Source organism: Mangrovicoccus sp. HB161399 (assembly GCF_013184745.1).
Lineage (GTDB): Bacteria > Pseudomonadota > Alphaproteobacteria > Rhodobacterales > Rhodobacteraceae > Mangrovicoccus.
Genome location: NZ_JAATVU010000047.1, coordinates 1 through 45,737, shown reverse-complemented (window position 1 = coordinate 45,737; position 45,737 = coordinate 1). Strand labels below are relative to the sequence as shown.

At 69.0% G+C, this 45,737-nt stretch carries 47 protein-coding genes, 2 tRNA genes and 1 pseudogene; 19 read left to right on the top strand and 31 right to left on the bottom strand.

Annotated features, from left to right (window positions below):
- Window positions 1-398 precede the first annotated feature (398 nt).
- The 5 genes from HCC78_RS21860 to HCC78_RS21840 all read left to right on the top strand — a co-directional run bounded on the left by HCC78_RS21860 (window position 399) and on the right by HCC78_RS21840 (window position 6,344).
- A complete protein-coding gene (locus HCC78_RS21860; RefSeq protein WP_172330917.1) occupies window positions 399-1,694 on the top strand; it encodes a helix-turn-helix transcriptional regulator in 1,296 nt (431 codons plus the stop codon).
- A gap of 79 nt (window positions 1,695-1,773) precedes the next feature.
- Window positions 1,774-2,142, top strand: a complete 369-nt coding sequence (locus tag HCC78_RS21855) for a response regulator transcription factor (protein WP_172330916.1) — start codon at window positions 1,774-1,776, stop codon at window positions 2,140-2,142.
- Window positions 2,139-2,432 carry a hypothetical protein gene (locus tag HCC78_RS21850; protein WP_216671256.1) on the top strand — a complete coding sequence of 98 codons (294 nt, stop codon included), beginning with the start codon at window positions 2,139-2,141 and terminating at the stop codon, window positions 2,430-2,432. The genes HCC78_RS21855 and HCC78_RS21850 overlap by 4 nt, the downstream gene beginning before the upstream one ends.
- Complete coding sequence (locus HCC78_RS21845) at window positions 2,422-5,103, top strand: ATP-binding protein (protein WP_172330915.1); 2,682 nt, start codon at window positions 2,422-2,424, stop codon at window positions 5,101-5,103. Before HCC78_RS21850 ends, HCC78_RS21845 begins: the two co-directional genes overlap by 11 nt.
- 74 nt (window positions 5,104-5,177) lie before the next feature.
- Window positions 5,178-6,344: a FliM/FliN family flagellar motor C-terminal domain-containing protein gene (locus tag HCC78_RS21840; protein WP_172330914.1), complete on the top strand. Its 1,167-nt coding sequence runs from the start codon at window positions 5,178-5,180 to the stop codon at window positions 6,342-6,344.
- 44 nt (window positions 6,345-6,388) lie between these two features.
- Here HCC78_RS21840 and HCC78_RS21835 read toward each other — a convergent pair whose 3' ends face one another.
- From HCC78_RS21835 to HCC78_RS21825, 3 genes are read right to left on the bottom strand one after another with little or no spacing between them, the layout of a single operon-like run.
- Window positions 6,389-6,817, bottom strand: coding sequence for a TIGR01244 family sulfur transferase (locus HCC78_RS21835; protein WP_172330913.1), 429 nt, complete (start codon window positions 6,815-6,817; stop codon window positions 6,389-6,391).
- Between the two features lie 10 nt (window positions 6,818-6,827).
- Window positions 6,828-7,262 (bottom strand): YeeE/YedE family protein, encoded by a 435-nt coding sequence (locus HCC78_RS21830; RefSeq protein WP_172330912.1) that lies wholly within the window; start codon window positions 7,260-7,262, stop codon window positions 6,828-6,830.
- Entirely contained in the window at window positions 7,262-7,690 is a 429-nt protein-coding gene (locus HCC78_RS21825; RefSeq protein WP_172330911.1) for a YeeE/YedE family protein, read from the bottom strand. Before HCC78_RS21825 ends, HCC78_RS21830 begins: the two co-directional genes overlap by 1 nt.
- Window positions 7,691-7,911: 221 nt before the next feature.
- On the opposite strand from HCC78_RS21825, the gene HCC78_RS21820 reads away from it, so the two are divergent.
- From HCC78_RS21820 to HCC78_RS21810, 3 genes are all read left to right on the top strand, one after another.
- Complete coding sequence (locus HCC78_RS21820; protein ID WP_172330910.1) at window positions 7,912-8,130, top strand: hypothetical protein; 219 nt, start codon at window positions 7,912-7,914, stop codon at window positions 8,128-8,130.
- 68 nt (window positions 8,131-8,198) lie between these two features.
- Window positions 8,199-8,960 carry an imidazole glycerol phosphate synthase subunit HisF gene (hisF, locus tag HCC78_RS21815; RefSeq protein WP_172330909.1) on the top strand — a complete coding sequence of 254 codons (762 nt, stop codon included), beginning with the start codon at window positions 8,199-8,201 and terminating at the stop codon, window positions 8,958-8,960.
- The gene (locus HCC78_RS21810) at window positions 8,957-9,268 is read left to right on the top strand and encodes a phosphoribosyl-ATP diphosphatase (protein ID WP_172330908.1); all 312 of its coding nucleotides are present in this window, start codon (window positions 8,957-8,959) and stop codon (window positions 9,266-9,268) included. The genes hisF and HCC78_RS21810 overlap by 4 nt, the downstream gene beginning before the upstream one ends.
- Here the strand turns inward: HCC78_RS21810 and HCC78_RS21805 are convergent.
- The 3 genes from HCC78_RS21805 to rlmB all read right to left on the bottom strand — a co-directional run bounded on the left by HCC78_RS21805 (window position 9,265) and on the right by rlmB (window position 10,996).
- A complete protein-coding gene (locus HCC78_RS21805; protein ID WP_172330907.1) occupies window positions 9,265-9,696 on the bottom strand; it encodes a CoA-binding protein in 432 nt (143 codons plus the stop codon). The genes HCC78_RS21810 and HCC78_RS21805 overlap by 4 nt on opposite strands.
- Before the next feature lie 227 nt (window positions 9,697-9,923).
- Window positions 9,924-10,220 carry a hypothetical protein gene (locus HCC78_RS21800; protein WP_172330906.1) on the bottom strand — a complete coding sequence of 99 codons (297 nt, stop codon included), beginning with the start codon at window positions 10,218-10,220 and terminating at the stop codon, window positions 9,924-9,926.
- Window positions 10,217-10,996 carry a 23S rRNA (guanosine(2251)-2'-O)-methyltransferase RlmB gene (gene rlmB, locus HCC78_RS21795; protein WP_172330905.1) on the bottom strand — a complete coding sequence of 260 codons (780 nt, stop codon included), beginning with the start codon at window positions 10,994-10,996 and terminating at the stop codon, window positions 10,217-10,219. The genes HCC78_RS21800 and rlmB overlap by 4 nt, the downstream gene beginning before the upstream one ends.
- A gap of 125 nt (window positions 10,997-11,121) precedes the next feature.
- Between rlmB and HCC78_RS21790 the strand changes: the two genes are divergently transcribed.
- From HCC78_RS21790 to HCC78_RS21775, 4 genes are all read left to right on the top strand, one after another.
- Window positions 11,122-11,205: transfer RNA gene (locus HCC78_RS21790), tRNA-Tyr, on the top strand.
- Window positions 11,206-11,366: 161 nt separating this feature from the next.
- Complete coding sequence (locus HCC78_RS21785; RefSeq protein ID WP_172330904.1) at window positions 11,367-12,626, top strand: malonyl-CoA decarboxylase domain-containing protein; 1,260 nt, start codon at window positions 11,367-11,369, stop codon at window positions 12,624-12,626.
- Between the two features lie 47 nt (window positions 12,627-12,673).
- Entirely contained in the window at window positions 12,674-13,540 is an 867-nt protein-coding gene (locus HCC78_RS21780; RefSeq protein ID WP_172330903.1) for a MipA/OmpV family protein, read from the top strand.
- Between the two features lie 197 nt (window positions 13,541-13,737).
- Entirely contained in the window at window positions 13,738-13,938 is a 201-nt protein-coding gene (locus HCC78_RS21775) for a hypothetical protein (protein WP_172330902.1), read from the top strand.
- A 58-nt stretch (window positions 13,939-13,996) separates the two neighbouring features.
- On the opposite strand, the gene HCC78_RS21770 is transcribed toward HCC78_RS21775, so the two are convergent.
- The 9 genes from HCC78_RS21770 to gltX all read right to left on the bottom strand — a co-directional run bounded on the left by HCC78_RS21770 (window position 13,997) and on the right by gltX (window position 24,673).
- Entirely contained in the window at window positions 13,997-14,566 is a 570-nt protein-coding gene (locus HCC78_RS21770) for a membrane integrity-associated transporter subunit PqiC (RefSeq protein WP_172330901.1), read from the bottom strand.
- Window positions 14,567-14,569: 3 nt separating this feature from the next.
- Window positions 14,570-17,323: a PqiB family protein gene (locus HCC78_RS21765; RefSeq protein WP_172330900.1), complete on the bottom strand. Its 2,754-nt coding sequence runs from the start codon at window positions 17,321-17,323 to the stop codon at window positions 14,570-14,572.
- On the bottom strand, window positions 17,316-17,945 hold the full coding sequence (locus tag HCC78_RS21760; RefSeq protein ID WP_172330899.1) for a paraquat-inducible protein A: 630 nt from the start codon (window positions 17,943-17,945) through the stop codon (window positions 17,316-17,318). Before HCC78_RS21760 ends, HCC78_RS21765 begins: the two co-directional genes overlap by 8 nt.
- Window positions 17,921-18,544 carry a paraquat-inducible protein A gene (locus HCC78_RS21755; RefSeq protein ID WP_172330898.1) on the bottom strand — a complete coding sequence of 208 codons (624 nt, stop codon included), beginning with the start codon at window positions 18,542-18,544 and terminating at the stop codon, window positions 17,921-17,923. The genes HCC78_RS21760 and HCC78_RS21755 overlap by 25 nt, the downstream gene beginning before the upstream one ends.
- Before the next feature lie 140 nt (window positions 18,545-18,684).
- On the bottom strand, window positions 18,685-19,242 hold the full coding sequence (locus HCC78_RS21750) for a pseudouridine synthase (protein ID WP_172330897.1): 558 nt from the start codon (window positions 19,240-19,242) through the stop codon (window positions 18,685-18,687).
- A 51-nt stretch (window positions 19,243-19,293) separates the two neighbouring features.
- Window positions 19,294-20,604, bottom strand: coding sequence for a polysaccharide lyase family 1 protein (locus HCC78_RS21745; protein WP_172330896.1), 1,311 nt, complete (start codon window positions 20,602-20,604; stop codon window positions 19,294-19,296).
- 110 nt (window positions 20,605-20,714) lie between these two features.
- Window positions 20,715-21,137: a DUF4174 domain-containing protein gene (locus HCC78_RS21740; RefSeq protein WP_172330895.1), complete on the bottom strand. Its 423-nt coding sequence runs from the start codon at window positions 21,135-21,137 to the stop codon at window positions 20,715-20,717.
- Window positions 21,138-21,877: 740 nt separating this feature from the next.
- Window positions 21,878-23,182, bottom strand: coding sequence for a citrate synthase (gltA, locus tag HCC78_RS21735; RefSeq protein ID WP_172330894.1), 1,305 nt, complete (start codon window positions 23,180-23,182; stop codon window positions 21,878-21,880).
- A gap of 75 nt (window positions 23,183-23,257) precedes the next feature.
- A complete protein-coding gene (gltX, locus tag HCC78_RS21730; protein WP_172330893.1) occupies window positions 23,258-24,673 on the bottom strand; it encodes a glutamate--tRNA ligase in 1,416 nt (471 codons plus the stop codon).
- 171 nt (window positions 24,674-24,844) lie between these two features.
- Here gltX and HCC78_RS21725 point away from each other — a divergent pair, with 171 nt between their 5' ends.
- Complete coding sequence (locus HCC78_RS21725) at window positions 24,845-26,905, top strand: ComEC/Rec2 family competence protein (RefSeq protein WP_371743890.1); 2,061 nt, start codon at window positions 24,845-24,847, stop codon at window positions 26,903-26,905.
- Here the strand turns inward: HCC78_RS21725 and HCC78_RS21720 are convergent.
- Window positions 26,902-27,066 (bottom strand): annotated as a pseudogene (locus HCC78_RS21720) (IS481 family transposase); the annotation flags it as partial. The gene HCC78_RS21725 and the pseudogene HCC78_RS21720 sit on opposite strands and share 4 nt — an antisense overlap.
- Before the next feature lie 76 nt (window positions 27,067-27,142).
- On the opposite strand from HCC78_RS21720, the gene HCC78_RS34935 reads away from it, so the two are divergent.
- Window positions 27,143-28,201, top strand: a complete 1,059-nt coding sequence (locus HCC78_RS34935; RefSeq protein WP_172330892.1) for an N-acetylmuramoyl-L-alanine amidase — start codon at window positions 27,143-27,145, stop codon at window positions 28,199-28,201.
- Window positions 28,202-28,225: 24 nt separating this feature from the next.
- Here the strand turns inward: HCC78_RS34935 and lexA are convergent, their stop codons facing one another.
- The 6 genes from lexA to HCC78_RS21685 form a co-directional block, all read right to left on the bottom strand.
- Window positions 28,226-28,915 (bottom strand): transcriptional repressor LexA, encoded by a 690-nt coding sequence (gene lexA, locus HCC78_RS21710; protein ID WP_172330891.1) that lies wholly within the window; start codon window positions 28,913-28,915, stop codon window positions 28,226-28,228.
- Between the two features lie 79 nt (window positions 28,916-28,994).
- Window positions 28,995-30,170, bottom strand: coding sequence for a gephyrin-like molybdotransferase Glp (gene glp, locus HCC78_RS21705; protein WP_172330890.1), 1,176 nt, complete (start codon window positions 30,168-30,170; stop codon window positions 28,995-28,997).
- Window positions 30,167-30,640 (bottom strand): cyclic pyranopterin monophosphate synthase MoaC, encoded by a 474-nt coding sequence (gene moaC, locus HCC78_RS21700; protein WP_172330889.1) that lies wholly within the window; start codon window positions 30,638-30,640, stop codon window positions 30,167-30,169. The genes glp and moaC overlap by 4 nt, the downstream gene beginning before the upstream one ends.
- Complete coding sequence (trpC, locus tag HCC78_RS21695) at window positions 30,640-31,455, bottom strand: indole-3-glycerol phosphate synthase TrpC (protein ID WP_172330888.1); 816 nt, start codon at window positions 31,453-31,455, stop codon at window positions 30,640-30,642. The genes moaC and trpC overlap by 1 nt, the downstream gene beginning before the upstream one ends.
- On the bottom strand, window positions 31,452-32,474 hold the full coding sequence (trpD, locus tag HCC78_RS21690; protein WP_172330887.1) for an anthranilate phosphoribosyltransferase: 1,023 nt from the start codon (window positions 32,472-32,474) through the stop codon (window positions 31,452-31,454). Before trpD ends, trpC begins: the two co-directional genes overlap by 4 nt.
- Window positions 32,471-33,052, bottom strand: a complete 582-nt coding sequence (locus HCC78_RS21685) for an aminodeoxychorismate/anthranilate synthase component II (RefSeq protein ID WP_172330886.1) — start codon at window positions 33,050-33,052, stop codon at window positions 32,471-32,473. Before HCC78_RS21685 ends, trpD begins: the two co-directional genes overlap by 4 nt.
- A gap of 159 nt (window positions 33,053-33,211) precedes the next feature.
- Between HCC78_RS21685 and HCC78_RS21680 the strand changes: the two genes are divergently transcribed.
- Entirely contained in the window at window positions 33,212-34,666 is a 1,455-nt protein-coding gene (locus HCC78_RS21680) for a hypothetical protein (RefSeq protein ID WP_172330885.1), read from the top strand.
- 421 nt (window positions 34,667-35,087) lie between these two features.
- Here the strand turns inward: HCC78_RS21680 and trpE are convergent, their stop codons facing one another.
- From trpE to fabI, 6 genes are read right to left on the bottom strand one after another with little or no spacing between them, the layout of a single operon-like run.
- On the bottom strand, window positions 35,088-36,596 hold the full coding sequence (trpE, locus tag HCC78_RS21675; RefSeq protein ID WP_172330884.1) for an anthranilate synthase component I: 1,509 nt from the start codon (window positions 36,594-36,596) through the stop codon (window positions 35,088-35,090).
- A 9-nt stretch (window positions 36,597-36,605) separates the two neighbouring features.
- A complete protein-coding gene (locus HCC78_RS21670) occupies window positions 36,606-38,486 on the bottom strand; it encodes a peptidylprolyl isomerase (RefSeq protein WP_172330883.1) in 1,881 nt (626 codons plus the stop codon).
- A 38-nt stretch (window positions 38,487-38,524) separates the two neighbouring features.
- Window positions 38,525-39,730, bottom strand: coding sequence for an aminotransferase (locus tag HCC78_RS21665; protein ID WP_172330882.1), 1,206 nt, complete (start codon window positions 39,728-39,730; stop codon window positions 38,525-38,527).
- Window positions 39,731-39,736: 6 nt separating this feature from the next.
- On the bottom strand, window positions 39,737-40,234 hold the full coding sequence (gene gpt, locus HCC78_RS21660) for a xanthine phosphoribosyltransferase (RefSeq protein WP_172330881.1): 498 nt from the start codon (window positions 40,232-40,234) through the stop codon (window positions 39,737-39,739).
- 19 nt (window positions 40,235-40,253) lie between these two features.
- Window positions 40,254-40,871: a LysE family translocator gene (locus HCC78_RS21655; protein ID WP_172330880.1), complete on the bottom strand. Its 618-nt coding sequence runs from the start codon at window positions 40,869-40,871 to the stop codon at window positions 40,254-40,256.
- A complete protein-coding gene (gene fabI, locus HCC78_RS21650; RefSeq protein WP_172330879.1) occupies window positions 40,868-41,671 on the bottom strand; it encodes an enoyl-ACP reductase FabI in 804 nt (267 codons plus the stop codon). The genes HCC78_RS21655 and fabI overlap by 4 nt, the downstream gene beginning before the upstream one ends.
- 128 nt (window positions 41,672-41,799) lie before the next feature.
- On the opposite strand from fabI, the gene pdxH reads away from it, so the two are divergent.
- The 4 genes from pdxH (at window position 41,800) to HCC78_RS21630 (ending at window position 43,698) form a co-directional block, all read left to right on the top strand.
- Window positions 41,800-42,405 (top strand): pyridoxamine 5'-phosphate oxidase, encoded by a 606-nt coding sequence (pdxH, locus tag HCC78_RS21645; protein WP_172330878.1) that lies wholly within the window; start codon window positions 41,800-41,802, stop codon window positions 42,403-42,405.
- Between the two features lie 115 nt (window positions 42,406-42,520).
- A complete protein-coding gene (locus HCC78_RS21640; protein WP_253949296.1) occupies window positions 42,521-43,105 on the top strand; it encodes a cold-shock protein in 585 nt (194 codons plus the stop codon).
- Between the two features lie 71 nt (window positions 43,106-43,176).
- Window positions 43,177-43,569, top strand: coding sequence for a DUF192 domain-containing protein (locus HCC78_RS21635; protein WP_371743886.1), 393 nt, complete (start codon window positions 43,177-43,179; stop codon window positions 43,567-43,569).
- A gap of 52 nt (window positions 43,570-43,621) precedes the next feature.
- Window positions 43,622-43,698 (top strand) — tRNA-Pro (locus HCC78_RS21630).
- Window positions 43,699-43,734: 36 nt separating this feature from the next.
- Here HCC78_RS21630 and HCC78_RS21625 read toward each other — a convergent pair.
- The 3 genes from HCC78_RS21625 to HCC78_RS21615 form a co-directional block, all read right to left on the bottom strand.
- Window positions 43,735-44,787 (bottom strand): hypothetical protein, encoded by a 1,053-nt coding sequence (locus HCC78_RS21625; RefSeq protein ID WP_172330877.1) that lies wholly within the window; start codon window positions 44,785-44,787, stop codon window positions 43,735-43,737.
- 204 nt (window positions 44,788-44,991) lie between these two features.
- Window positions 44,992-45,393, bottom strand: coding sequence for a hypothetical protein (locus HCC78_RS21620; protein WP_172330876.1), 402 nt, complete (start codon window positions 45,391-45,393; stop codon window positions 44,992-44,994).
- Window positions 45,378-45,737, bottom strand: a 360-nt coding sequence (locus HCC78_RS21615; protein WP_172330875.1) for a hypothetical protein, incomplete at its 5' end; no start/stop codon positions are given. The genes HCC78_RS21615 and HCC78_RS21620, both read right to left, overlap by 16 nt.

Here is a 45,737-nt window from a genome sequence, read left to right as displayed (position 1 = left end):
CCAGGTACTGCGCCTCGTTCACAAGCGCCGAGGCCGCAACCTCCGCAGACGGAGGATATACCCCATCAACCTTCTCGAGCATTCGTCTCTCCCGTTTGCCGGGCCCGCTCCCGCCGGACCCCGTGACCTGCCCGGCGCGGGACGGTCGGTCCTTGCCGGTGATGGCCGGACGGTCGGGGCTGAACGTCTGATTTGCAATGCGGCAATTGCGGAAAACCCCGCCCGGCAGCCCCGTTTCTGACCAAAGTACGAGACGCCGCAGCATGATTTCCGGCATGCCGGTCAGGAAAGGTGACCAAATCAAATTGCGGTTCCGCTATCCATCGGGGTAGATGCTGCGCTAGGGTTGCGGGCGCGGAGCGGCCGGAGCCGGCGGGCGCAATCCAGGGAGGGAGCACATGCCGCGCAGCGCATTGACCGGCACGCGGATCCGCGAGCGGCGCACGCTTCTGGGGCTGAAGCAGGCCGAGCTGGCGCGCGCGGTGGAGATCTCTCCGTCCTACCTGAACCTGATCGAGCACAACCGCCGCCGGATCGCCGGAAAGCTGCTCGGCGAGATCGCCCGCGAGCTGCATGTCGAGGTGGCGCAGCTGACCCGCGGGGCCGAAGCGGAACTGCTCGACCAGCTGGGACAGGCAGCGGCCGACCTGCCGCAGGCGGGGGCCGAACTGGAGCGCAGCGACGAATTCGTCGGCCGCTTCCCCGGCTGGGCGGCGCTGGTGCAGGCGCAGCACCGCCGGATGCAGGAACTTCAGGACCGGATCGAGGGCCTGAGCGACCGGCTGAGCCACGATCCGCGGCTCAGCTCGGCGATGCACGAGGTGCTGTCCAAGGCGACGGCGATCCGTTCGGCGGCATCGATCCTGGTGGAGACCGAGGATATCGACGAGGCCTGGCGGCGGCGCTTCCACCGCAACCTGCATGGCGACAGCCTGGCGCTGGCGGAAAGCGCGCAGGCGCTGACCAGCTTCCTCGACAGCGAGGACGAGGCGCGGACCGAGGCGGGCACGCCCTGGGAGGAGCTCGAGCTGTTCCTGGAAAGCCAGCGCTTCCATTTTCCCGCGCTCGAGGAAGGCGGCCAGCCGGGGGCCGTGCTGGAGGAGGCGACCGAGCTGACCCCGCCTGCGCAGGATCTGGCGCGGCACTATCTGGAGCGCTACCGGCGCGAGGCGGCGATGATGCCGCTGGACCACGTGGTCGCCGCTCTGGAGGCGGGACTGCCCGATCCGGCCCGGCTGGCAGCGGAGACCGGGCTGCCGGTGGCGACCGTGCTGCGCCGTCTCGCCTCCGCGCCGCAGCTGCCGGGGCAGGATCCGGTGGGGCTGGTCTTCTGCGACGGCACCGGCCAGGTCGCGATGCGCAAGCCCACCAGCGGTTTCCTGGTGCCGCGCACGGGCCATGCCTGCCCGCTCTGGCCGGTCTACGAGGCGCTGGCGAGCCCGGGCCGCCCGGTGGCGCGGCGGCTCGCGCACAGCTCAACCGCGGGCATGCCGGTGCAGGCCTATGCGGTCGCCGAGCCGCGCTGGCCCTTCGGATCGGACGGTCCCTGCCTCAGCGAGGCCTGGATGGTGCTGCTGCCGCAGCAGGAGGATCCGAAGGCCTCCGTGCTGCCCGTGGGAAGCGCCTGCCGGGTCTGCGTGCTGGCGGATTGCCCGGCGCGTCAGGAGCCCTCGGTGATGGCATCGGGGCTTTGACACGGATCTTTGACAGGGGTCTGCAAAGGGGGGATAAGTTGCAGATAACAAGAACGGACCTGCCCGCGGAGGAGCGAGGATGGGACGACACGTATTGCTGATCGAAGACGAGCCGAACATTACGGAGGCAATGAGATTCATCTTGGCCCGCGACGGCTGGACGGTCTCCAGCCATGCCGACGGCGCGACCGCGGTGAATGCCGTGTCGCGCGCCAAGCCCGACGTGGTGGTGCTCGACGTCATGCTGCCCGGGAGGAGCGGCTACGACATCCTGCGCGACCTGCGCGCCAACCCCGATACCGAGGGCCTGCCGGTCATGATGCTGACCGCGCGGGGCCAGGTGCGGGACCGCGAGCGGGCCGAGAGCTTCGGGGTCAGCCATTTCATGACCAAGCCCTTCTCGAACCGCGAGGTGCTGGACACGCTCAACAGCCTCCTGGGGCCATGAGCACGCCGCGGCTGCCCCTGTTCCTGGAGCGCCAGTCCTACCGGCGGCGGCGGCTGGTGGATGCCTCGCGGGCGATCCCGGTCTTCGGGATCATCCTGTTCTTCGTGCCGCTGCTCTGGCAGCAGCCGGAGCCGGGGGAGGCTCCCGGGCTGGCGCAGCGCGGCATCTACCTGTTCCTCGCCTGGGGGCTGCTGGTGGCGGTGACGGCGGTGATCTCGATCCGGCTGCAAACGCGGCTGCACGAAGGCGCGCGGCAGAACGGTCCGGCGGAGGGGACGGATGTCCTTTGACCTGCTGGTCTCGGTGTCGCTGGTCTATGTGGGGCTGCTCTTCCTGATCGCCTACTGGGCGGAGCGGCGGGCGCTGCGCGGCGGGGTGCGCTGGCTGCGCTCGCCGCTGGTCTACACGCTGTCGCTGTCGATCTACTGCACCGCCTGGACCTTCTACGGCGCGGTCGGCTACGCCAGCCGCTCGGGCCTCGAATTCCTGACGATCTACATCGGCCCGACGCTGATCCTGATCGGCTGGTGGTGGTGCCTGAGGAAGCTGGTGCGGATCGGCCGGTCGCAGCGGATCACGTCCATCGCCGACCTGATTTCGTCGCGCTACGGCAAGTCGGCGCTGCTGGGCGGCATGGTGACGGTGATCGCGGTGGTCGGCACGACGCCCTACCTGGCGCTGCAGCTGCAATCGGTGACGCTGAGCTTCGGGGTCTTTGCCGAGGGCACGCCGGGCAGCTTCCCGGTCCCGGACCAGCGCGCCACGGCGATCTGGGTCGCGGGCGGCATGGCGGTCTTCGCCATCCTGTTCGGAACGCGCAATGTCGACGCGAACGAGCGCCATCACGGCGTGGTCACCGCCATCGCGCTGGAAGCGCTGGTCAAGCTCTTCGCGCTGCTTGCCGTCGGCTCGTTCATCGTCTGGGGCGTGGCGGGCGGCATCGGCGAAGTGGCGGCGCGCATCAACGCCTCGCCGCTGGCGCAGATCCCGCTGGACCGCAGCCGATGGCTGGCGCTGATCTTCGTCTCGGGCGCGGCGATCCTGGTGCTGCCGCGCATGTTCCAGGTGCTGGTCGTGGAGAACGAGGACGAACGCCACCTCGCGACCGCGTCCTGGGCCTTTCCGCTCTATCTCGCGGCGATGAGCGTCTTCGTCATCCCGATCGCCGCCGTCGGCATGTCCGAGCTGCCCTCCTGGGCCAATCCGGACCTCTTCGTGCTGACCCTGCCCTTGGCACATGGCCACGAGATGCTGGCGCTGCTGGCCTTTCTCGGGGGCTTCTCTTCAGCGACCTCGATGGTGATCGTCGCGGCGATCGCGCTGGCGACGATGATCTCGAACCACATCGTTCTGCCGCTCTGGCTGTCCCTGCGTGCCGAGGCGCCGGGTAACCTGCGCGCGGTGCTGCTGACCTCGCGTCGGCTCTCCATCGCGGGCGTGCTGGCCTTGGGCTATGTCTACTATGTCTGGTCGGGCGGCGGGCGCGAGCTGGCGGCGATCGGCTTCGTCAGCTTCACCGGCGTGGTGCAGGTCATGCCCGCAGCGGTCGGCGGCATCTTCTGGCGCGGCGCCACGCGGATCGGCGCCGCAATCGGCGTCAGCCTGGGCGCGGCGGTCTGGGCCTACACGCTGTTCCTGCCGAGCTTCGGCCATGGCGTCATCCTGCCTGAATCCGTGTTCGCCGAGGGGCCATTCGGCATCGGCTGGCTCAAGCCCTACGCCCTCTTCGGCATCGAGGGGCTGGATCCGGTCGTGCATTCGGTGATCTGGTCGATGGCGATCAACTGCGCGGCGTTCCTCGTCGGCTCCATCGCCAGCTTTCCGACGCCGCTGGAACGGCTGCAGGGCGCCCAATTCGTCAATGTCTTCGACTACTCCCGCGGGCCGCGCGGCTGGAGCCAGTCGAAGGCCGAGGCCGAGGACCTGCTGATCATGGCGCAGCGCATCCTCGGGCCGCGCGAGGCGCAGGATCTCTTCGCGGCAGAGGCGCGGATCCAGGGGAAGGCCGGGTTCCTGCCCGACACCACGCCGGAATTCCTCGACCGGCTGGAGCGCGAGCTGGCGGGCTCGGTGGGCGCGGCCACGGCCCATGCGATGATCGGCCAGATCGCCATCGGTACCACCGTCTCGGTCGAGGACCTGATGGCGGTGGCCGACGAGGCGGCGCAGATCATGGAGCACTCGATCCAGCTGAAGGCGAAGTCCGAGGAGCTGTCGCGCACGGCCCGGCAGCTGCGCGAGGCGAATCAGAAGCTGACCGAGCTTTCGGTGCAGAAGGATTCGTTCCTCGGACAGATCAGCCACGAACTCCGCACGCCGATGACCTCGATTCGCGCCTTTTCCGAGATCCTGATGGACGGCGAGGGCATGCAGGCGGAGGAGCGCCAGCGCTTTGCCGCGATCATCCATGACGAGGCCCAGCGGCTCACCCGGCTGCTCGACGCACTGCTCGACCTCAACGTTCTGGAGCATGGCCAGGTCTCGCTCAACCGCGACACGGTGCGGCTGCGCGACGTGATCACGCGGGCGCTGGCGGCGACGAGTTCGATCAATCCCGAGCGTGGACTTGCGGTACGGCGCGACACGCTGGACGAGGATATCTTGGTCCATACCGACACCGACCGGCTGGCCCAGGTCTTCATCAACATCATCGCAAATGCGCGCAAATACTGCGATGCAGCGGAGCCGCAGCTGAGAATCCTGGTCCAGAGCCGGGGCGGCACGGTCTCGGTGGATTTCGTCGACAACGGCAGCGGCATCCCGGTCCATAGCCAGAGCGTGATCTTCGAGAAGTTCTGCCGCCTCTCCGACCAGTCGGCGGCGGGCAGCGCGGGGCTGGGCCTGGCGATCTGCCGCGAGATCATGCAGAAGCTCGGCGGGTCGATCACCTATCTTCCGGGGCAGGGCGGCGGCGCTTTCCGGGTGACATTGCCGGTGCAGAGCGCCGAAAAGGCGGCGTGAATCAATTTCCCGGCTTCAAGCTTTGGTAACTGCGTTCGGGGCAGGTTGCAGCAACCAGCAACCAGCCGCAGCAGATGACGAACGAGAAGCACGCCGCCATTATCCACAGCATGACCCGTGCCGGACGGCCGCCGCCGGAATTCGGCGAGGTCAGCCCGGCCAAGGCATTGCGCCTGGCGCTGGCCAAGGCCGGGCAGGAAGTCCTGGGCCAGGTGGTGACGGGCTCCGGCATCGAGGAGATGAAGCTTTCGGTCGCGAAGATCGCCGAAAGCCTGCCCGAAGGCGCGCTGGTCGTCGAGCTGGACGGACCGCGGGGCTGCCGCGGGCTGCTGGCGCTCGACAGGGGGCTGGTCTGCGCTATCACCGAGTCGCTGACCACCGGGCGCATATCCGCCGGCGACCTGCCCGACCGTTCGCCGAGCCGGACCGATGCGCTGCTGAGCCGGAAGTTCCTGGTGATGGTGCTGACGGTCTTCGCCGCGCGGCTGGTTGGCCATCCCGCGGCCGAATGGGCCACCGGTTTCGTGCCGGACGATCCGGTCGAGGATCTCCGGCGCCTGCCGGTGACGATGGAGGACGTGCCCTACCGGATGCTAAGGATGGAGATCGACTTCGCGCTCGGCGCGCGGCTCGGCCCGATCTGCATCGTGCTGCCCTGGGACGGGACCGATGCCATGCCGCCCCCTCCCGAAGCGCTGCCGCCGCCGGAAGAGGTCGATGCCGAATGGCAGCGGAACATCGAAGGCGCCGTGATGGGGGTGCGCATGGAGCTGCGGGCCGTGCTGGGCCGCAAGACCATGAGCATCAGCGACTTGCGCGCGCTGGCCCCGGATGACGTCATCAGGCTGCCGACCGCGGCGATCGAGGCGACAGAGTTGGTCGCCCCGGACGGGCATGTGCTGTTCACGGGGAAGCTGGGCGATCTCAACGGCTACAAGGCGGTGAAGATCGGCAGGATCATGTTCGGCGAAGGCGATGGTGAGGATGGTGGCGGCGGCTCCGCCGCGGAGGAGCAGCTGGATCTGTCCGGGTTGGTCGATGCAATGGCGGATGCGCCGCCCAGCGACCTGTCGCTGCCCTCTTTCGAGGATGAACCCGATCCCGAGCTGCCGCCGCTCGACCTGGATGCGCTTGAAGCAGGGGAAGGCCTGCCCGATCTTGGCGGAGGGGAATTCCCCGCAATGGATCTGAGCGGCCTCAACATGGATGATCTGGACGATCTGCCGGAGACCATCGACTGATCTCCGGACTGGCCAGTCCGGGCGGCCGGGCGCCCGGATCGGGGTCAGCCGCGACCCGACGCGGCTTCGAGATAGGGGCGCAGCCCGCTGAGGTCGTAGCCAGCCTTCTGGGTCGCCGCCAGGATCTCCGCCACCGGCATGTCGGCTGCCATGGACAGGGCCCAGGCAACCGAAGAGCGGTTGCCGGAACGGCAATAGGCGAAGACCGGGCCGCCGGCGGAGGCGATCGCCTCGCGCTGGACCGGAACGGCGGTTTCGCCGAGCGTTCCGCCTTCGATCGGGTTGTCGATGAAGGTCATGCCTGCGGCTTCGACCACCGGGCGAATCGACTTCGCCTGGTAGATCGGGGGGATCTCGTGATCGGGACGGTTGCAGATGACCGTCGTGAACCCGGCCGCTTTCAGGGCGGCCACGTCCTCGATCGTGATCTGCGGCGACACGGCGTATTCGGGCGTGAGATAGGCAATCTGCATGCCGTCTGCTTTAACCCTTCGCAGGCGCAGCGTCCAGCCTGCGGCGTGCCCATGGTGTCACAGCCATTCCCGCGACCATGGCAATCACGAAGACCCAGACGCCGGGGTTGCCGTAGCCGATCGACGCCATTGCCGGACCCGGGCAGAGCCCCGCGAGACCCCAGCCGGCGCCGAAGAGCGCGGAGCCGAGGATCAGGTTGCGGTCGATCACCTGTTCGGGCTTCGACGGGAAGCTGCCGCCGAGCGCCGGCTTGCGGCCTTCGGCATAGCGCCAGGCAAAGAACATCGGCACGATGGCGCCGCCCAGCACGAAGGCCAAGGTCGGGTCCCAATCGCCGAGGAAGTCGAGCCAGCCCTGCACCTTGGCCGGGTTGGTCATGCCGGAAATCATCAGGCCGAGGCCGAACAGGCCGCCGGAGGCCGCGGAAAATGCCAGACGCTTCATCACACCACTCCCAGGATATGCCGGAACACAAAGAGACTGACGGCGCCCGCCGCCAGGTAGGCCACCGTTGCCGCGATGCCGCGGATCGAGAGCCGCGAGATGCCGCAGACGCCGTGGCCGGAGGTGCAGCCGTTGGCCAGCCGCGTGCCGATGCCGACAAGAAGCCCGGCCGCGGCCAGCACGGCGACATTGCCGGTCATCTCGGTCTCCGGGGCGCCGCCGCGCAGCAGCACGACGATCAGCGGCAGTCCGACCAGGCCGCCGAGGAAGGCGAGGCGCTCGCCCAGGTTGCCGCGGCCCGATCCGTCGACCACGCCGCCAAGGAGGCCGCTCGCCCCCATGATCCGGCCGTTGGCCAGCAGGAACAGCGCCGCCGCTCCGCCGATCATCAGGCCGCCGATCAGCCCGTATACCCAGTCAAGATACATCACTCGTTCCCATTCTCTGTGGATTTGCATCACATAAGGTAAGTGGAATATATATTCAATGCGGTTTGAGTTGATCCCGCGCAAGGCGGGGGGGTTTGGGAACCGCTAGACATGTGTCACGCTGTCCTCGGGACGACCGGATCGGAAGAATCCGGCACTGCCGCGGGCCGGGCAGCCGCGGCGGGGACCTGCTTCGGACAAATCACGATAGGGGGACGACCATGACGCTAGCTCCGACCGATCTGCACCGCAGGCTGGATGAACTGCGCGAAGCCGCGCGCGCCGGAGGCACCGATCCGCGCCGCCTCTTCGACGAGGTGCAGGACCTGATCACCGGGCTGGAGGCCAAGTTCGTGCCGGTGCCGGCCGACCTGCGCGAGATCGAGGCCGATCTGGAGGCCGACATCCTCGAAGATTTCTACGACAACCTTCCGGTGTGACATGGCGGCCCGGGCCGCGCAGGCGTTCCGGGCTTTCCTTCGGGCGGGCGGGGCGCTAGAGCGGGGCCATGCTGAAGACCCGTGTCATTCCCTGCCTGGACGTGAAGGACGGCCGCGTCGTCAAGGGCGTCAACTTCGTCGACCTGATCGATGCCGGCGACCCCGTCGAGGCCGCTCGCGCCTATGACGCCGCGGGCGCCGACGAGCTGTGCTTCCTCGACATCAACGCCACCCACGAGAACCGCGGGACGATGTACGATCTCGCCACCCGCACCGCGGAGCAGTGCTTCATGCCGCTGACCATCGGCGGCGGGGTGCGCACCCATGAAGACGTCCGCGCGCTGCTGCTCGCGGGCGCCGACAAGGTCAGCTTCAATTCGGCGGCCGTGGCCAATCCGGATGTCGTGGCCGAGGCTGCGCTGCGCTTCGGCAGCCAGTGCATCGTCGTGGCGATCGACGCCAAGACGGTGGAACCTGGCCGCTGGGAGATCTTCACCCATGGCGGGCGCCGTCCGACCGGCATCGACGCGGTCGAATTCGCGCACACCGTGGTGGAGAAGGGTGCGGGCGAGATCCTGCTGACCTCGATGGACCGCGACGGCACGCGCTCGGGCTTCAATCTGGAGCTGACCCGCGCGATTTCGGATGCGGTGCCGGTTCCGGTGATCGCTTCGGGCGGCGTCGGCACGCTCGACCATCTGGTCGAAGGCGTCACCAAGGGCGGGGCCAGCGCGGTGCTGGCTGCCTCGATCTTCCATTTCGGCGAATTCACCATCGGCGAGGCCAAGGCGCACATGGCCGCGGCCGGCATTCCCGTGAGGCTGTCATGAGCGTTCTCGAAGACCTGGCTGCGACCATCGCCGCGCGCAAGGGTGCCGATCCGGACAGTTCCTGGACGGCAAAGCTGTTTGCCAAGGGGCCGGAGAAATGCGCCGAGAAATTCGGCGAGGAGGCGGTCGAAGCGATCATCGCCGCAGCCAAGAACGACCGGGAGAACCTGGTCTACGAAGCCGCCGACGTGCTCTACCACCTGCTGGTGATGCTGGAAGCGCGCGACGTGAAGCTGGCGGAAGTGCTGGACGAGCTCGCGCGCCGCCAGGGCATGTCGGGCATCGCCGAGAAGGCGTCGCGGAGCTAGACCGCCAGCCCCAGCCGCGGGATTTCGAGCTTGGGGCAGCGGTCCTGCACCACGTCGATTCCGCGTGCGGTCGCCATCTGGGCGGTCGCCTCGTCGCGCAGCCCGAGCTGCAGCCAGATCGTCCGGAGATGCGGCAGCGCGAACAGCGCCTCGTCCACCACGTCGGGCACATGCTCGATGCGTCGGAACACGTCGACCATGTCCACCGGCACGTCCGGTGGGATGTCGGAGAGGGTCGCATAGATCGGCTGGCCGAGGAAATCCTGTCCCGCCAGTCCCGGGTTCACCGGCACCACGCGCTTGCCCTGGCTGACCAGGAATTGCGATACGTAATGGCTGGGACGGTCCGGGTTGGCGGAGAAGCCGACGCAGGCGATGACCTGGGTGCGGCGGAGAATCTCGGCAATCTGGTCATCATCTTCGATCATGGCGAAGGCTTATGCGCTAACGGCGCCGGAGGCGAGGGGCGGCGGCCGGGTTGCGGCAATCCGTCGTGCAAAAAAAGGCCCGGGGCGAACCCCGGGCGGCAAGTGCGGAACGAGGGACAGTGAAGTCGCGGCAGAGTTCCGATCGACCGCGCTTGTCCTAGAGATAGGGACTCCGCGGCCCGTGCACAGGGGGCGCTCGCCTGAATGTGAAGTTGCGCCGCCTTGCTCTAGTCGAAAAGGTCGAAAAGCGCGCCCGCGGCCTTGCGGACGAGCCGCTTCTGCAGCTTGCGCGTCCGCTTGCGCTGCTTCTTCGCGGCCTTGGCCGCGTCCGGCGCCGGCAGGCGGTGGGGCGGCGGCTTCGGCCGTTTCGGCGGCAGCCCGCCATGGGAGCGGGGCAGCGCCTTGAGATCGGCCAGAGGCGCGCCGCAGCCGCTGCAGGCCAGCTCGTGCCGCGCCTCTCCGGCGAGGACGAGCGCCTGCTGGCGGCCGCAATAGCAGCAGCTGGCGATCCGTGGCGCGGTCACCCGCGGGCGGCCATCGCGTAGAGCCCGACCGCGGCCGCGTTCGACACGTTGAGCGAGCCGAACTCGCCCGCGAAGGGCACCCGCGCCATCATCTGGCAGGTCTCCTTGGTGCGGTCGCGCAGCCCCGGGCCTTCGGCGCCCAGCACCAGCACCACCGGCTGGCCCGCGCATTCCGCGGCGGCCTCGGCCAGGGTGTGCGACGCCTCGCCGTCGAGCCCGACCACGCGGTAGCCCATGCCGATCAGCGTCTCGAGCGTGTCGGACAGGTTCTTCACCCGCAGGTAGGGCTGGCGTTCGAGCGCGCCGCAGGCGGTCTTGGCCAGGGCGCCGGTCTCGGGCGCAGAATGGCGCGACGGCGCGATCACCGCGCGCGCGCCGAACACTTCGGCGGACCGCAGGATGGCCCCCACGTTATGCGGGTCGGTCACCCGGTCCAGCGCGACGACCAGCGGCGGCTGGCCGCCCAGGCGGCAGACCTCCTCGACCGCGCCCCAGTTCAGCGGCTTCACTTCGACGGCCGCGCCCTGGTGCACGGAGCCGGGATCGAGCGGCACCGGAAACTTGCGCGGATCGGCGATCTCGGGCTCCAGACCGGCGCCGGGCAGGGCGTCCTCCAGCCGGTCGGCGGCATTCTTCGTCAGCACGAGGCGCAGCTTCTCGCGCATCGGGTTGGCCAGCGCATCGCGCACGGCATGGATGCCGAACATCCAGAAGGTTTCGGCGGCTGCGGCGCGGCGCGACCGCTCTTTTTCGATCACCCATTGGGGCTTTTTCATCGCGGAACTCCCGGCTCTGCGGCTTTCGGCACAGATGCGGGAGAGGGGATGCAAGGGCAAGCAATTTTCCCGAAAATTCCTGCTTGACCCCCCCCGCCGCTATATGTAGATCACGCCCCACGTCAGGGCGACGAGCTGCAAGGTGCGGCAGCGGACTGTAACTCCGCCGGGGAGACCCATGCCTGGTTCGATTCCAGGGTCGCCCACCACTTCCCCTCCGGGAGGTGGCGGGATCGGGGCCACAAGCACCCGGCGTCCCGGCCAGAATAGACCACCGTACATGGGAATCAACAGGTTTTCCTGATATCGTCGCAGCCGTCGCGGCCATGTCCCGCATGCGCCGCAGTTTCCCCGTGACGGAGTGCTGCCCATGTCCCTGCTTGCCGACCTGACCTCCACGCTGTTCGACCGCCGATATCTCCGGGTCCGCAGGGAAAAGCGCAACGGCCGGTCGGTCGAGGACCTGTGCAACGACCTGCTGACCTCGCGCGGCGAGGTGTCCGGCGTGGCGCTGGCCTCCACCGTTCTCGACGCCTATGCCGCGCTCGACCGGGAGGGGCGGCTGAAATTCTTCCGCTTTCTCGCGACCGAACTCGACCTGGACACCGCGGCGCTCGGCGATGCCGCGGCCGCCTATGCGGCCAGCCATGATCCGGGCGACTACAAGCGGCTGATGGCGCTGGCCGAGCCGAAGCGGCAGGAGCTGGCGCGTCGGATGAACCAGGTGCCCGGCGCGACGCGGCAGCTGGTGCAGATGCGGTGCGACCTGATGGACGAACTGTCGGCGGCGCCCGAGCTGGCGCGGCTCGACATGGATTTCCGCCATCTCTTCAAGTCCTGGTTCAACCGCGGCTTCCTGGTGCTCCGGCCGATCAACTGGGAGAGCCCGGCGCTTATCCTCGAGAAGATCATCGCCTACGAGGCGGTCCATGCGATCGGCAGCTGGGACGACCTGCGCCGTCGGCTGCAGCCCTCGGACCGGCGCTGCTTCGCCTTCTTCCACCCGGCGATGCCGGACGAGCCGCTGATTTTCGTCGAAGTCGCGCTGACCAAGGGCGTGCCCGGCTCGATCCAGAAGCTGCTCAGCGAGGACCGCGGCGCGCATATCGACGCGTCCGAGGCCGACACGGCGGTATTCTACTCGATTTCCAACTGCCAGAAAGGGCTGGCCGGGATCAGCTTCGGCAATTCGCTGATCAAGCAGGTGGCCGAGGATCTGGGCCGCGACCTGCCGGGGCTGAAGACCTTCGTCACGCTCTCGCCGATCCCGACGCTGATGAAATGGATCAGGGCCGAGGGGCGGGAGGCCGAGGCCGCGACGCCCGAGGGGCTGCGGCGGCTGGCGGCGCTCTATCTCTCCGAGGCCAAGCGCCCCAACGGCCAGCCGATGGACCCGGTGGCGCGCTTCCATCTGGGCAACGGCGCGATCCTGCACGAGGTCCATGCCGGGGCGGACACGTCCGGCAACGGCATGGCGCAATCCGGCGGCGCGATGGTCAACTATCTCTATGACCTGTCGAAAGTCGCGCGGAACCACCAGGCCTTCGCCGAGGGCGAGAAGGTGGCGGCCTCGGGACAGATCGCGGCTCTGGTCAAGCAGGCCCAGTCGCAGGCGCCGAAAGCGGCCTGACCGGCCGTAGCCTTGACTTTGCGTCAGGCCTGCGGTTTGGCGGAAGCATGAAACTTGCCATCTTCGCCATTTCTGCCGCGCTGGGGCTGCTCTCCGGTGCGGCCTCCGCCCAGGTCTCCGATCCCGCCGAACCGACCCTGCCGCTCTGGGAGCTTGGCCTTGGCGGGGTGGGGCGCGTCTCCACCGACTATCCCGGCGCGGACAGCTACAACCTGCGCTTCAACCCGGTGCCCTACGTGAAGTACCGCGGCCGCTTCGTCGAGCTGGGCGGCGACGAGGCGCTGCGGCTGATCCCGATCCGCACCGAACGGTTCGAGCTGGGATTCGGCCTCGACAGCTCGGCACGGGTGGCCAACCGGGTGACGGCGGTCGGCAATGTCGTGCCGGATGTCGACGCGCTGGCAGAATTCGGACCGGAATTCATCTGGCGGGCGGTGGAGCCGGGCGGCCTGGCGGGCGGGCGCCTGCCTGGGCAGCTGGAACTGGTCCTGCAGACCCGCGGCGTGTTCTCCGTGAACGGTCTCACCGATATCGGCTACGAGGGATCGCTGGTGCGCCCCGCGGTCCGCTACCGCCAGTTCGGCATGCTGCGTCCGGGCAGCCGCATCCAGGTCGGCATCGGCCCGCTCTTCGTCACCGAAGGCGTGCAGGAGGAGTATTACGAGGTGGCTGCCAGCGACGGAGAGCCGGGCTACGACGCCTCGGGCGGCTATCTCGGCACCGAGGCCCGCGCGGCGATCCGCTTTCCGCTGACCGAACGGATCACGCTGTTCGGCGGCATGACGGCGACCTGGCTGGGCGGCTCGGTGAACCATGGCAGCCCGCTGATGAAATCCGACTGGGACGGCGCGGCCTATTTCGGCGTGACCTACTCGATCTTCCAGAGCAAGCGCCGCACGACCCGCGACCGCTGATCCCGGGCCGCCTCAGCCGCGGGCCATGGAACTTCGGGGGCGGCCCTGCGTTTGCCTGTTACCCAAGGCGTTCCAGCGTGCCGCTGACGCACCCGCCGCTGCCCGCAGCCCGTGAGTTCCGCGCAGCCGTATGTTCCTCGTCCAAAGTGAACCTGTCCCCAGTTGACGCTGAAACGCCCAAAGAACGGAGACACGCCATGAAATACGGATGGAGACTTCTGCTCATTCCGCTCTGGGCGCTCTGCATTGCCGGAGCGGCCCTGACCGCCTTCCTTGCGGCGGGCTGGATCGGCTGGCCGGCCTTCGCGCTCGCCGCGGTGCTCGGCCTGGTGCTCGGGATCCCGGGCGGACTGTGGAACACCCGCAAGGTCCGGCGGGACGACCCTGCCTGGCCCTGAGCCGACATGGAGATGTCCGCTGCGCTGCGCCCCTGCCTGAGCGGGAGCGCAGCCGCGCCTAGCCTGCGAGACGGCGGGCGATTTCCTCGGCGAGCTGCTCGATCGCCAGCCCGTGGGCGCGGGCCACGTCCGACGTGCCGGGATTCTCGGGCAGCGGAACGGCGATGTCGAACCGGCCGCCGCGGTCGCGCAGCCCGCTGCCGACCGGCGAGATCGCGTAGCTTCCTTCCAGCCGCACGCCGCCGGTCTCCGAGGCGAGGAAGCGTTCCACCACCACCTTGACCGAGGCGCCGGGCAGGTCGGCGAAGGGCCAGGGTTCGGCCGCGACCCGCGCGCCGGTGATGGCGGCCAGGTTGCGCGCCAGCGCAAGCGTCGCGCCGCGCTCCGGCGTGTCGGCCCAGACCTCGTTGGGATTGGCCGTCACCGAGCCGTCGGCCTGCTGGATCGCGATCCCGTCGGCGGCCGAGGCGTATTGCGGCAGCGACACGTCGCGCACCTCCACCGAACTCACCATCGGGCGCAGGCGCAGGTCCGAGGTCGGCGCGTCGAGCAGGAACTGCGTCGGCGGCGAGGTGCAGGCGGCGGTGCCGAGGGCCAGCAGGAGCGGCAGGAAGGTCAGTCTTTTCATGGGTCAGCGCCCCCGTATCAGCGCGGAAGGATTGCGTTCGATGGTCCGGGCGAGCGATGTCACCGCCTTTGCCGCCTCGCGCATGTCGTTGATGGCGGCGAGCGTCTGCGCGTTGAAGCGCGAGCGGTCGCCATAGGTGTTCAGAAGGCCCTCGCCGGTCGAGACGAGCGTGTTCAGCCGCGCCGTCAGCTCGGGCAGGGTGGCCGCCGCTGCCGACAGCGCGTCGGCGGCCTCGGCCGCCGATTGCAGCGTGGCGTTGACGTTCTCCACCGTGCCGCCCTCGCGCAGCTCGGTCAGGCTGCGGGTCAGCTCGTCCAGGGTGCCGTTGAGCGAGCCGGGCAGCGCCATGGTCTCGGGCTGCGACAGGAAGCTGTCGGTCGTTGCCAGGAGCGCGTCGGCATTTGCGACCAGCTCCTCGACGGGCAGCGAGTCGGCCTTGGCCACCAGGTCGGAGATCTGGTCGCGCAGCTCGGGCAGGCCCTGGGCGGTGCCCTCGATCGAGGCAGTGATCGCGTCGAGCCGCTCCAGAGCCGAGACCAGCGAGGCGATTCCGTCGGAGCTGTTCACCTGGTCGATCACCTGGCGCAGGCTCTCCACCGTGGCCGAAAGCTCGCCGGGCAGGGCCTGCACGCCCTCTGAGGCGATCAGCCCGCTGGCATCGGCCAGCGCCTTGTTGAACGTGCCGGGCAGGGCCTGTGTTTCGGGCGAGGCGGCCAGCGCGGCCAGCGACTCGGCGGTGGTCGTGGCCGACTCGATCAGCGGCTGCAGCGCCAGCGCCTGGGCCTTGGCCAGAACGTCGGCGATCTGGCTGCGCAGCTCGGGCAGCCCGTCCGCGGTCTCGGCGATCGATGCGGTGATGCCGTCGAGCCGGTCGAGCGCGCTCACCACGTCGTCCACCGCCCCGGAATCGCGCACGCCCGCCAGGATGTCGGTCGCGGCCTTGACCGCGGCATCGGCCTGGCCGGGAAGGCTCTGGATGCCGTCGGAGGCCAGCAGCGCCTGCGCCTCGCCCAGCACCGCGCGCAGGTCCCCCGGAAGTGCCTGGGCGTCCGGCGAGGCGGCCACCGCCTGAACGGCGTCGAGCGTCTCCTGCGCGCTGTCCACCAGCCCCTGCAGCTGCAGCTGGGCCACGGTGTCGGTCACGCCTTTCGCCGATTCCATCAGCGGGGCGAGCTGCGCGGCGGCCGCGTCGAGCTCGGCCAGCATCGAGTCGATCTTCTGCAGGTTCTCGCCGCTGCCGACCTGCGAGATCACCTGCCGGAGGTCGGCCACCGCGGCCGAGACATCGGCCATCAGCGGCTCCACCTCGAAGGCATCGACCTTCTCCTGCGCGCTTCCCAGAACGCCGACCACGGCCTTGGGCACGTCCTGGATGCCGGGCGAGCTGATCAGCGCGTTGGCGCTGTCGATCAGGCTGATGACGCTGGACATCAGGTCCTCGACCGGCAGCGCGGCGATGCGGTCGGCGATGCCCTGGGCGGAGGCGTTGAGATTGGTCACGTCGACCGGGACCGACGGGATGACCGGATAGCCCTCGGCCGGGATCGCCATTTCGGCCGGGGGGGCGTCGGACTGGCCCGCGAGCACGATCTTCAGCCCGCCGGAGAACAGGCTCTCGACCGTCAGCTCGGCGCGCAGCCCGTCGCGGACCTCGCCCTCGATGTAATGGCGCACGTCCGTCTCGTCGGCATCTTCCTGGAGGCCCAGCGGCTGGGCGCGCAGGCCGATTTCCACCTTCAGCCGGGGTTCCGTCCCGTCGGTGTCGTCGGCGACGTTGTTCATGGCCAGCACCTGGCCGACCTTGACCCCGGACATCTCCACCGGCGCGCCCAGTTCGAGTCCGCCGAGCGCGCCCTCGAAGACGATCGAGAAGATGGTCTCGTCGGTGCGCTCCTCGGCGCCGACGCTGTTGCGGGCGGTGTCCTCGTCGGAATAGACGGTGAAGGACGCATCCTCCCCGACCGGGCTGCCGGGAAGGCCGACCGTGCCGAAGGTGACGCCGCCCTCGATCAGCGAGGCTATGTTGCCGACATCGAGCCTCAGCCCGGTGGGCCCGACATTGACCGAGAAGCCGCCGACCGACCAGAAGCGGGAATTCGAGGTGACAAGCTTGTCGTAGGGCGCGCGGATGAAGGCATGGGCGGTCACGCCCGAACCGTCATCGGCCAGCTTGGGCTCGTCCAGCTCGCCCACGGTCACGCCGCGGAACACCACCGGCGCGCCGGTCTGGATGCGCCCGCCCTGCAGCGCCTTGAGCGTGATCACCGTGCCGTCCTGGCCGCTGCGCATCAAGGGCGGCGTGTCGCTGCCGGTGAAGTGCCGCTCCGGCGTGCCGGGACTGGCGTCCCAGCTGCCCTCGATGAAGATGCCCGACAGCACCGTGTCGAGCCCCGAGACGCCGCGCGCGGTCACCTGCGGCTGCACGATCCAGAATTTCGCATCCGAGTCGACGAAGCGGGCGACCGACTTGTCCAGCCGGATATGCGCGATCACCGCCGTCAGGTCGTCGCTGAAGGTCAGGTTCTCGACCGTGCCGACGGTCAGCGAGCGGTATTTCAGCTGCGTCGAGCCGGCAACCAGCCCGCTGGCCTGCGTGAAGGAAACCTCGATCAGCGGGCCGCGCGAGGAGTAGCTCTGCCAGGCGATGAACAGCGCGATCGCGACTGCGGCCAGCGGCACGACCCAGACCACCGAGAACCGGAAGCCGCGGCGGCCCTTCGGGTCGCTGATCTCCATGCCGGGAATGTCGTCATTCATGTAGGGGCTCGCTCGCGTCGTAGATGAGGCGCGGATCCAGCGACTGGGCGGAGAGCATCGTGAAGCCGACCGAGGCCGCGAAGCTGATCGCGGCCAGGCCGGGATGGATGCTGACCACCACGGAGAACTGGACCAGGGCCGAAAGGATGGCGACCACGAAGACGTCGATCATCGACCAGCGGCCGATGAATTCGACGACGTCGTGGACGCGGTGAAGCTGGTGCGCGGAGACCGATCCGCGCGGGCGGCGGATCGCGGTGGCGATCCAGGCGATGGCCATGAACTTGGCGATCGGGATGCAGACCGAGGCGAAGAACACCACGATGGCGACGAAATACGCATGGTGGTGCAGCAGCTCGACGACGCCGCCCAGGATGGTCGAGGCGGTGTCGCTGCCCAGCATGCTGGTCTTCATCATCGGAAACAGGTTTGCCGGGATGTAGGCGATGATGCCGGCCGTCCACCAGGCCCAGACCTTCTGCAGGCTCTGCGGCACGCGGCTGGAGAGATGCCCGCCGCAGAAGCCGCAGGAATGGCTGCCCGCGGGCCAGACATGCGCGCAGTGGCGGCAGGCGACCAGGCCTGCGGCGCGGGCGGTCAGGCGGATCTCAGGATGTGCCAAATCGTTCTCTCGCAGGTGACGGCATCCTTGGCGGCCAGCAGGATCGCCACGGCGGCGAAGGCCCAGAAGGCCGGGCCGAAGCTGATCGTGGCGAGGTCGGCGACCTTCACCATGGCGACGGCGACGCCGACCATGAAGATCTCGGCCATCGACCAGGGGCGCAGGTCGACATTCAGCCGGAAGGCGGTGCGTGCGCCGGGCCAGGGCCGCAGCCCGAAGAACAGCGGCAGGGTGACGTAGATCAGCAGGCAGAGCCGCAAGCTGGGCAGCAGCAGGATCAAAAGGGCGATTGCAAGGCTCAGCGGCGCCATGTCGTCGACGGCGAAGCTCTTCACCGCGTCGATCACCGAGGCCTTCGCGGTCAGCCCGTTGGCGGTCATCGACAGGAAGGGAAAGTCGAGCGCGATCGCCATCAGCGCCAGGGCCGCGATGGCCAGCGCCAGCACCGTGCTGATCGCGCCGGGGCGCGGCGCGAAGATCACCGTCCCGCAGCGCGTGCAGGCCGCGGTCTGCCGCGGCGCCGGCTGCTCGAAACGGTAGAGCGTGTCGCAGGTCGGGCAGGCGACCAGGCGGGATGGATCGGGACGGGAGATGCTCATGCCCTACAATCGTCAAAGCCGGGAGCGGCTGTCAAAGGCATATAGTCCGGATTTTCCCGATCGCCGCTTGCCGGCGGGCCTGCGGTGACATTCCGCCGCGTCCTGTTGCGTTTCCGCGACGCGGCCGGCATGGCCGCGGCTCAGGCCTTCGGCGCGTCCTTCCAGCGGCCGCTTTCCAGCCCGTCCAGCGTCCAGGCGCCGACGCGGGCGCGGATCAGGCGCAGCGTCGGGTGGCCGACCGCCGCCGTCATCCTCCGGACCTGGCGGTTGCGGCCCTCGGTGATGGTCAGCTCCACCCAGCTGTCCGGCACCGACTTGCGGTAGCGCACCGGCGGGTCGCGCGGCCACAGCGACTCGGGTTCCGGGATCAGCCGCGCCCTGGCCTGGCGGGTCAGCCCGTCCTTCAGCGCCACGCCGTCGCACAGGGCGCGGATCGCGGCTTCGTCCGGAATGCCCTCGACCTGCGCCCAGTAGGTCTTGGCGGTCCTGTGCTTGGGATGGGCCAGCCGCGCCTGCAGCCTGCCGTCATCGGTCAGCACCAGCAGCCCCTCGCTGTCCTTGTCCAGCCGCCCCGCCGCATAGACGCCGGGCAGGTCGATGAAGGCCGACAGGGTCGGGGAGGGCGAGGAGGCGGTGGAGCTGTCGGTGAACTGCGACAGCACGCCGAAGGGCTTGTTGAAGAGGATGGTGCGGGCCATGCGCCGCTGTACCAGCCCCGCCGATCGGGCACAATCGGCGGGGCCGCGCGCTCAGTCGTCGCCCAGAAGCGTCGGCCCGGCGTCGCGGGGAATGGTTTCGGCAAGCCGTGCCGGATCGGGCCGCTCGTAGGGATAGGGCGGCTCCCAGCCGGCCCCGGCTTCCAGCGGCTTTTCGGGATTGGCCGCGTTGTAGAGCGCCACCAGGTCCACTGCCTTGCCGTTGACAAGCGATCCGCGGTCCTCGATCCGCTCGCCGCGGTACTGCTTGATGATCTTCGACGGGTCGATCCCCTCGGGCAGCACGAAGGCATTGGCCTCGCTCAGTGCGCGCCCCTCCTTGCCCGCGCCGAGCGCGTAGTCGAAGGCGTAGGGCCCCTCGGCGGAGGGCATGTAGAGATTGCCCAGCACATGGACTTCGCCGTAGCGGACCCGCGGCAGGCGCTGCTTGACGTTCTCGTAGAAATTCCCGGCCAGCGTGACCTTCAGGCGGCCCATGTCTTCCGTGCGCTTGTCGGAGGAGCCGATGATATGGGTCTTGTCGTGGTCGAAGAAATGGTTGGCCGAGAGGGTGACGAGGCTGGCGCCGGTCTTGATGTCGATCAGCCCGTCATGGTGCTGGTGGACGCGGCCGAAGACCGGCGGGACGGAATCGTCGGGACGGTCGCCGTCGGAGAAGCTGCAATGGTCGACCCAGATGCGCTCTGCATCCGCCTCGATGGCGATCAGGTCGTATTCCGCGTTCCAGTTGCCCTTGCTGCCGTCGGTCGCATCCCATTGCGGGAAATAGTCCCAGCTGTCCTCGAAGGCGATGTTGCGGATGATCACGTTGCTGGACCCCTTCAGCAGCAGCGTGCCGCCCGCGATCGTTGCGCCTGGCAGGCCGACCAGCGTCTTGTTCGACCCGACACGGATCATTGCATGCGCTTTCTGCGCCTGTTCGGAGCGTTCCCGGGCCTCTTCCAGCGGACCCTCCGGCTCCTTCTCGCGGCCGTAGGTCTCCGGGTCGTAGGCGGCGATATAGGCGGCCTCGTCATAGCCGGGATCGGCGAAGGCCTCCGGCCCCTGCGGCCGTCCCTCCGCATCGGCGGTCAGGTCGATCCGCCCCGAGAGGAAGATCACCGCCGGGACGTCATCCGCGCCGTTCGACAGGTTGTCGCCGCCGAGCGCGGCGACCAGCCCGGCGCGGCTGGAGACGATGACCGGCTCCGCTCTGGCACCGCCGGTGGTGCCGCCTTCCAGCGTTGCCCAGCCCAGCGGCGCGGCCTCGCGCGCGAGGGCCAGAGCCGCATCGGGCAGCGGGTCCCCGGCCAGGGCGGGCAAGGCTGCGGCCGTGGCCATTAGGGTGATGAGAGCGCGTGACATCCGGTCCTCCCTGACGCTTGGAAAGTCTCCTCGAATGCCAGGCTAGTATGCTAGCCGAGATTGCCCAATGGCGGAAACCGGATGGAGGAAACCGAAGGCGCGCGGACCGGCTACTCCTTCATCTCGCGCTGCCGCATCGGCATCCGGTCGACAAGCGACAGGATCTGCTCGGGATCGACCGGGGCGGCGGCGCGCAGCTTCACCCCGCCATCCTTCCCGACCAGCACCAGCGTGGCGTCATCCTCGCCGATCCCGCGGCGCAGCTCGCTGCCGTGGCCGGGGTCGGTATCGGTCAGCACGATGATGTCGCGCGCTTCGAGATCCTCGGCCACCGAGGTTAGTGCCTCGATCTGGGCGGCATAGCGCGGATCGCTTGCAGCGGGTGCGAAGACGAGGACCGGGCGGCTGTTCCAGCGATAGCTGCCGAGCGCGTCCTCGGTGCCGGGGACCCTTCCGGCGGGGATTTCGGCCAGGGCGGCGGCGGGCAGGACGAGGCTGCAGAGAAGGGCGGTCAGGCCGGCGGGTCTGGTCATGGCAATCTCCTTTCCGCCGCAGCTAGCGCGCCGCCGCGGAAGGAAAGGGCAGGACCGCCCGGGAAACGCGGATGTGATCGCGCCTGTCCGCGCGGATCAGTCCCGCTTGCGTGCCGCCGCCGGCAGGCCGATCCCGTCCGCCGCAGGACGCCGCACCGGCCGGCAGATGGGCGTTTGAGACGCTGGCATGGGCCGGTTCGTCCGAGCCGCAGGAGACGGGCGCCGGGAAACGCACCTCTCCGGCTCCGGATCGATGCTTGCCGTCCCTTGGTGGCAGCCGTTCCGGCGCGCACCGTCGTCCAGCCGGTTGGCGGCGGTGCCGCCGCCGATGTCGGAGGGCGCGCCGTGCGTCGGCCGGGTGGCATGGGCAGCACTGCGTTTCCGGCCGCTGCCGCGGGGGCGGCCGCCCTCTGCAGGACCATGCCGAAGCTCGTTTCCGAGGCGTCAGCCAGGGGCGATCAAGGGGGCTAGGGCGACTGCGGTGCCGAAATCGCCGCCATCGGGATGCCGGCTGCCAGGGCCGTTCGAGCGGGGGGCGTACTCCGGAAAGGTCAGGCCAGCCGCGGCCGTGCCTTGGAAAGCGCCTCGGCATTCGATTTCAGCGCGGTCCCTGCCCGGTGGCCGGCTGCGCTCGGAAAGCAGGAGCCCGGGGGTACGGCATTTCTCCCGCCCGGAACGGAAAACCCCGGCCGCGATGGCCGGGGTTCCGGTGGTCTCAGGGCTGTCCGGGATGCCGGAACTCAGCGGTCCTCGACATTCGTGTAGTCGCGCTGCGCGGCGCCGACATACAGCTGGCGCGGACGGCCGATCTTCTGTGCCGGATCGCCCAGCATTTCCTTCCACTGCGAGATCCAGCCGACGGTGCGCGACAGTGCGAAGATCGGCGTGAACATCGAGGTCGGGAAGCCCATGGCCTCCAGGATGATGCCGGAATAGAAGTCGACGTTCGGGAAGAGCTTCTTCTCGATGAAGTAGGGGTCTTCCAGAGCGGTCTTTTCCAGTTCCTTGGCGACCTGCAGGATCGGGTTGTTGTGGACGCCGAGCAGCTCCAGCACCTCGTCCGCCGATTCTTTCATCACGGTCGCGCGCGGGTCGCGGTTCTTGTAGACCCGGTGGCCGAAGCCCATCAGGCGGAAGGGATCGTTCTTGTCCTTCGCGCGGGCGATGAATTCCGGGATGCGGTCGACCGAGCCGATTTCCTTCAGCATCTCGAGGCAGGCCTGGTTCGCGCCGCCATGGGCGGGGCCCCAGAGGCAGGCGATGCCCGCCGCGATGCAGGCGAAGGGGTTGGCGCCCGAGGACGACGCGAGGCGCACCGTCGAGGTCGACGCGTTCTGCTCGTGATCGGCATGCAGCGTGAAGATGCGGTCCATCGCGCGCGACAGGATCGGATTGACCTCATATTCCTCCGCGGGCACGGCAAAGCACATGCGCAGGAAGTTGGAGGCGTAGTCCAGATCGTTGCGCGGATACACGAAGGGCTGGCCAGTGTGGTACTTGAACGCCCAGGCCGCGATGGTCGGCATCTTGGCGATCAGGCGGATCGAGGCCACTTCGCGCTGCCACGGATCGGAGATGTCGGTCGAGTCATGGTAGAAGGCCGACATCGCGCCGACGATGCCCACCATGATCGCCATCGGATGCGCGTCCCGGCGGAAGCCGGAGAAGAAGTTGCGCATCTGCTCGTGCAGCATGGTGTGCTTGGTGACGCGGTTCTCGAAATCTTCCAGCTGCGCGCCGGTCGGCAGTTCGCCGTAGAGCAGCAGGTAGCAGACCTCGAGGAAGTGCGACTTGCCCGCAAGCTGGTCGATCGGGTAGCCGCGGTGCAGCAGGATGCCCTCTTCGCCATCGATGAAGGTGATGGTCGACTCGCAGGACGCGGTGGAGGTGAATCCGGGATCGTAGGTGAAGACGTCGCCCTGGGCGTAGAGCTTGCGGATGTCGATGACATCCGGGCCCAGCGTGGGCGACATCATCGGCAGTTCCACGGTCTTGTCCCCGAAGGTCAGGGTCGCGGTCTTGGCCGGTTGCGCAGTATCAGGCATTGGCATCCCTCCTTTGCCGACCTGCCGCCCCGGAGCGGAGCGGGCAGGCGATGGGTATGTCTTGCGCCGGCCGGGTCAGTCCCGGCCAGTGGATAATACGTCTTCGAGGCGGGCGAGAGTCTCCTCCCGGCCCAGAACGAGCATCATGTCGTAGACGCTCGGAGTTGCCGTGCGGCCGGCGAGCGCAGCCCTGAGCGGACCGGCCAGCTTGCCGAATTTGAGCTCCCGAGGGTCCATGAAGTCGGCGATCACCGCCTCCAGATCATTGCGGGTCCAGCTAGCACTTTGCAACTGCGGCGTCAATTCGCGCAGTATACCAAGGGATACAGCGTCAAGTGCCTTTGCCGCCTTGTCATCCGGCGCCACCGGCCGTGACGCTAGTGCAAAATGTGCCTTATCAAGCAGATCCGGAAGCGTTTTTGCCCGGTCTTTGAGGCAATACATCGCAGTCCCGAGACGCTCCGCCTGCAGCGGTTCCAGCTCAGGTTGTGCAGTTGCAGCAAGAAAACCCGCGATTTCCTCCAGAAGTGCCGCATCTTCCATCATTGCGATGTGATGTCCCGACACGTTTTCGAGCTTCTTGAAATCGAAGCGGGCCGGCGCCTTGTTCATGCCGCCGAAACCGAACCACTCCAGCGCCTGCGCGGTGGTGAAGACTTCGTCGTCGCCATGGCTCCAGCCGAGCCGCGTCAGGTAGTTCCTGAGCCCCTCCACCGGGTAGCCCATCGCGCGGTATTCCTCGACGCCGAGCGCGCCATGGCGCTTCGACAGCTTCTTGCCGTCGGGGCCGTGGATCAGCGGGATATGCGCCCAGACCGGCAGGTCCCAGCCCATCGCGGCATAGATCTGGCCCTGGCGCGCGGCGTTGGCCAAGTGGTCGTCGCCGCGGATCACGTGGGTGACGCCCATGTCATGGTCGTCGACCACCACTGCCAGCATGTAGGTCGGCGTCCCGTCCGAGCGCAGCAGGACCATGTCGTCGAGCTGGTCGTTTCGGAAGGTGACCGTGCCCTGGACCTGGTCCTCGATCACCGTCTCGCCCTCGCGCGGCGCCTTCAGGCGGACGACATAGGGCGCGTCCGGCCAGGTCGCGGGATCGGCGCCGCGCCAGGGCGACTGGAACAGTGTCGAGCGCCCCTCGGCCTTGGCGGCGTCGCGGAAGGCCTGGATCTCGTCCTGGGTGGAATAGCAGCGGTAGGCGTGGCCGTTCTCCAGCATCGCCAGCGCAACCTCGGCATGGCGCGGCGCGCGCTCGAACTGGCTGACGATCTCGCCGTCATGGTCGAGCTTCAGCCATTTCATGCCCTCGATGATCGCCGCAGTCGCCTCGGGCGTCGACCGCGCGCGGTCGGTATCTTCGATCCGCAGCAGGAACTTGCCGCCCCTGCCGCGGGCGTAGAGCCAGTTGAACAGCGCGGTGCGTGCGCCGCCGATATGCAGGAAACCGGTGGGCGAGGGGGCGAACCTCGTCACGACGGGGGCATCAGCCATGGAACGGACCTCGTGTCTTGCTCGATTGAGCGCCGGTTTAATCGCTGCGCCCGACCGGGTAAAGCGACAGCCGGAGCCCCCGCGCCCCTGCTATCCCGGCGGCCTTAACCGAGTGTAAACCACGAATGGGCGATCCCTGAGCGGTTAACCCTCTGGCAAGGAGCTGCGCGCGTGCTGCTCGACGCCCTGATCGCCCCGCAGCGGGGACATCTCTTCCCCTGGGTGCCGGTGATGCTGGCACTTGGCATCGGCATCTATTTTGCGCTGCCCGGCGAGCCGGAGCGCTGGATGGCCGGCTGCGCGGCGGCGGCGGCGGTGCTGCTGGGGATCGGGAGCCTGCGCGCGCCCGAGTCGGCGGCGCCGCTCCTGCTGGCCGTGGCACTGGCGGCGGCGGGCGGGGCGCTTGCTGCCTGGCGGACGACCGAGGTCGCGGCGCCGGTGCTGTCCTTCCGCTATTACGGGCCGATCGAGGGCCGGGTGACCGAGATCGACCGCTCGATGACCGACCGCCTGCGGCTGACGCTCGACCGGGTGGTGCTGTCGGACATGGCGCCGGGCCGCACGCCTGCCACGGTGCGAGTCTCGCTGTCGGACGACATTCCGAATGCCGCGGTGGAGCCGGGCATGACGGTGATCCTGACCGGGCATCTTTCCCCGCCGATGGGCCCGGCCGAACCCGGCGGCTTCGATTTCCGCCGCCTCGCCTGGTTCGAGCGGCTGGGCGCGGTCGGCTACACCCGCAGCCCGGTGCTGGTGCTTGAGCCGCCCGACCGCGACCGGCCCGCGCTGGCGATCGCCGGGCTCCGCAGCCACCTGGCCGACGCGATCCGCACGCGCATTCCCGGCCAGTCCGGCGCCTTTGCCGCCGCGGTGGTCACCGGCGACAGGTCGGGCCTGGACCGGGAGACGCTGGACGCGATGCGGGCCAGCAACCTGGCGCATCTCCTGGCCATTTCCGGCCTGCACATGGGGCTGCTGACCGGCTTCGTCTTCCTTGTCCTGCGCCTCGCCATAGCCGCCATCCCCTGGCTGGCGCTCAGGATCGACGGGCGCAAGGCGGCCGCCGTCTTTGCCGCGCTTGCCGCGGCCTGCTACCTGGCGCTGTCGGGGGGCAGCGTGGCGACCCAGCGGGCATTCGTCATGGCGACCGTGATGCTGGGCGCCGTCCTGCTCGACCGCCGCGCGCTGACCCTGCGCGCCGTCGCGCTTGCCGCCATCCTGATCCTCGCCGCGCGCCCCGAAAGCCTGCTGAAGGTCGGCTTCCAGATGTCCTTCGCTGCGACCTCGGCGCTGGTCTGGGTGTTCTCGATGGCCCGGGCGGTCCCGCTCTGGCCGGGGCCGAAGCTGCTCCGCCCGGTGCTGACGCTGATCCTGTCGTCGGCCGTCGCGGGTGCCGCCACCGCGCCCGTCGGAGCCGCGCAGTTCAACCAGATCGCGCAATGGGGGCTCGCGGCCAACTTGGTGGCGGTGCCCGTCATGGGCTTCCTCGTGATGCCCGCCGCGGTGCTGGCCGCCTGCCTCGCGCCGCTGGGCCTCGCCCAGCCCGCGCTTTGGGCGATGGCGCTGGGATGCCGCTGGATCCTCGCCGTGGCCGACCGGGTCTCCGCTCTAGACGGCGCGCTGGTCCCGGTGGTGGCGCCCGGGCCCGCCGTCCTGCCGCTGATCGGCATCGGCGCGATCGTGGTGATCCTGTGGCAGGGGCCGTGCCGCTGGGCCGGGCTGCTGCCGCTTGGGCTGGCCTTCTGGCTCTGGTCCGGAACCGAACGCCCGGCAGTGCTGATCGCCGAGTCGGGCGGGCTGGTCGGCGTGCTGGAGCCGGGCGGCCGCGTGCTCAGCAAGGCGACCGGCGACGGCTATGCCGCGCGCGCCTGGCTGGAGAATGACGGCGACCGCCGCGAGCCGCAGGCGGCGGCCCGCGCGGCGGAGGCGGGGTTCGAGGCGCAGATCCCCGGATTGCGCCTGCGCCAGCTGTCGGCCGCGCAGCTGAACCGCCTGGAAGATCCCTGCCGGGATGCCGATCTCGTGGTGGCGGTGAAACCGGTGCCGGGCGCGTCCTGCGCCGTGCTCGATCCCGCCCGGCTGGCCGGGACCGGCTCCGTCGCGATCTGGCCGGACGAGGCGGCGCCGCGCATCGTCACCGCGGCGATGCGGGCCGGGCGGCGCCCCTGGGTGCCCGCCGATGCGGTGCCCGACCCGCCGGTCCTGCGCCCGCTGCGGCTGGCCGGACGCTAGCTGTTCAGTCCCGGCATCTGGTGGATCGGATCGAGGATGAATCTGTCTGGCTCTGATGTCCATATCTTGCAGATGTATTCGTATGGTGTGAGCCCGTTGATGGTCTTGAGGCGGCGCGCGAAGTTGTAAGCTGCCATGAAGTCTGCGAGGTGCGTGCGCAGGCTCGCCATGGAGTAGGCCCAGGCCGGGCGCTTCTCCGGTGGAGCAGTCAGCCTGATCGGTGCCGTCATCGCGGTGGTGTCCGCCGTCGCGACCACAACGATCGGGGGCTTTTTCGGGCTCAAGAACGGCCGGGAGGCGGCGCTGTCCCAGCTCGAACTCAAGGAACGCGAAGTCGAGGGCCAGCTCGAGATCAAGCGCATGGAAGTCGAGGGCCAGATCCGCGCGCAGGAACTCGCGGCGGAGGCCGAGCGCAACCGGCTGGAAATCGAACAGAAATTCGGCATCATCGTCCAGGCGACCAAGGGGCTGCCGCCAGACGTGGCTTCCGAAAACCTGAAATTCTTCGTCGATGCCGGCATTCTGGAGGATCCGGAGGGCAACATCCGGCGGCTCGCCGAAGAGTGGCGGGCGCCCGATCTGCCGTCGCCGGAGACGCAGGACCGGGCTGCCAATCCGCTTCTGGAGCGGCTCGAAGCGATGGCTGCCGAGGAACCGGCGGATCCGGCGGCGGGCGGACAGGACGGCTTTGCGGTCGAAAGCGGCGTGGTCCGCGCCCTCGGCGGGACTGCGGTCAGCTATGCCGAGACCGGCGCGCATGGCGGCCAGATCCAGCCGCGCTACATCGTTTTGCACTACACCGCGGGCGTCGGGGCAAGCCTGGTGCCCTATCTTGCCGGGAACCAGGTCCGGGCAAGCGCCCATCTGCTGGTCCGGCGCGACGGGTCGGTGGTGCAGCTTCTTCCGCTCGACTTCCAGGCTTGGCATGCCGGGGTCTCGTCCTGGGGAAGCCTGCGGTCCTTCAACGCCATCTCGATCGGCATCTCGTTCGAGAACTGGGGCCAGCTGGTGCGGGCGGGGGAGGGCTGGGCGTCCCAGTTCGGAACGCCGGTCCCAACGGATCAGGTCTTCGTCGATGCTGCGGGCGGAGGCTGGCAGGCCTATCCGCCGGAGCAGGTTTCGGCCGCAACCGCGTTGATGAAGGCGATCCGCGCGGCCTATCCGGGGGTCATCGACATCCTCGGACATGCCGACATCGCGCCGCAGCGCAAGTCAGATCCCGGTCCGGCCCTTCCGGCCGCGGATATCCGCGAGGCGGTCTTCGGACGCCGCGATGCCCTGCCTCCGCCTCCCTGAGGCGGGCAGGGCCGCGGCAAGCGGTCAGTAGGTGCGGATCAGGCCGACCAGCTTGCCCTGGATCTGCACCCGGTCTTCCGGGTAGGTCTGCACCACATAGGCGGAATTCGCCGGCTCCAGCGCGATGGTGCGGCCGCGGCGGCGGTAGCGCTTCAGCGTCACGTTCTCGTCGTCGATCTTCGCCACCACGATCTCGCCGTTCTCGGCTGTGGCGGTCTCGCGGATCACGACGATGTCGCCGTCATTGATGCCGATGTCGATCATCGAGTCGCCCTGGACTTCCAGGGCGTAGTGGTTGCCGCCGCGGCTGAGCATGCTGCCCGGCACGGTGACCGCCTCGTCCTGGCGCACCGCCTCGATCGGGCCGCCCGCCGCGATCCGGCCCTGAAGCGGGATGTCCCAGGCGCCGCCGCGCTCGACCTGCATCGCGCCTGCGGGCATCGGCGCGTCGCCCCCGGATCCCTCGATCACCCGAGGGGTGAAGCCCGGGGCCGCCATGTTGTCGGGAAGGCGCAGGATCTCGATGGCGCGGGCCTTGTGCGGCAGGCGGCGCAGATAGCCGCGCTCTTCCATCGAGGTGATCAGCCGGTGGATGCCGGATTTGGATCGGAGACCGAGATGGTCCTTCATTTCATCGAAGGAGGGCGGGACGCCGTCGCGGCTCTGCCTCTCGTGGATGAATTCGAGGAGCTCGAGCATCTTCTTGGTCAACATCTGCCGGTGCCATTTCCAGGTTCTGGTTTGGTTTGGCAAATGTTCTACGCGCGTTCTCCCTTTGTGTCAACATCGCTTCCTAAAGCGATATGAACTCGACCAATTCTCCCGGCGCGCGCGCGGGGTCGCGGGGCGGCCGGACCAGCAAGGCTCCGGCCCCGGCAAGAACGGACAGCAGGCTGGAATCCTGGTCGGCCCCGGCATCCAGCCCGTCTTCCAGGATGCGGGCGCGCATGTAGTGCTCGCGCGGGCCGTTGGGCGGCAGGGCGCGCGCGAGGGGCATCCGGCTGCGCCGGGCGGGCCGGGCGGGCAGACCCTGCATCGCCTCCAGCATCGGCACGAGGAAGATCCGGCCGCAGACCATGGCGCTGACCGGGTTGCCGGGCAGGCCGGCCATCGCGGCGTCGCCCATGCGCCCGGCCATCAGCGGCTTGCCCGGGCGCATCGCCACCTTGTGGAAGTCCAGCGCCATGCCGCGCGCCTGCGCCACCTCGGCGACGATGTCATGGTCGCCCACGGAGGCGCCGCCGCAGGTGATGACCAGATCGGCATCGGCGGCGAGGTCCAGGCACTGGCCGAGGCTCGCCGCATTGTCCTGCGCGATCGGCAGCAGCCGTGCGGCGGCGCCGGCCGCCTCGAACATCGCGGCGAGGCCGAAGGCGTTGGAGGCGACGATCTGCGACGGGCCCGGGGTCTCGCCGGGCATGACCAGTTCGTCGCCGGTGCAGATCAGCGCCACGTCGGGTTTCCGCGCAACGGTCACTTCGGGAATGTTCATCGCGGCCAGCAGGGCGATGTCCGCGGGACCGAGGCGCCGCCCGGTCGGCAGCATCTCGGCGCCCATGACGAAATCGCCGCCCGCCGGGCGGATGTTGGTGCCGCTGCCCAGCCGGTCGGTCAGGGTGATGCGGCTGCCGTCGCGCGCGACGTCTTCCTGGATGACCACATGGCCCGCGCCCGCGGGCACCGGCGCACCGGTGAAGATGCGCACCGCCTCTCCGGGTTGCACCTCGCTGCCATGGCCGCCGCCGGCCGCGGCCTCGCCGACGACCTCGAAGACCGCGCCGGCGCGGACCTCGGCGCTTCGCACGGCATAGCCGTCCATGGCGGAGGCGGCGAAGGGCGGCTGGGTGCGGCGCGCCGCGGCGGGGACGGCCAGCACGCGGCCCGCGGCCTTGCGCAGCGGCACGGTCTCGGCTTCCATCGGCGTGACCAGCGCGAAGATCCGCGCCAGCGCCTCTTCGACTGAAATCACCGTGCGGCCTCGTAGCGGCCGGACTTTCCGCCTTCCTTCAGCAACACGCGGATGCCGAGGATCTCCATGTCCTTCTGCGCTGCCTTCAGCATGTCGTAGACCGTCAGCGCTGCGGTCGAGACGGCGGTCAGCGCCTCCATCTCGACGCCGGTCTGGCCGGTGGTCTTCACCGTGGCCTCGATCCGCACGCCGGGCAGCGCCTCGTCAGGGGTCAGCTCCACCGCCACCTTGGTGACGGGCAGGGGATGGCACAGCGGGATCAGGTCGGAGGTCCGCTTGGCGCCCATGATCCCCGCCAGCCGCGCCACGCCCAGAACGTCGCCCTTCTTGGCAGTGCCTTCGGTCACCAGCCGCAGCGTTTCGGACGACATGCGCACGGCTCCCTCCGCCACGGCGGTCCGCGCGGTCACCGCCTTTTCCGAGACATCGACCATGTGCGCGTCGCCCTTGGCGTCGAAATGCGTGAGCATCACATGCCTCCGCCGGAGACCAGCGGCTGGGACAGCAGGTCGCGCGTGGCGGTGGCCACGTCCTGCTGGCGCATCAGGCTTTCGCCGATCAGGAAGCAGCGCACGCCGTAGCGCGCCATGTCCGCCAGATCCTCGCGGGTGAAGAGCCCGCTCTCGCCCACCAGCAACCGGTCGAGCGGCGCGCGCTTGGCCAGGGTGCGGGTGGTGTCGAGCGAGGTCTCGAAGGTCTTGAGGTTGCGGTTGTTGATGCCCAGCAGCGTCGATTTCAGCAGGCTCGCGCGCTCCAGCTCCTCGGCATTGTGCACTTCGATCAGCGCATCCATGCCCCACTCCGCCGCCGCGGCCTCCAGCTCCTGCGCCTGCGCATCGGAGACGCTGGCCATGATGATCAGGATGCAGTCGGCGCCCAGGCTGCGGGCTTCCGCGACCTGGTATGTGTCGTACATGAAATCCTTGCGCAGCACCGGCAGCGAGACCGCGCCGCGCGCCGCCACGAGGAATTCGTCGGCGCCCTGGAAGCTCGGCCCGTCGGTCAGCACCGACAGGCAGGTCGCGCCGCCTTCCTCGTAGGCCGCTGCAATCGCGGGCGGATCGAAATCCGGGCGGATCAGGCCCTTGGACGGGCTCGCCTTCTTCACTTCGGCGATCAGGCCATAGCCCTTCTGGCTGGCCTCGTGCAGGGCTTGGGCGAAGGGACGGACCGGCGGGGCGCTGCGCGCGCGCATCTCCACCTCGGAATGGGGAACGGCCGCCTTGCAGGCGGCGACATGCTCCAGCTTGTAGGCCTTGATGCGGTCGAGGACGGTCTCGCTCATGCGGCAACCTCCGAGGTAATGCGGGCGAGCGCTTCGACCTTGCAGAAGGCCTCGCCGCTGTCGATGCTTTCGGCGGCCATGGCCGCGCCTTCCTTCAGGTCGGACGCCTTCCCGGCGATCAGCAGCGCGGCTGCCGAGTTCAGCAGGACCGCGTCGCGATAGGCCGACTTGGTGCCGTTCAGCAGCGCCCGGAAGGCGATGCCGTTCTCTTCCGGCGTGCCGCCGACGATGGCTTCGAAGGGATGGACCGGCAGGCCGGCTTCCTCGGGATGGACCTGGAATTCCGACACCTTGCCGTCCTTCAGCTCGGCGACCTCGGAGGTGCCGGTGATGGTCAGCTCGTCGGTGCCGTCAGAGCCGTGGACCAGCCACGCGCGGGTCGAGCCGAGCGCCCCCAGCACCTCGGCCATCGGCCGCAGGAGCGCAGCCGCGTAGGCGCCGGTCAGCTGGAACTTCACGTCCGCCGGGTTGGTCAGCGGGCCCAGCACGTTGAACACGGTGCGGGTGCCCAGTTCCACGCGGGCGGGGCCGACATGCTTCATCGCCGGATGGTGCATCGGCGCCATCATGAAGGCGATGCCGCAGGCGTCGAGCGCCTTCTGCACGACGTCGGGGGGCACCATGACATTGACGCCCATCTGCGCCAGGGCATCGGCCGAGCCCGATTTCGAGGACAGGTTGCGGTTGCCGTGCTTGGCGACCGGCACGCCCGCGCCCGCCACGACGAAGGCCGTCGCGGTGGAGATGTTCAGCGTGCCCTTGCCGTCGCCGCCGGTGCCGACGATGTCCATCGCGCCTTCCGGCGCGGTGACCTTGCTGCATTTCGAGCGCATGACTCTGGCGGCGGCGGCGATCTCGTCCACCGTCTCGCCGCGGGTGCGGAGCGCCATCAGCAGGCCGCCGATCTGGGCAGGCGTCGCGCGGCCCTCGAACAGCGCCATGAAGGCGGTCTCGGCCTCGGCGCCGGTCAGCGGGCCGTCCGCCGCCTTGCCGATCAGGGGTTTGATGTCGTCGCTCATGCCGGTTCCTTCAGGCCGTCGAGGAAAGTCTTCAGCATCTGGTGGCCATGCTCGCTGCGGATGCTCTCGGGATGGAACTGCACGCCTTCGACGGGCAGTTCGCGGTGGCGCAGCCCCATGATCGTGCCGTCTTCCAGCCAGGCCGTGATCTCCAGGCAGTCGGGCAGGGTGGCACGGTCGACGATCAGCGAATGGTAGCGGGTGCCCTGCAGCGGCGAGGGCAGGCCCGCGAAAACGCCCTTTCCCTCGTGATGGATGGTGCCCATCTTGCCGTGGACGATGTCCCTGGCGCGGACCACGTCGCCGCCGAAGGCCTCGCCGATGGTCTGGTGGCCGAGGCAGACCCCGAAAAGCGGGATCTTCTCCGCCGCTGCCGCCCTGGTCAGCGCGAGGCAGATGCCTGCCTGGGCCGGGTCGCAGGGGCCGGGCGAGAGCACGATGCCCGCGGGGCGCTTGGCCAGCGCCTCCTCCACGGTCAGCGCGTCGTTGCGGTGCACCTCCACATCGGCGCCGAGTTCGCCGAAATAGTGGACCAGGTTGTAAGTGAAGCTGTCGTAGTTATCGATGAGCAGAAGCATGGCAGGTCCTTCGGTCTGGGACGCAGTTGCACCCTTAGCGCCGCCATGGTCAAGGGGCGGGGGCAAGGATGGCGCCCGCAAAGGGCGATCTGCTATGCTCCGCGGCAGGCGGGCGGAAAAGGTGTGGACGATGGAACGGGACGGAAATCTTTGGGACGCATGACGTGGGGCTTGCTGGCGGGGCTGGGGTCCGGTCTCGCCGTGGCGGTGCTGCTTCTCGGAATGGCGGCGCTGCAGATCGAGAAGGCCAGGGCGCCGGCGCCGCCGAAGATGCTGCACCCGGCGGTCGAGCAGGAGCTGCATGTCGCCGCGTCGCCGGCGCCGTCCCATGCGCTGATGGCGGTGCCCGGGCGCTTGGCCGGGCCGCAGGATGCCGGCGCCGTGCCGCGGATACTGCCGCCCGTCCTGGCGCTGCCGGACGCGTCCGGGCCGCTTCCGCGTCCGGCGCCGCCGCCCGATCCCGACGCCGTGGCGCGCGCGCGGGCTCCGCTGCCGGTCGAGCTGCTGGGTGCGGAGGCGGCGGGCCTGCCGGGGCCGGCGATGGACGAAGGCCCGGAAGTGGCCCTTGCGCCCGCGCCGCCGCGCCTTCTGCCGCCCGGCGCGCCGGAGCTGCGGGCGGAAGGCGCGCTGCCGCTGCCGGCCGGGCTGCCCTTCCCGGGGCCGGTGCTTCCCCCCGGCCTGCACGAGCTTGCCCCTGCCGCGGCGGTGCTGGTGCCGGCGCTCCCGGAAGCGCCGGGTCCGGCTGCGCCGATGCCCGCTGCCGGTCCTGCAGCCCTTTCGGCGCCCTTGGCGCCGGGGGGCGCGGCCATGCCTGCAGCACCCGCACCGCTTTCCGGCCTGCCGCAGCTGCCCTCCCGTCCGGTGCCGCCGGAACTGCCGCCTGCAGCCGACAGCGTCGGGACGCTGGCGCCGGATCTGACGCCGTTCCTGCCGGCGGTCGGCGACCCCGCCGCCGCGCGGCTGGTCCCGCCGGTTTCCGCGGCGCTTCCGGATGCGGGCGAACCGGCCGGGCTGCCCGGCGCGCCGGGCCCGGGCGATCTGCTCCGCGGCGGCCTGCTGGAGATGGCTTCTGCGGCGGCGGCTGCGGACGGGCCGTCGCTGGCGATCGTGCTGATGGACCCGGCGCCGGGCGACCTGCCGTCCTGGGCGCGCTCGGTGGCGCTGCCGCCGGACCGGCTGGAGCAGGCGCCTGCCGGCCGCGAGGTGTTGGCGAAGCTGGCGGAACCGGCTGACCGGGGCGCGCTGGCGGCGATGGCCTGGCGGGTTTCGGCGCTGCCGCATCCCGGTCCGCTGCTGGTCGCCGCCGCGCCGGAGGGCGAGCGCGCGCTCGGCGCGATGCGCAGCTTCCTTGAGGCCTCGGGCCTGGGCGCGGTGGTCGACGGGGCGGACCTGCCCGGGCTGGGACCGGACACGGCGCGGGCCTATCCCCCGGCGCCGCTGGAGCTGCGCCTTGCCCGTGCCGCAGCCCATGCGCGGCGCGACGGCGCGGTGATCCTGCCGCTGGCAGACAGTCCCGAGGCGCGCGCAGCGGTGGCCGCCTTTCTCGACGGGGAGGGGAACGACCTCGTGCCGGTCACGGCGGGCGATGCGCTGAAGCTGCTGGCGCCGCGCTGATCGGCAGGCAATCCGGCGTTCCGCCCGGCCCAGGCACCGCGGATAGCCCGCCGGTTCCGGAATGCCGGGTGTCCATGCCCATTGCCAAGGTACCTCGTCCCCGGCCATCCGGCGCCCTGTTCCCTGCGGCGAATGCAGGCCGCCGCTCCGGAGAGGGAGGGCCGGGCGCAGCGCCCTTCGCCATGTGCGATGCCTGTTTCGCCCGGCTCGGCCGGAACAGTTCCGGAATGCCGCCTGTGACGGAGATCGAGCGGTAGAGCTGTGAGGTCAAGGGACGGACGGCCGCTGTCCGGCATTGCCCGACATTTCACTCGGGACCGGAAGCGTCCCGGCAGATCCCAAACGGTGCCATCGAGCGGAAGGCCCGTGAGGAGGACGCAATCGCCTCCGGAGAGGCGCGGCCGCCGGGGCCGCGCCGGGATCAGGAATTGCCGCTTGAGAAGCGGCCGGCCTCGGCGGCCGCCTTGCGGATCGCGGCAGACTTGTTCACCGTCTCCTGCCATTCTGCCTCGGGGTCGCTGTCATAGACCACGCCGCCGCCCGCCTGGATGTAGAGCTTGCGGTCCTTGACCACCGCGGTGCGCAGCGCGATGCACATGTCCATGTCGCCATTGGCAGCGAAATAGCCGACGCCGCCGGCATAGACCCCGCGCTTCTCCGGCTCCAGCTCGTCGATGATCTCCATCGCCCGGACCTTGGGCGCGCCCGAGACCGTGCCCGCAGGCATGCCTGCCAGCAGCGCCGACAGCGCGTCCTGGTCCTCGGCCAGTTCGCCCACCACGTTCGACACGATGTGCATGACGTGGCTGTAGCGCTCGACGGTGAATTCCTCGGTCGGCCGCACCGTGCCGATCTTCGACACCCGGCCGGTGTCGTTGCGGCCCAGGTCGAGCAGCATCAGGTGCTCGGCCAGCTCCTTCTGGTCCGACAGCAGGTCCTGCTCCAGCGCCTTGTCCTCTTCGGGCGTCGCGCCGCGCGGACGGGTGCCCGCGATCGGGCGGATCGTCACCTGGCGGCCGAAGACCCGGACGAGGATCTCGGGGCTTGCGCCGACCACCTGGAAGCCGCCGAAATTGAAGAAGAACATGAAGGGCGAGGGGTTCGTCCGCCGCAGCGAGCGGTAGAGCGCGAAGGGCGGGAGCTCGAACTCCTGGGTCCAGCGCTGCGAGGGCACGACCTGGAAGATGTCGCCCGCGGTGATGTAGTCCTTCGCCTTGCGGACGGCATCCATGTAGCCCTCCTTGGTGAAGTTCGACACCGGCTCGGCCTGCGGCAGCGCCTCGCCGAGGCCGCGCGTTTCGGTCACCGCCTGGCGGTCGAGGTCGCGCAGCGCGTCCGAGACGCGTTCGGCGGCCTGGGCATAGGCGGCGCGCGCGGAAAGCCCGGAACCGGCCCAGGCGGGGGCGACGAGGATGACTTCGCCCTTCACGCCGTCCAGCACGGCGACCACCGAGGGGCGCATCAGCCGCGCGTCGGGCAGGCCGAGCGGGTCGGGATTCGCGTCCGGCAGGCGCTCCACCAGCCGGATCATGTCATAGCCGAGATAGCCGAAGAGACCGGCGGAGGCCGCGGGCAGGTCCTCGGGCATGTCGACCCGGGTCTCGGCGATCAGCGCGCGCAGGGACTCCAGCGCGGGGCGGTCGTCCTCGACCCAGGCGGTGTCGTCGAAGCGGGCCTCGCGGTTGATGCGGGCCTGCTGGCCGCGGCATTCCCAGACCAGATCCGGTTTCAGCCCGACCATGGAGTAGCGGCCGCGCACCTCGCCGCCGGTCACCGATTCCAGCATGAAGCTGTCGCGCCCGGCCTGGGCGAGCTTCAGCATCAGCGAAACCGGCGTGTCGAGATCGGCGGCAAGGCGGGCATAGACCAGCTGCGACCGGCCGGCCTCGTAGCCCGCGCGGAAGGTTTCGAAATCGGGAGTGATCTGCATCTGTCGGCCTTATCTCAGCGCGCCGTGGACCGCGTTCAGCGCGGTCTGGTTCAGTTCGAGCCCCGCCTCCTGCGTCACTTCGCGGCTCAGCTCGCGCAGCACGTCGTCGGCAATGGCCCGTGCGGTGTCCTGGTTGACCTGCGCCAGCGCCGCGCGGGCCTGGTCGCTGCCCAGGTTGGGCGGGCTGACGCTGTCGACGTGCAGCAGCCAGGCACCGGCATCGTCGGTGACGACCGCGGTGTCGCCGCCCTTCATGTCGTAGACGGCCTGCAGCACCGGGCGCGGCAGGTCATAGGCCGGGGACTGGCGGGTCATGCCGCTGCGGGTCTGCGGCGCCAGACCCAGGGCGGCGAAATCCTCGCCGTCGTCGAGCCGCGCCTTCAGGCTGTCGCCCTCGGCTTCGAGCGCTGCGACGCGCTTGGCTTCGGCCGCGCCCTTCTCTGCCTCTTCCCGGACATCGCCGAGCGGCTGCAGCTCCGAGGGCTGCTGGCTGCCGAGGCGCATGGCGAAGAGCATGCCGCTGTCGGCCATTGTGATCTCGGGGAAGTCGCCGTCGGCAAGGGCGGCGGCGGCATTGTAGAACTCGGGCTGGGCGGCCGGATCCGCGTCGGGGGCCGACTGGGCATCCCAGGTGACGGTGCCCAGCTGCATCGGGCTGTCGGCGGCCAGCTCCTCCAGCGTGGCGCCGGCGGCGAGCTGGTCGTCGAGCGGCTCCATCTCCTGCTGGACCAGCTGCGCGGCCCTCTCCAGCGACAGCTCGCTGCGCAGCTGCGGCAGGGCGTCCTCGTAGCTGGTGGTCTGGGCCGAGAGGATGGCGTTGACGCGGAACAGCGCCGGGCCGACGGCGCTGTTGGCTGGGCCTGCAATGCCGGTGTCTTCCAGGCCGAACACGGCGTCGGCGGCTTCGGCGGCCAGGGCCGGGCGGCCAACGGTGCCGAGATCGACATCCGCCTCGGACAGGCCGCGCTCGGCCAGCAACGCGTCGAAGGTGGTCTCGCCAGCGTCGATCGCGTCCTTGGCGGCCTGCGCCGCGGCCATGTCGGCAAAGCCCAGCCGGTCGACCATGCGCCGCTCGGGGCGCTGGAACTCGGCTGTGCGGGCCTCGTAGCCTGCGCGCAGCTCCTCGTCGGTGAGCTCGACCTGGCCGAGCATCATTTCGGGCGAGAGCCAAGCATAGGTGATCTGCTTGCGGTCGGGCAGGGTGAAACGGTCGGGATGCGCGTCGTACCAGGCCTTGACCTCGTCCTCGGTGGGCGCTGCGGGCGCGGCGTCGAGCAGGCTGTCCGGGATCGGCGCCCAGGTCGCGGCGCGGGCCTCGCCGAGGAACGTCAGGAGCGTGTTGCCGTAGGATTGCGGCGGGGTCAGGCCGTTCAGCAGGGCGCGCTGCAGCAGGTCGGCCGAGGCCTCCTGGCGGACGCTGTCCTCGAAGCCCGCGATGGTGCGGCCGGAGCGCTTGAGCAGGTCGCGGTAGGTGTCCGGATCGAACTTGCCGTCCATGCCCTGGAAGGCGGGGACGTTGCCGACGCGGCGGGCGACCTCTTCGTCGCCGACCGACAGCCCGGCGCGGCGCGCGGCTTCCTGCAGCGCGGCGGTGGCGACCGCCTGCTGCAGCACCGCGGTGGCGAGCCCGGTCTGCTCGGCCTGGTCGAAGGTCATGGTCTCGCCGGTCTGCTGGGACACCTGGTCCATGCGCTGGCGGAGCAGCCCGTGGTAGCTGGCGGCATCGATCTGGGTGTCGCCAACCGCGCCGACCGAGCGGACCTGGGTATTGAAGCCGGTGACGCCGTAGCCGCCGAGGCCGATCAGCAGCAGGCCCAGCAGCACGAGCACCAGGACGTTGGACAGGTGCTTCTTGCCTTTGGGTTTCTCGGACGTCTCGCGCTTGGCCATGGTGTGCTCCCCCGGATGGACCAGTAGTGGGCGAGGGTCTAGCCGGATGCCCCGGTGGTCGCAAGCGGGAAGGGCAGCGCGGCCAGGCGCTCCGCGAGCGTGCCGATCCCGGCCGCGTCGAGATTGGCGAAGGCGATGCGCAGCTCGCGCGTGCCGCGTTCCCGGCCGGCCGGGCCGAAGAAGGATCCGGGCAGGGCGAGCACCGCCGCTTCCTCCACCATGGCGCGGCAGAGCTCGGCGGAGTCCATGGCAAAAGGATGCTCCAGATAGGCGAAATAGGCGCCGATCCCGCGCAGCCGCCAGCCCGGAAGCCGGTCCATCGCGGCCTCGACCGCGGCACGGCGGGCCAGGATCTCCTGCCGCTCGCCCTCGAGCCAGCCGTCGAGATTCTCCAGACCCCAGAGCGCGCCGATCTGGCCGGGCTGCGAGACGCAGATCACCATCGTGTCGAGGAACTTCTCGATCTCGGAGATTTGACCCGGCGCGGCGGCTATGGCGCCGACGCGGTGGCCGGTCAGCCGGTAGGCCTTCGAGAAGGAATAGAGCTGGATGACGGTGCCGTCCCAGTCCGGATCGGCCAGCAGGTCATGCGGGCGGCCCTCGCCGGACATGAAGTCGCGGTAGGTCTCGTCGACGATCAGCGCGATGCCGCGCGCCCGGCAAAGGTCGCGGAAGGCGGCGAGCAGCGCGGGCGGATACTCGACGCCGCAGGGATTGTTCGGCGTGACCAGCACGATCGCACGGGTGCGCGGGCCGATCAGCGCGGCCGCTTCCTCCGGATCGGGCAGCAGGTCATCGCCGGTCTCCAGCGGCCGGGTCACGATCCCTGCCATGTCGAGCCACATCGCGTGGTTGAAATACCACGGGCAGGGCAGGATGACCTCGTCGCCCGGCGCGGCGAGCGAGGCGATGGTGGCGCAGAACGCCATGTTGCAGCCCGCGGTGACCGCGATGTTCGCGGCGCCGACCTTTGCGCCGTAGATGCGCGACACCCGCGCGGCAAGCGCCTCGCGCAGCGGGTCGTTGCCGAGCACCGGGCCGTAGAGATGGGCCGAGGTCTGCGTCAGGATGGCATCGGCCATCGCCCGGCGCAGCCCTTCGGGCGGCGCGGCGACCGGGGCGGCCTGGCTCACGTTGATCAGCGGGCGGTCCGCCGGAAAGTTCCGGCCCTTCACCCAGGCACGGGACTCGACGATCGGCGAGGCGATGCAGCCGCACAGCGCGGGGGCGAGGGGCAGGGGCATGTCAGCTCACTTGCGGTAGGGTTCGACGTATTGAAGCGCCATGTCCCAGGGGAAGAAGATCCAGGTGTCCTGGCTGACTTCGGTGATGTAGGTGTCGACCTGCGGCTTGCCCTTGGGCTTGGCGTAGACGGTGGCGAACTGAGCCTTGGGATACATGCCGCGGATCAGCTCCAGCGTCTTGCCGGAATCCACCAGGTCGTCGACGATCAGGATGCCGGTGCCGTCGCCCATCAGCTCTGCGTCCGGCGCCTTCAGCACCACCGCGGAGGCCTGGGTCTGGTTGTCGTAGGATTTCACCGAGATCGTGTCGACGGTGCGGATGTCCAGTTCGCGCGCCACGATCATCGCCGGCGCCATGCCGCCGCGGGTGACCGCCACGACCGCCTTCCAGGCGCCGCCGTCGGGGCCCTGGCCGTCGAGCCGCCAGGCAAGGGCGCGGGCGTCTCGGTGGATCTGGTCCCAGCTGATGTGGAACCCTTTCTCGTGGGGAAGGCGGTCGGTCATGGCAGTGCCTTTCTGTTGGTCAGTCCAGGGCGAGCGAGAGGCCGAACCCCGCAAGCGCCGCGCCGAAGACGCGCTCGATCCGGCCCTTGAGACGGATATAGGCGGTTCTGGACTGCTGAAGGGAGAAGATTCTGGCCACCAGTAGGTTGGCCGCGATCTCGTTCAGCGCGACCACGGCCAGGATGGCGGCCAGCCAGGATGCGGGCGCATGCGGCGGCACGAGGGTGATGAAGACCGCGCCGAAGAACACCGCGGGCTTCGGATTCGTGAGCTGGAGGACCAGCCCGAAGCGGGCGGCGCCGAGCGCCGAAAGCGGCCGTGCCGAAGCGGCGCCGGTGTCGAGCGGCGCATCGGCGCTGCGCCAGGTCATCACGCCGACATAGACGAGGAAGGCGGCCCCCGCGAGCTTCATCGCGAAGAACAGCCCCGGCACCAGCTGGAACAGCACCGACATGCCCAGGAGCGCGGCCGAGGCCCAGACGACGGCCCCCAGCGCCAGCCCGGCGGAGAAGCCGGCGGCGGGGACCATCCCCCGCGAGGCGGCCAGCCGGACCGTCATCAGCACGGCAGGCCCCGGAGAGAAGGCCGCGGCCAGATGCGCCAGGAAGACCGGCAGCAGGACCGCGGCCGGGATCATTTCGCGATGTCCGGGGCGTCGACGGCCTTCATGCCGACGACATGGTAGCCCGCATCGACGTGATGCACCTCGCCGGTGACGGCGCGGCCCATGTCCGACAGCAGGTAGAGCGCGGAATTGCCGACCTCTTCCTGCGTCACGGTCCGGCGCAGCGGCGCGTTGTACTCGTTCCACTTCAGGATGTAGCGGAAATCGCCGATGCCCGATGCGGCGAGGGTCTTGATCGTGCCCGCCGAGATCGCGTTGACGCGGATGCCCTGCTTGCCCAGATCCTCGGCAAGGTAGCGCACGGAGGCTTCCAGCGCCGCCTTGGCCACGCCCATGACGTTGTAGTGCGGCATCACCTTCTCGGCGCCGTAATAGGTCATGGTCAGGCAGGACCCGCCCTCGGTCATCAGCTTCTCGGCGCGCTGGCAGACCGCCGTGAAGGAGTAGACCGAGATGTCCATCGTCGTGCGGAAATTGTCGGGCGAGGTGTCGACGTAGCGTCCGCGCAGCTCGTTCTTGTCGGAAAAACCGATTGCATGGACAAGGAAGTCCAGCTTGCCCCAACGTTTTTCCAGTTCGGAAAACAGGGCGTCGATGGAGCTTCCGTCGGAGACGTCGCATTCGTAGACGGCATCGGACCCGATGCTTGCGGCCAGCGGGACAACCCGCTTTTTCAGTGCTTCCCCTTGATAAGAAAAGGCGATTTCGGCTCCGGCGTCGGCGCAGGCCTTGGCGATGCCCCAGGCGATCGACTTGTCGTTGGCGACGCCCATGATGAGGCCCCGCTTGCCGGCCATGAGAGCTGTTGACATTCTGGTTCTCCGACAGTCCTTGATTTCAGGTCCATTAGGCGATTGTGTAAACGGCATCAAGCGCGGAGCCCGGCAGGACTGCCGGCCGGTGCGCCGCGACCGCAACAGTTTCAGGCAAGACCGAGTGTATGAGTGACAGGGACGGCATATTCGCAGGGGACGACCCCTATGCGCTGCTGCGCAGCTGGCTGGCAGAGGCTTCGAAGTCCGAGATCAACGATCCCGAGGCCATGTCGCTGGCGACCGTCGACGAGAGCGGCCTTCCCAACGTGCGCGTCGTCCTGCTGAAGGACATCGACGATGACGGCATCGTCTTCTACACGAATTACGGCAGCAGCAAGGGCCGCGAGCTGATCTCGGCCGGGAAGGCCGCCGTGGTGTTCCACTGGAAGAGCCTCCGCCGCCAGGTGCGGCTGCGCGGCACGGTGGAGAAGGTTCCGGGCGAGCGCTCGGATGCCTATTACCGCAGCCGCGCCCTGCAGAGCCGCCTCGGCGCCTGGGCGTCGCAGCAGTCGCAGCCGCTGGAATCGCGCGGGAAACTCATGGCCGAAGTGGCGAAGCTGACCGTGTCCAAGGGGCCCAACCCGCCCCGCCCCGAGCATTGGGGCGGCTTCAAGCTGGCGGCACGGGAATTCGAATTCTGGGCGGACGGGGCCTTCAGGCTGCACGACCGTTTCCGTTGGGAAAAGAAAACCGGAGAGGAAAACTGGTCAGTTTCGCGGCTGTATCCGTAAGGTCAGCTTTAATAACAATGTAAGTAAACGGAATATTAGATTTTTCTCCTTGCAACCTATGAATGTGGTCTCCTAACGTGAGACCGGGGAGAGGTTTGGAGGAAAGTCATTGCAGATGTACGTGAACCGCATGGACACAGAACAAGACGGTCAGATCGTGCAGGGCCATGTCAAATGGTTCGACCCCGGCAAGGGGTTCGGATTTGTCGTGTCCCAGGCCGGCGGCGGCGACATCCTCCTGCACGCGAACGTGCTCCGGAACTACGGACAGAGTTCCGTGGCGGATGGGGCTGCGATCGAGGTGGTGGTGCTTGAAACCGCCCGCGGCCGCCAAGCGATCGAAGTGCTGAGGATAGAGCCGCCCGCGGCCTGCGAGGAAGACGACAAGGCATCGTTCCTGCCGGGCGGGTTTTCGCCCGAGGATGCGGGGCCGCTGGAACCGGCAAGGGTGAAATGGTTCGACAAGACAAAGGGTTTCGGGTTTGCCAATGCCTTCGGCAAGTCCGACGACATCTTCGTTCACATCGAGGTGCTGCGCCGTTCTGGGCTGGCGGATCTCCAGCCGGGCGAGGCGATCTGCGTCCGGGTGGTGGAGGGGCGCCGCGGCCTGATGGCGACATCGGTCACCTCGTGGGAGAGCGCCCTGCACGAGGGCGAGCACGGCGAAGCGGAGCCGGCGGACCAAGAACAGGACGCCTGACCGGGCTTGTCCTCGCGCTGCTGGTTTCGGCGCAGGCGGCGGCAGCGGCCGCCGGCTGCTCCCGCGACCGCGTGGATCTGCGCGGCAACTGGGGCCAGGCCTCCTTCTCGGTGGAGATGGCGGTCACGCCGCAGGAGCGGAATCTCGGACTGATGAACCGCGAGTCCCTTCCGGCGACCGCGGGTATGCTCTTCGTGTTCAATCCGCCGCGGAGCGTCAGCTTCTGGATGCGCAACACGCTGATCCCGCTCGACATGATCTTCCTCGACCGCCAGGGCGTGGTGCAGGGCATCCACGAGAACGCGGTGCCGCTCGACGAGACGCCGATCCCGGGCGGCGACCGTATCTTCGCGGTCCTGGAGATCAATGGCGGGCTTTCGGAAGAGCTGGGCATCGCGCCCGGCAGCCAGATGCGCCACCCGGTCTTCGGTCCGTCGGCCGAATGGAGCTGCGGCCGTTCCTGAGCGCAATTCGGGGCTTCCGTTCCGCCGGGAACCGGGATAGGACCACGCAGATCGGGGCGTAGCGCAGCCTGGTAGCGCGACGGTTTTGGGTACCGTAGGTCGCAAGTTCGAATCTTGCCGTCCCGACCACCACTTAGCAGACTTTTCCACAGGCCGTTTTACACTTCATTTTACAATCCGTTCGAGTTTTTCCGCCAAGGAGTCGGCCATCTCGGGCCGCATGGCCATGTACCTCTCGATGATCTTGGACGCGTTTTCGACGCTCCACCCGGTGGCCGCGGCGATCTCCCTGAGGTTCGCATCGGCGAGGAACAGGCGGGTGACGGCCGTCCCACGGCAGTCGTAGAGCTTGATTTCCTTCCGCATGCCGAGTCGATCACGCCATTCGCTCACTGCATCCCCGAGATAGTTCTCATGTCCCCACGGATCGCCGCGCTCGGTGGTCAGCACTCGGTCGCGCCCTTCAGGCATGGCGTCCAGAATGTCGGCCATGGCAGGGGTCACCGGGATGGAGGCTTTGCGTTGCTTCTTGCGGGTCATGATGACAATCCGGCGACGGCCGCCAGGTGTTGACTCTATGTGCTCGCGCGATAGCTGGAAGAGGTCTCCCGGGCGGAGACCGGTTGCAGTGGCCGCGATAACGATTCGCCCGACATGTTCTGGAGCGCCCATTACGAAGGCAGAAACTTCTTCGTCCGTCCAGATGATCTCGGCGCGGTTGCTCTTGTGCAGCCGCTTGATGCCCTTGAGGTGGTGGAAGTCCAAATCGCTGCCGTCATATGCCCAGGCCACGATCTTCACCAGGTGCTCGCGCCGTACGTCTCCAGTCTTGCCTCCTATCTTGTCGCGCCAATCCATGACGACGCGCCGGATGCGCGGCTTGTTGAACGCGCTGATAGGGGCATCTCCGAACTTCACATCGATGCCGTTCTCCGGGTGCCTGATGCTGATCTTGATGTCGTTCTGGTAGCGCTGGCTCAGAGCTTCAAATTCGCCGCTGGCGAGGTAGCGCATGATGATGTCGCGGAACTTTCCCTTGCTCGGCCGCTGGTCATCCACGGTGGCAGCCAGAGCCGCGTGGTAGCGTGCCGACCCTGCCGGGAAGTCCTCGTCGCTGGTCCAGAACAGCGGTCCTCCGCGCCAAGCATAGTGGTACTGTTTCACCTTCCCGCTGGCGAGCTTGGACCGTACCCGGTGGATCTTGTCACGCTTGCGCATCAAGCCACGCATCTCCGTCGTCTGTCGGTCCCACATTCTCGGCGGGGACGATCCGCAGAGTGCCGTCCAAGCCTTCCTCGATGGCGCCGATCTTGACACCTGCGGCCTGAACAGCCTCCACAAGACGCCGGATGCGGGCTGAGGTGCTGCGGCGTGGCTTTGCCTCCGTCCTGTCCGTCACGGGGGTGGGCTGGGTGCCGTCTCTCATTCCCCATCCCTCCCCATCATCTCGAATGGATAGCCGTCGGCGGTGCAGATGAGCGGCGCGGCGTCCCAGCGCTGCCCGGCGGATGGCAGGGCGGTGAGGGTGGTGTTGGCGCGGTAGGCGTAGAGGGCGGTGCTGGCGTCCTTGCGGTCCTGCTCAGAGCGCGATCCAGCGGCGAAGCGCTCCAGCAGTACGGCCATCAGACCGGCATGCGCGCGCAGGTCGGCGTGGAGCGCGGACAGGTCCGCGTGCGCCTGCTTCGTAGCCTCCAGCGCCAGTTCCATCGCCTCGATCTTCTCCGCTTCGGCGAGGATGCGGTCGCAGAGCTCCTCGATGCCGAGATGATAGGGCGCAGTACCGGCGCGGCGGGCCAGGATGCGCGAGATCAGGTCGTCGGCCATGTGCCATCCTCCCGTCCGGGCAACAGCCCTCCGAGCCTGAGCGCCTCGATGTCGCGCAGGATCGTCGTCAGCGGCGCGTCGAGGGCTGCCGCGATCTGCGTCGGCGGCGTTGCCGGATCGCGCTGCCTGGCGGCCAGCACGGCCTCCCGGCGGGCGCGCAGCAGCTTGCTGCCGTCGCCCTTGGCGCGGCGGACAACATCGGGTGTCGGAACGTAGACCCGGCCGCAGCGGGTGTTGTGCTCGGCGACGATCCGGCGCTGGAAGTCCGTCGGCGTCTCTTTCGCGCGCTCGTCTTCCGGCTCCGGCGGCTGGTGGCGGATCAGGCTCCGCTCTAGCTCGGCGAA

What these genes read in the sequence shown, in the direction of transcription:
- HCC78_RS21860 (WP_172330917.1), top strand. Translation starts at nt 399, where the DNA reads ATGCCGCGCAGCGCATTGACCGGCACGCGGATCCGCGAGCGGCGCACG.
- HCC78_RS21855 (WP_172330916.1), top strand. Translation starts at nt 1,774, where the DNA reads ATGGGACGACACGTATTGCTGATCGAAGACGAGCCGAACATTACGGAG.
- HCC78_RS21850 (WP_216671256.1), top strand. Translation starts at nt 2,139, where the DNA reads ATGAGCACGCCGCGGCTGCCCCTGTTCCTGGAGCGCCAGTCCTACCGG.
- HCC78_RS21845 (WP_172330915.1), top strand. Translation starts at nt 2,422, where the DNA reads ATGTCCTTTGACCTGCTGGTCTCGGTGTCGCTGGTCTATGTGGGGCTG.
- HCC78_RS21840 (WP_172330914.1), top strand. Translation starts at nt 5,178, where the DNA reads ATGACGAACGAGAAGCACGCCGCCATTATCCACAGCATGACCCGTGCC.
- HCC78_RS21835 (WP_172330913.1), bottom strand. Translation starts at nt 6,817, where the DNA reads ATGCAGATTGCCTATCTCACGCCCGAATACGCCGTGTCGCCGCAGATC.
- HCC78_RS21830 (WP_172330912.1), bottom strand. Translation starts at nt 7,262, where the DNA reads ATGAAGCGTCTGGCATTTTCCGCGGCCTCCGGCGGCCTGTTCGGCCTC.
- HCC78_RS21825 (WP_172330911.1), bottom strand. Translation starts at nt 7,690, where the DNA reads ATGTATCTTGACTGGGTATACGGGCTGATCGGCGGCCTGATGATCGGC.
- HCC78_RS21820 (WP_172330910.1), top strand. Translation starts at nt 7,912, where the DNA reads ATGACGCTAGCTCCGACCGATCTGCACCGCAGGCTGGATGAACTGCGC.
- hisF (WP_172330909.1), top strand. Translation starts at nt 8,199, where the DNA reads ATGCTGAAGACCCGTGTCATTCCCTGCCTGGACGTGAAGGACGGCCGC.
- HCC78_RS21810 (WP_172330908.1), top strand. Translation starts at nt 8,957, where the DNA reads ATGAGCGTTCTCGAAGACCTGGCTGCGACCATCGCCGCGCGCAAGGGT.
- HCC78_RS21805 (WP_172330907.1), bottom strand. Translation starts at nt 9,696, where the DNA reads ATGATCGAAGATGATGACCAGATTGCCGAGATTCTCCGCCGCACCCAG.
- rlmB (WP_172330905.1), bottom strand. Translation starts at nt 10,996, where the DNA reads ATGAAAAAGCCCCAATGGGTGATCGAAAAAGAGCGGTCGCGCCGCGCC.
- HCC78_RS21785 (WP_172330904.1), top strand. Translation starts at nt 11,367, where the DNA reads ATGTCCCTGCTTGCCGACCTGACCTCCACGCTGTTCGACCGCCGATAT.
- HCC78_RS21780 (WP_172330903.1), top strand. Translation starts at nt 12,674, where the DNA reads ATGAAACTTGCCATCTTCGCCATTTCTGCCGCGCTGGGGCTGCTCTCC.
- HCC78_RS21775 (WP_172330902.1), top strand. Translation starts at nt 13,738, where the DNA reads ATGAAATACGGATGGAGACTTCTGCTCATTCCGCTCTGGGCGCTCTGC.
- HCC78_RS21770 (WP_172330901.1), bottom strand. Translation starts at nt 14,566, where the DNA reads ATGAAAAGACTGACCTTCCTGCCGCTCCTGCTGGCCCTCGGCACCGCC.
- HCC78_RS21765 (WP_172330900.1), bottom strand. Translation starts at nt 17,323, where the DNA reads ATGAATGACGACATTCCCGGCATGGAGATCAGCGACCCGAAGGGCCGC.
- HCC78_RS21755 (WP_172330898.1), bottom strand. Translation starts at nt 18,544, where the DNA reads ATGAGCATCTCCCGTCCCGATCCATCCCGCCTGGTCGCCTGCCCGACC.
- HCC78_RS21750 (WP_172330897.1), bottom strand. Translation starts at nt 19,242, where the DNA reads ATGGCCCGCACCATCCTCTTCAACAAGCCCTTCGGCGTGCTGTCGCAG.
- HCC78_RS21745 (WP_172330896.1), bottom strand. Translation starts at nt 20,604, where the DNA reads ATGTCACGCGCTCTCATCACCCTAATGGCCACGGCCGCAGCCTTGCCC.
- HCC78_RS21740 (WP_172330895.1), bottom strand. Translation starts at nt 21,137, where the DNA reads ATGACCAGACCCGCCGGCCTGACCGCCCTTCTCTGCAGCCTCGTCCTG.
- gltA (WP_172330894.1), bottom strand. Translation starts at nt 23,182, where the DNA reads ATGCCTGATACTGCGCAACCGGCCAAGACCGCGACCCTGACCTTCGGG.
- gltX (WP_172330893.1), bottom strand. Translation starts at nt 24,673, where the DNA reads ATGGCTGATGCCCCCGTCGTGACGAGGTTCGCCCCCTCGCCCACCGGT.
- lexA (WP_172330891.1), bottom strand. Translation starts at nt 28,915, where the DNA reads ATGTTGACCAAGAAGATGCTCGAGCTCCTCGAATTCATCCACGAGAGG.
- moaC (WP_172330889.1), bottom strand. Translation starts at nt 30,640, where the DNA reads ATGCTCACGCATTTCGACGCCAAGGGCGACGCGCACATGGTCGATGTC.
- trpC (WP_172330888.1), bottom strand. Translation starts at nt 31,455, where the DNA reads ATGAGCGAGACCGTCCTCGACCGCATCAAGGCCTACAAGCTGGAGCAT.
- trpD (WP_172330887.1), bottom strand. Translation starts at nt 32,474, where the DNA reads ATGAGCGACGACATCAAACCCCTGATCGGCAAGGCGGCGGACGGCCCG.
- HCC78_RS21685 (WP_172330886.1), bottom strand. Translation starts at nt 33,052, where the DNA reads ATGCTTCTGCTCATCGATAACTACGACAGCTTCACTTACAACCTGGTC.
- HCC78_RS21680 (WP_172330885.1), top strand. Translation starts at nt 33,212, where the DNA reads ATGACGTGGGGCTTGCTGGCGGGGCTGGGGTCCGGTCTCGCCGTGGCG.
- trpE (WP_172330884.1), bottom strand. Translation starts at nt 36,596, where the DNA reads ATGCAGATCACTCCCGATTTCGAAACCTTCCGCGCGGGCTACGAGGCC.
- HCC78_RS21670 (WP_172330883.1), bottom strand. Translation starts at nt 38,486, where the DNA reads ATGGCCAAGCGCGAGACGTCCGAGAAACCCAAAGGCAAGAAGCACCTG.
- HCC78_RS21665 (WP_172330882.1), bottom strand. Translation starts at nt 39,730, where the DNA reads ATGCCCCTGCCCCTCGCCCCCGCGCTGTGCGGCTGCATCGCCTCGCCG.
- gpt (WP_172330881.1), bottom strand. Translation starts at nt 40,234, where the DNA reads ATGACCGACCGCCTTCCCCACGAGAAAGGGTTCCACATCAGCTGGGAC.
- HCC78_RS21655 (WP_172330880.1), bottom strand. Translation starts at nt 40,871, where the DNA reads ATGATCCCGGCCGCGGTCCTGCTGCCGGTCTTCCTGGCGCATCTGGCC.
- fabI (WP_172330879.1), bottom strand. Translation starts at nt 41,671, where the DNA reads ATGTCAACAGCTCTCATGGCCGGCAAGCGGGGCCTCATCATGGGCGTC.
- pdxH (WP_172330878.1), top strand. Translation starts at nt 41,800, where the DNA reads ATGAGTGACAGGGACGGCATATTCGCAGGGGACGACCCCTATGCGCTG.
- HCC78_RS21640 (WP_253949296.1), top strand. Translation starts at nt 42,521, where the DNA reads ATGTACGTGAACCGCATGGACACAGAACAAGACGGTCAGATCGTGCAG.
- HCC78_RS21625 (WP_172330877.1), bottom strand. Translation starts at nt 44,787, where the DNA reads ATGCGCAAGCGTGACAAGATCCACCGGGTACGGTCCAAGCTCGCCAGC.
- HCC78_RS21620 (WP_172330876.1), bottom strand. Translation starts at nt 45,393, where the DNA reads ATGGCCGACGACCTGATCTCGCGCATCCTGGCCCGCCGCGCCGGTACT.